The sequence below is a fragment of the Paenibacillus lemnae genome, from assembly GCF_012933385.1.
Classification (GTDB): Bacteria; Bacillota; Bacilli; order Paenibacillales; family Paenibacillaceae; genus Paenibacillus_AQ; species Paenibacillus_AQ lemnae.
This window is the reverse complement of record NZ_JABBPN010000023.1, coordinates 1-57,419: the sequence shown is the minus strand read 5'-3', so window position 1 is coordinate 57,419 and position 57,419 is coordinate 1. Positions and strand designations below refer to the sequence as shown.

50 protein-coding genes, 1 tRNA gene and 1 riboswitch are annotated in these 57,419 nt (G+C 47.0%); of the genes, 9 read left to right on the top strand and 42 right to left on the bottom strand.

Annotated features, from left to right (window positions below):
* The 3 genes from HII30_RS18895 to HII30_RS18885 form a co-directional block, all read right to left on the bottom strand.
* Positions 1 to 1,576, bottom strand: a 1,576-nt coding sequence (locus HII30_RS18895) for a hypothetical protein (protein ID WP_169506603.1), incomplete at its 3' end; no start/stop codon positions are given.
* Positions 1,577 to 1,599: 23 nt separating this feature from the next.
* Entirely contained in the window at positions 1,600 to 2,973 is a 1,374-nt protein-coding gene (locus HII30_RS18890; protein WP_169506602.1) for a hypothetical protein, read from the bottom strand.
* A gap of 234 nt (positions 2,974 to 3,207) precedes the next feature.
* On the bottom strand, positions 3,208 to 6,327 hold the full coding sequence (locus tag HII30_RS18885) for a glycoside hydrolase family 38 N-terminal domain-containing protein (protein ID WP_169506601.1): 3,120 nt from the start codon (positions 6,325 to 6,327) through the stop codon (positions 3,208 to 3,210).
* A gap of 179 nt (positions 6,328 to 6,506) precedes the next feature.
* Between HII30_RS18885 and HII30_RS18880 the strand changes: the two genes are divergently transcribed.
* Entirely contained in the window at positions 6,507 to 7,559 is a 1,053-nt protein-coding gene (locus tag HII30_RS18880; protein ID WP_169506600.1) for a LacI family DNA-binding transcriptional regulator, read from the top strand.
* A 54-nt stretch (positions 7,560 to 7,613) separates the two neighbouring features.
* Here the strand turns inward: HII30_RS18880 and fucU are convergent, their stop codons facing one another.
* Genes fucU through HII30_RS18860 form a run of 4 tightly spaced genes read right to left on the bottom strand, consistent with a single transcriptional unit; the run spans position 7,614 to position 12,105 of the window.
* A complete protein-coding gene (gene fucU, locus HII30_RS18875; RefSeq protein ID WP_169506599.1) occupies positions 7,614 to 8,048 on the bottom strand; it encodes an L-fucose mutarotase in 435 nt (144 codons plus the stop codon).
* 37 nt (positions 8,049 to 8,085) lie between these two features.
* A complete protein-coding gene (locus HII30_RS18870) occupies positions 8,086 to 9,597 on the bottom strand; it encodes an FGGY-family carbohydrate kinase (RefSeq protein ID WP_169506598.1) in 1,512 nt (503 codons plus the stop codon).
* A 30-nt stretch (positions 9,598 to 9,627) separates the two neighbouring features.
* A complete protein-coding gene (locus HII30_RS18865; RefSeq protein WP_169506597.1) occupies positions 9,628 to 10,287 on the bottom strand; it encodes a class II aldolase/adducin family protein in 660 nt (219 codons plus the stop codon).
* 27 nt (positions 10,288 to 10,314) lie between these two features.
* Entirely contained in the window at positions 10,315 to 12,105 is a 1,791-nt protein-coding gene (locus HII30_RS18860) for an L-fucose isomerase (protein WP_169506596.1), read from the bottom strand.
* 193 nt (positions 12,106 to 12,298) lie between these two features.
* Between HII30_RS18860 and HII30_RS18855 the strand changes: the two genes are divergently transcribed.
* Positions 12,299 to 13,165, top strand: a complete 867-nt coding sequence (locus tag HII30_RS18855; protein ID WP_169506595.1) for an AraC family transcriptional regulator — start codon at positions 12,299 to 12,301, stop codon at positions 13,163 to 13,165.
* Between the two features lie 41 nt (positions 13,166 to 13,206).
* Positions 13,207 to 13,494 carry a hypothetical protein gene (locus HII30_RS18850; RefSeq protein ID WP_169506594.1) on the top strand — a complete coding sequence of 96 codons (288 nt, stop codon included), beginning with the start codon at positions 13,207 to 13,209 and terminating at the stop codon, positions 13,492 to 13,494.
* Here HII30_RS18850 and HII30_RS18845 read toward each other — a convergent pair.
* From HII30_RS18845 to HII30_RS18770, 16 genes are all read right to left on the bottom strand, one after another.
* Positions 13,491 to 13,880 carry a 2Fe-2S iron-sulfur cluster-binding protein gene (locus HII30_RS18845; protein WP_246246710.1) on the bottom strand — a complete coding sequence of 130 codons (390 nt, stop codon included), beginning with the start codon at positions 13,878 to 13,880 and terminating at the stop codon, positions 13,491 to 13,493. The two genes, HII30_RS18850 and HII30_RS18845, sit on opposite strands and share 4 nt — an antisense overlap.
* Before the next feature lie 74 nt (positions 13,881 to 13,954).
* Positions 13,955 to 14,428, bottom strand: a complete 474-nt coding sequence (locus HII30_RS18840; protein WP_169506593.1) for a C40 family peptidase — start codon at positions 14,426 to 14,428, stop codon at positions 13,955 to 13,957.
* Positions 14,429 to 14,432: 4 nt separating this feature from the next.
* Positions 14,433 to 14,565: riboswitch (cyclic di-AMP (ydaO/yuaA leader) on the bottom strand.
* 327 nt (positions 14,566 to 14,892) lie between these two features.
* Positions 14,893 to 15,231 (bottom strand): four-helix bundle copper-binding protein, encoded by a 339-nt coding sequence (locus HII30_RS18835; protein ID WP_211184684.1) that lies wholly within the window; start codon positions 15,229 to 15,231, stop codon positions 14,893 to 14,895.
* 109 nt (positions 15,232 to 15,340) lie between these two features.
* Positions 15,341 to 16,435, bottom strand: a complete 1,095-nt coding sequence (locus HII30_RS18830; protein WP_169506592.1) for a PQQ-dependent sugar dehydrogenase — start codon at positions 16,433 to 16,435, stop codon at positions 15,341 to 15,343.
* 82 nt (positions 16,436 to 16,517) lie between these two features.
* Positions 16,518 to 17,999 carry a UDP-N-acetylmuramoyl-L-alanyl-D-glutamate--2,6-diaminopimelate ligase gene (locus HII30_RS18825; protein WP_169506591.1) on the bottom strand — a complete coding sequence of 494 codons (1,482 nt, stop codon included), beginning with the start codon at positions 17,997 to 17,999 and terminating at the stop codon, positions 16,518 to 16,520.
* A gap of 274 nt (positions 18,000 to 18,273) precedes the next feature.
* Positions 18,274 to 19,008, bottom strand: coding sequence for a LutC/YkgG family protein (locus tag HII30_RS18820; protein ID WP_169506590.1), 735 nt, complete (start codon positions 19,006 to 19,008; stop codon positions 18,274 to 18,276).
* A complete protein-coding gene (locus HII30_RS18815) occupies positions 19,008 to 20,510 on the bottom strand; it encodes a LutB/LldF family L-lactate oxidation iron-sulfur protein (protein WP_169506589.1) in 1,503 nt (500 codons plus the stop codon). Before HII30_RS18815 ends, HII30_RS18820 begins: the two co-directional genes overlap by 1 nt.
* The gene (locus HII30_RS18810; protein ID WP_169506588.1) at positions 20,507 to 21,250 is read right to left on the bottom strand and encodes a (Fe-S)-binding protein; all 744 of its coding nucleotides are present in this window, start codon (positions 21,248 to 21,250) and stop codon (positions 20,507 to 20,509) included. The genes HII30_RS18815 and HII30_RS18810 overlap by 4 nt, the downstream gene beginning before the upstream one ends.
* A 24-nt stretch (positions 21,251 to 21,274) precedes the next feature.
* Positions 21,275 to 22,051, bottom strand: coding sequence for a DeoR/GlpR family DNA-binding transcription regulator (locus HII30_RS18805; RefSeq protein WP_169506587.1), 777 nt, complete (start codon positions 22,049 to 22,051; stop codon positions 21,275 to 21,277).
* 27 nt (positions 22,052 to 22,078) lie between these two features.
* The gene (locus HII30_RS18800) at positions 22,079 to 23,554 is read right to left on the bottom strand and encodes a rhamnulokinase (protein WP_169506586.1); all 1,476 of its coding nucleotides are present in this window, start codon (positions 23,552 to 23,554) and stop codon (positions 22,079 to 22,081) included.
* A gap of 14 nt (positions 23,555 to 23,568) precedes the next feature.
* The gene (gene rhaA / locus HII30_RS18795) at positions 23,569 to 24,831 is read right to left on the bottom strand and encodes an L-rhamnose isomerase (RefSeq protein ID WP_169506585.1); all 1,263 of its coding nucleotides are present in this window, start codon (positions 24,829 to 24,831) and stop codon (positions 23,569 to 23,571) included.
* A gap of 93 nt (positions 24,832 to 24,924) precedes the next feature.
* Complete coding sequence (locus tag HII30_RS18790) at positions 24,925 to 26,994, bottom strand: bifunctional aldolase/short-chain dehydrogenase (RefSeq protein WP_169506584.1); 2,070 nt, start codon at positions 26,992 to 26,994, stop codon at positions 24,925 to 24,927.
* A 197-nt stretch (positions 26,995 to 27,191) separates the two neighbouring features.
* A complete protein-coding gene (locus HII30_RS18785) occupies positions 27,192 to 27,494 on the bottom strand; it encodes a DUF4176 domain-containing protein (protein ID WP_169506583.1) in 303 nt (100 codons plus the stop codon).
* 6 nt (positions 27,495 to 27,500) lie between these two features.
* Entirely contained in the window at positions 27,501 to 27,701 is a 201-nt protein-coding gene (locus tag HII30_RS18780; protein WP_169506559.1) for a hypothetical protein, read from the bottom strand.
* 18 nt (positions 27,702 to 27,719) lie between these two features.
* Positions 27,720 to 28,604, bottom strand: coding sequence for a WXG100 family type VII secretion target (locus HII30_RS18775; RefSeq protein WP_169506582.1), 885 nt, complete (start codon positions 28,602 to 28,604; stop codon positions 27,720 to 27,722).
* Positions 28,605 to 28,891: 287 nt separating this feature from the next.
* Positions 28,892 to 29,110 carry a hypothetical protein gene (locus HII30_RS18770; protein WP_246246701.1) on the bottom strand — a complete coding sequence of 73 codons (219 nt, stop codon included), beginning with the start codon at positions 29,108 to 29,110 and terminating at the stop codon, positions 28,892 to 28,894.
* Positions 29,111 to 29,452: 342 nt separating this feature from the next.
* Between HII30_RS18770 and HII30_RS18765 the strand changes: the two genes are divergently transcribed.
* Entirely contained in the window at positions 29,453 to 29,845 is a 393-nt protein-coding gene (locus HII30_RS18765) for a DoxX family protein (protein ID WP_169506580.1), read from the top strand.
* Positions 29,846 to 29,941: 96 nt separating this feature from the next.
* The gene (locus tag HII30_RS18760) at positions 29,942 to 30,433 is read left to right on the top strand and encodes a hypothetical protein (RefSeq protein ID WP_169506579.1); all 492 of its coding nucleotides are present in this window, start codon (positions 29,942 to 29,944) and stop codon (positions 30,431 to 30,433) included.
* Positions 30,434 to 30,482: 49 nt separating this feature from the next.
* Here the strand turns inward: HII30_RS18760 and HII30_RS18755 are convergent, their stop codons facing one another.
* From HII30_RS18755 to HII30_RS18725, 7 genes are all read right to left on the bottom strand, one after another.
* The gene (locus HII30_RS18755; protein ID WP_169506578.1) at positions 30,483 to 31,004 is read right to left on the bottom strand and encodes a hypothetical protein; all 522 of its coding nucleotides are present in this window, start codon (positions 31,002 to 31,004) and stop codon (positions 30,483 to 30,485) included.
* Between the two features lie 195 nt (positions 31,005 to 31,199).
* Positions 31,200 to 32,129, bottom strand: coding sequence for a manganese-dependent inorganic pyrophosphatase (locus HII30_RS18750; protein WP_169506577.1), 930 nt, complete (start codon positions 32,127 to 32,129; stop codon positions 31,200 to 31,202).
* A gap of 162 nt (positions 32,130 to 32,291) precedes the next feature.
* Positions 32,292 to 33,242, bottom strand: coding sequence for an RNA polymerase sigma factor RpoD (gene rpoD / locus HII30_RS18745; RefSeq protein WP_169506576.1), 951 nt, complete (start codon positions 33,240 to 33,242; stop codon positions 32,292 to 32,294).
* A 174-nt stretch (positions 33,243 to 33,416) separates the two neighbouring features.
* A complete protein-coding gene (locus HII30_RS18740; protein ID WP_169506575.1) occupies positions 33,417 to 35,699 on the bottom strand; it encodes a PAS domain S-box protein in 2,283 nt (760 codons plus the stop codon).
* A 251-nt stretch (positions 35,700 to 35,950) separates the two neighbouring features.
* Positions 35,951 to 37,207: a beta-N-acetylhexosaminidase gene (gene nagZ / locus HII30_RS18735; RefSeq protein WP_425496008.1), complete on the bottom strand. Its 1,257-nt coding sequence runs from the start codon at positions 37,205 to 37,207 to the stop codon at positions 35,951 to 35,953.
* Between the two features lie 45 nt (positions 37,208 to 37,252).
* The gene (locus HII30_RS18730) at positions 37,253 to 37,411 is read right to left on the bottom strand and encodes a hypothetical protein (protein WP_169506573.1); all 159 of its coding nucleotides are present in this window, start codon (positions 37,409 to 37,411) and stop codon (positions 37,253 to 37,255) included.
* A gap of 223 nt (positions 37,412 to 37,634) precedes the next feature.
* On the bottom strand, positions 37,635 to 38,468 hold the full coding sequence (locus HII30_RS18725) for a DegV family protein (RefSeq protein ID WP_169506572.1): 834 nt from the start codon (positions 38,466 to 38,468) through the stop codon (positions 37,635 to 37,637).
* A gap of 203 nt (positions 38,469 to 38,671) precedes the next feature.
* Between HII30_RS18725 and HII30_RS18720 the strand changes: the two genes are divergently transcribed.
* Together HII30_RS18720 and HII30_RS18715 are read left to right on the top strand one after the other, a co-directional pair.
* Positions 38,672 to 38,902: a hypothetical protein gene (locus tag HII30_RS18720; protein ID WP_169506558.1), complete on the top strand. Its 231-nt coding sequence runs from the start codon at positions 38,672 to 38,674 to the stop codon at positions 38,900 to 38,902.
* 167 nt (positions 38,903 to 39,069) lie between these two features.
* Entirely contained in the window at positions 39,070 to 40,341 is a 1,272-nt protein-coding gene (locus tag HII30_RS18715) for an MFS transporter (protein WP_169506571.1), read from the top strand.
* Between the two features lie 103 nt (positions 40,342 to 40,444).
* On the opposite strand, the gene HII30_RS18710 is transcribed toward HII30_RS18715, so the two are convergent.
* The 6 genes from HII30_RS18710 to HII30_RS18685 all read right to left on the bottom strand — a co-directional run bounded on the left by HII30_RS18710 (position 40,445) and on the right by HII30_RS18685 (position 48,362).
* Positions 40,445 to 41,077, bottom strand: coding sequence for a TVP38/TMEM64 family protein (locus tag HII30_RS18710; RefSeq protein ID WP_343045129.1), 633 nt, complete (start codon positions 41,075 to 41,077; stop codon positions 40,445 to 40,447).
* Between the two features lie 72 nt (positions 41,078 to 41,149).
* Positions 41,150 to 41,857 (bottom strand): DsbA family oxidoreductase, encoded by a 708-nt coding sequence (locus HII30_RS18705; RefSeq protein ID WP_169506570.1) that lies wholly within the window; start codon positions 41,855 to 41,857, stop codon positions 41,150 to 41,152.
* A gap of 135 nt (positions 41,858 to 41,992) precedes the next feature.
* Positions 41,993 to 46,927, bottom strand: a complete 4,935-nt coding sequence (locus tag HII30_RS18700) for a HAMP domain-containing protein (RefSeq protein ID WP_246246695.1) — start codon at positions 46,925 to 46,927, stop codon at positions 41,993 to 41,995.
* 162 nt (positions 46,928 to 47,089) lie between these two features.
* Complete coding sequence (locus tag HII30_RS18695; protein ID WP_169506568.1) at positions 47,090 to 47,356, bottom strand: YqkE family protein; 267 nt, start codon at positions 47,354 to 47,356, stop codon at positions 47,090 to 47,092.
* A 61-nt stretch (positions 47,357 to 47,417) separates the two neighbouring features.
* On the bottom strand, positions 47,418 to 48,149 hold the full coding sequence (locus HII30_RS18690; RefSeq protein ID WP_169506567.1) for a ZIP family metal transporter: 732 nt from the start codon (positions 48,147 to 48,149) through the stop codon (positions 47,418 to 47,420).
* Positions 48,150 to 48,289: 140 nt separating this feature from the next.
* Positions 48,290 to 48,362: transfer RNA gene (locus tag HII30_RS18685), tRNA-His, on the bottom strand.
* Positions 48,363 to 48,505: 143 nt separating this feature from the next.
* On the opposite strand from HII30_RS18685, the gene HII30_RS18680 reads away from it, so the two are divergent.
* Entirely contained in the window at positions 48,506 to 49,375 is an 870-nt protein-coding gene (locus HII30_RS18680; protein ID WP_169506566.1) for an alpha/beta hydrolase family protein, read from the top strand.
* Here the strand turns inward: HII30_RS18680 and HII30_RS18675 are convergent.
* From HII30_RS18675 to HII30_RS18650, 6 genes are all read right to left on the bottom strand, one after another.
* Entirely contained in the window at positions 49,353 to 50,963 is a 1,611-nt protein-coding gene (locus HII30_RS18675; protein WP_169506565.1) for an S-layer homology domain-containing protein, read from the bottom strand. The two genes, HII30_RS18680 and HII30_RS18675, sit on opposite strands and share 23 nt — an antisense overlap.
* Positions 50,964 to 51,027: 64 nt before the next feature.
* Positions 51,028 to 53,004 (bottom strand): type I pullulanase, encoded by a 1,977-nt coding sequence (pulA, locus tag HII30_RS18670; RefSeq protein ID WP_169506564.1) that lies wholly within the window; start codon positions 53,002 to 53,004, stop codon positions 51,028 to 51,030.
* Positions 53,005 to 53,017: 13 nt separating this feature from the next.
* Positions 53,018 to 54,322, bottom strand: a complete 1,305-nt coding sequence (locus tag HII30_RS18665; RefSeq protein WP_169506563.1) for a DUF4129 domain-containing protein — start codon at positions 54,320 to 54,322, stop codon at positions 53,018 to 53,020.
* Positions 54,319 to 55,422: a DUF58 domain-containing protein gene (locus HII30_RS18660; RefSeq protein WP_169506562.1), complete on the bottom strand. Its 1,104-nt coding sequence runs from the start codon at positions 55,420 to 55,422 to the stop codon at positions 54,319 to 54,321. The genes HII30_RS18665 and HII30_RS18660 overlap by 4 nt, the downstream gene beginning before the upstream one ends.
* Positions 55,423 to 55,432: 10 nt before the next feature.
* The gene (locus HII30_RS18655) at positions 55,433 to 56,398 is read right to left on the bottom strand and encodes an AAA family ATPase (protein ID WP_169506604.1); all 966 of its coding nucleotides are present in this window, start codon (positions 56,396 to 56,398) and stop codon (positions 55,433 to 55,435) included.
* A 142-nt stretch (positions 56,399 to 56,540) separates the two neighbouring features.
* Complete coding sequence (locus HII30_RS18650) at positions 56,541 to 56,885, bottom strand: antibiotic biosynthesis monooxygenase family protein (protein ID WP_169506561.1); 345 nt, start codon at positions 56,883 to 56,885, stop codon at positions 56,541 to 56,543.
* Between the two features lie 104 nt (positions 56,886 to 56,989).
* On the opposite strand from HII30_RS18650, the gene HII30_RS18645 reads away from it, so the two are divergent.
* Entirely contained in the window at positions 56,990 to 57,298 is a 309-nt protein-coding gene (locus HII30_RS18645) for a hypothetical protein (protein WP_169506560.1), read from the top strand.
* Positions 57,299 to 57,419 lie beyond the last annotated feature (121 nt).

Genomic DNA, 57,419 nt, shown 5'->3' with positions numbered 1-57,419 from the left:
TCCAAGAGTTCATACGTTCCGTCTCTTTTGCATTGTTCAGAGCCAGATCGAAATCCTTCATGGTACGAGTATAGTTCTCGTTCGAAGAAGTGTAGCTGCTCTCACCATCGCGGTCGTTGTTGCTGCTACGCTCCATCCAAGAGTTCATACGTTCCGTCTCTTTTGCATTGTTCAGAGCCAGATCGAAATCCTTCATGGTACGAGTATAGTTCTCGTTCGAAGACTCATAGCTGCTTTCACCATCGCGGTCGTTGTTGCTGCTACGCTCCATCCAAGAGTTCATACGTTCCGTCTCTTTTGCATTGTTCAGATCCAGATTGAAATCCTTCATGGTACGAGTATAGTTCTCGTTCGAAGACTCATAGCTGCTTTCACCATCGCGGTCGTTGTTGCTACGCTCCATCCAAGAGTTCATACGTTCCGTCTCTTTTGCATTGTTCAGAGCCAGATCGAAATCCTTCATGGTACGAGTATAGTTCTCGTTCGAAGACTCATAGCTGCTTTCACCATCGCGGTCGTTGTTGCTGCTTGACTCCATCGATTTTGATGCAGTTTCCTTCTCCTTAGAAGAGTTCAGCGCCAGACCGAAGTCTTGCTTTGAAGCGCTTTGCTTCTCGTCAGAAGACTCGTAGTTGCTTTCACCGTCACGGTCATTGCGGCTGCTCGACTCCATCGACTTGGAGGCAGTATCCTTCTCCTTAGAAGAGTTCAGCGCCAGACCGAAGTCTTGCTTTGAAGCGCTTTGCTTCTCCTTCGAAGACTCGTAGCTGCTCTCGCCGTCACGGCCGTTGTTGCTGCTTGACTCCATCGACTTGGAGGCAGTTTCCTCTTCCTTAGAAGAGTTCAGCGCCAGACCGAAGTCTTGCTTTGATGCGCTCTGCTTCTCGTTCGATGAAGTGTAGCTGCTCTCGCCGTCACGGCCGTTGTTGCTGCTCGACTCCATCGACTTGGATGAGGACTCAGTTTCTCTGGAAGCATTAAGATTCAAACCTAAATCACTGCTGGAACGTTTCATGGTTTCTCTAGAATGTTCTGAAACATCAAGATCATTGTGATTTGAAATATGCTGTTTAGAAGCAGATTCCAGCTCTTTTGATGCATTCACATCTAAACCAAGTTTGCTTTGAGAAGCATGCTGCTGCTCGTAACTTGAAGCATTTCCATCGTGAGATCCGATATTATCATGTTTACTCCAGGATTGGCTTTGAGTTGACGCATCTGCCGCAAGGTTGACATCCAGCCCTGCCTTGTTAGAACGTTCTGAACTACGGGATGCTTCATCATAATCATGTTCTGTGCTTGAACTGGATTGAGACTGCAAATTCACACCTGCATCAACATCTAATCCAATATCTAAAGCACTGCCCTGACCTGTTGATCTGCTATCTCTGTCATAATTAGAGTCTGAAATTGCACCTGCATTGAGATCGATTTTAGTATTTAATGCGATTCCCAATACGGATGAATTGCTCTGTTCATAAGAGGAAGCATAACTTTCTTGACTTACACCCAGAACACCCAGAACAAACGAAGCAGACAATACGGATACCTTGGCCCATTGCGAAACTTTTTTCATTTTACATACACTCCTTCTCATTTTTAATTGAATTTTTTGTTTTCAACGGTTGAGAGAAGTGTATGCATGGGCGGTTGACCCGGCGGTGGTTGAGACCACTGATCACTGCCTAAAATATACATGGACCTGAGAATCATGATATTTTTATCAAAACCTAAACTTTTAACATCGGAAAAATCGGATATAACTGAATGCAATCCCGCATTACCATTTACACCACTGCTCGGAGAACCCGGGGCAGATGTCCCATTCATCACATTTACAGGAACAGCGACAATACCATTCGAACTCCAAGTTGAAGTCATTGGCAGTCTCTGTTTTGTTGTTGAAGGGGATGCGGTTGGTTCACCCTTTTCAACTGAGGCAGCAGGGTTGCTTATGTTTGCTAAGTTGGAGCGTACACTCAGTTGATCTGACAGCACTGCTTTATCAGACAAGATCTCATCATTGACGAGCTTATCTTCAGTCACCAAATTGTCCTTTGCAATCTGTTCAGGTTTGTCAGTCTCTTGCTCCTCTACGTCTGAACGTTCATTCACTGGAGTCAGATCTGCTTTTGAAGATTTTTCGTCTTCCAAAGGCTTCACGGGCTCTACTGTCACTAAATCTATGACAGGCTGTGACGTATTGGAAGCGTCTTCAAATGATTTATTCGTTCCCACCTGATCCAGATTAGCATTCGGATTAGATTCAGCTGTCGTTGGTTTCTTAACTTCCACAGGCTCCTGAGTTTTGGGGTTTTCAGCCACAGGCACACTTACTTTAACATCAGGCAAAGCATCTCGCCTAGGACTTACTTTCGTCTGTACAGGCTTTGTCTCAACAGAGACGACCGGTGTTTGCACAGATACGGAAGGTGCCTGGACATGAACTTTAGGTATAACTCCGTCGTTAGAGCTGTCGGTCTTAGCTTCGACTGATGATGTTTCCACGCGCGCTAGCGGTGTTTCCGCTTTGACTGATGGTGCTTTAACCTCGACTTCAGGCACCACCGATTTATCAGCCTTAACACCAGCGGATATATCAGAAATTTCTGATTGAACCAATGGGGCTTCAACTTTAGTAGACGAGACATCTACATTTAATGAACCTTGGTTTAGATCAGGATTCACAGATATATTTGGTGTTTCTACTTTTAAAACCGGAGTGTCTACCTTAATGGAAGGTACCGTTAACAGCGAACCGGATTTTTCTTCATTTTGTTGAGTTACATTGTGATCCGATGATTCTTTGTTTAAAGGTTTGGTCGATAAAACAGGTTCCACTATTTCTTTAAGCAGTGCAGAGGCCTTCGATGGCAGCAATGACTGAATTATGAACCCGGCTAATATCAGAGTTAATATTGCAGTGCATTTCTTCCATCTGATGAGGCTCATGCAGTGTTCACGCATTTGCAAGTCTCACCTCCCTTCCCATGCAGCATTTTCATTTCGTGTTACGAAGGATACGTGAGTTTGCCATGCTTGGATCACTTTTTCTACAAACTTATTGCTTCTTTAACCTTCACTTGGAAGTTTTAACCGTTTATCTTATATAAAATCACGACCAAATTATATAAAGAAAACATAAAAGGGTTCCTCAACCGTTTAATTCGGTCGAAGAACCCTCAATATTGAAGTTAATGTTAATTCTTATTTAATCTTCAAGGACTTCACTTCATATGGCTTAAAGGACAGCTGCCAAGATCCATCGGACAATATTTCAATGCCGTCCTGCCCCAGCTCGTCTTCCAGCAGATTTACATTCACCACTTGAGCAGCTGTTTGAGGCCAGGTGATCGTGATCTTCTCACGTCCGCCTGCTGACTCGTATAAACGGATAATGGTGCCTTCACCGTTCTCAGCTGGTTTAATGGTATCAAGGACAACATGATCGCTGTTTAATGACAGCCAGGAATGGGATGCCGGCAGTGAAAGGCTTCCACTGCTGTCAATCTTAATGATCTGAGACGGCGTATTCAGCTCTGCTGCTTCACGAACGGTATGGGCTTGCCCCCAGTTTCCTTCATGCGGATATAAGGAGTAAGTAAAGACATGCGTGCCTCGATCAGCAGCCACATCCGGCCACGATGGTGCCCGCAGCAGGGATAGACGCATGATGCCATCTTTAATGTCGTACCCGTATTTGCAGTCATTTAACAGACTGACGCCAAAGCCATTTTCGGACAAATCAGCCCAGCGGTATCCGCACACTTCAAACTGTGCCTGCTCCCAGCTCGTATTGCGGTGTGTCGGCCGCTCCAGCGCCCCGAATGGAATCTCGTAAGCTGCTTTAGCTGCAACGATATCCACAGGAAATGCCACCTTCAGCAGCTTGTGATCCTCTTTCCAGTCTACAAAGGTTTCAAAATCCACACGTCTCCGGTCCTCATACAAGGTGATTTCTTGATGGACGGTGGACTGGCTGAGTTTCCAGCTGAAAGTAAGCACCTTCTTAGTATGACCTTCAAGGACAAGCTCTCTGCTAACGAGCTCAACGTGTTCCGCACGCTGCTCTTCATAACGCGGATCGATATCCCATGCATCCCAATAGGTAGGTCTGTCATGGAACAGCTGCAGTTCATTGGCCTTTTGACCAGCGGGAATCAGTTCCCGGCCTGTTCCTTTGTCCACCCAGCTGGTGATCTCACCCAGATCATTGAACGTGAGGGTATAGAACGGCGTGTCCAGCACTTCAGGGAACTTGCTGTCGGCTGCAGAAGCCATTTCTTGAACATCATTTTGATTGGGGGAGACCCAGATCGTTTTGTATCCAAAGCCGGGAATGTCTTTGACCTGCACATACAGCTCATAGGTTTTCTCATCTGCATTCAGCCTGATATCACTGTTTAAAAGCCCCTGCTCATCATAAACTTCGACACCCAGCAGCTCACTTCCGCCTGTGATGGTAATCGTCTCCTGACGCTTCCAGCCCAGACTGTTAAAGACAGCATACGCCTGGCCCTGCCTTGCTGATGTATCCACATTTGATGTGATCGCCTCAAGAGAAGATCCAAGTGCCTGTTCCCCGATTTCAAAAATCTGTTCGTATTCAGCATTTGAAGTAACATATGCCTCAGGGATCGATGTGCCTGGAATAATGTCATGGAATTGATTCAGCAGGATCAGCTTCCAGCCCTTTTCCAAATCTGATCCAACATGCGTGATGGATGGATCCGCGCTCGAAAAGCTGCCCCAGATTTCCGCTTCCCGATAAAGGCGTTCTGAATGGCGGTTATACCGCTTGTTTTTGGAATGCGTAGTAAACGTTCCTCTGTGCAGCTCGAGATAGAGATCTCCCTGCCATTTTGGCAGTTCGGGCTGGTTCTGCTCAATGCTGGCGAAGAAATCCGCAGCGGTGGCAAAACGTACCTTCGGCTGGCCTGGCATCAGATCTCCGCGGCGCACATACTCTACCATTTCATGTGTCACGCCACCGCCGCCGTCGCCATGTCCGTAAAGCAGCATCAGCTCGTCCTGCTGGTCTTTATGTCCGAAGGATTCCCAATGTTCGTGAATATCCTTAGGTATGGTATGTTCGTTCACACCATGATTCTGGTAGGACAACAACGAGGTCCCGTCAATCCCTACCCAGTTAAACAGATCATACGGAAATTTGTTCGTATCATTCCATCCCAGCTTGGTCGTCATGAAATACTTCACATTCGCCTGCTTCAAAAGCTGAGGCAGTGAAGCGCAGTATCCGAATGTATCCGGCAGCCATTCAATCTCGGAACGCTTGCCGAATTCCTTCTCGTAAAAGAGCTGGCCATGCAAAATTTGACGCACAAGGGATTCACCATTAGGTATATTTAAATCAGGTTCAACCCACATGCCGCCTACCAGCTCCCACCGTCCCTCAGCAATTCTCGGTTTGATCTTCTCATAAAGATCCGGATAGTGTTCTTTAACAAAAGCATACAATATCGGCTGGCTCTGACTGTATTTAAAATCCGGATATTTCTCCATCAAGGTACATACGGTCGAAAATGTGCGGCTTACCTTGCGCACAGTTTCACGAACCGGCCACAGCCATGCAATATCGATATGGGATTGACCGACCATATGCATAACACCGTTCATGCCCTGATCAGGTTTTTCTTTCCTTACGATTTCTGCAAGCTTGGCTTCAATGGCTTGAATGAATTCACCATCTAGAAGCACATCTTCTGGAGCGCCATACAGCTGGTCCATCACCTTCATCAGTTCTGAACGCACACGAATGCGGCGCAGATCATCATCGGGGAGCAGCTTGCACGCATCAGCCGCAACTTTGACAGTATGCATCAGGCTTTGGATAGGCTCGTTCACCCATACCAGCTTACTGACAATACCGGAGATTACCGGTTGTATAACCGCCTGCTGATTAAGTGGATCCACTGGCTCGGGAATCGGGTCGTACAGCTCAATTTCAAGCAAAGGCTGTCGTCCCACTCGCTCTGCAGCAAGCGGCACAAACCAGTGATTGCGGTCAAGACCATGAAAAGGTTCTCCGTTTACCTTGAGCAGTCCTTCTCCTCCCGCCTCGAACACCAAAGCCGTCTCCTGAGTATGCCAGTGACTTGGAATTTCAAGTTGGCGACTTAAGAAATAGGTGATTCCATGCTTGCTGTTCAGCGGATTAACAGACACCAGTTCCGATGAATCACTTTCGTATTCATAAACGCCGGGGGTGATATATTTCGCTTTACGCATATGCCATTGCTCTATGGGCAGCGACTCTCTCCACTGATTTTGAGAAAGAAATTGAATAAATCGATCGATGCGGATCACAGACACATTCCTCCATTACATTATGAAAAGTCTCATGTTAGTTAACCTCTTCATATGTATTGTTATTTTTGTTATTGTGAATTATGATAACGTTATTAATTACTAGTGTACTTGGTGATGCTTGCATCGTCAATTGATCCTTAACGACACATTAAAAAAGAAATAAAGGAGCGTACAAAATGTCACGAAAAGTGTCCATTCAATCGCTGGCAGACCAGCTGGGATTGTCCAAGTACGCTGTCTCCCGCGCATTGAGCGGAAAACCAGGTGTTAGCGAGGCCACACGTACCCGTGTGCTGGAATTGGCCCGTTCGATGGGATATGGCAAAATGATGGCTGCAGAGCCCAAGGTATCGTTAAACCGCGCATCCACGAATGCTTTCTCACAGTTTGTACTAATCTGTATGAATCAACAAAACCGGGTCGAAACCAATTATTGGCAGCGGGTACTGTCCGGGGTGATTACCGCCGCTGGTGAAAGAGAATGGCATCATGCTATCGTCTCCCCCTCTTTAGAACACAGAAATGACAGCATGTCTCCTGAGGAGACCATTGCTCCTTATCTGGATTGGAGTCAGTGTGTCGGTATCATTGTCATGGGATCTTTTCCTTATACTGTTCTTCAAATGCTCGCTCAAACAGGACACCATCTGATCTTGGTTGATCATCAAGAACCTCTGCTCCACTGCGATACGATTGGTCATGATAATCTTGAAGCCGGAAGGACGGCAGTGAGATATTTGCAATCCCGGCAGTGTCATCACATCGGTTTCATCACGGATGACGGACGCTCCGCCAGCTTTACCCAGAGAAGAATCGGTATCCGACTTGCTGCCGAAGATGAATCCTCATTTCAACCGGTTCAATTGCTAGAATGGGAAATTCCGTACGAAAGAGGCTCCTGGAGTGCTGATCTGCTGGAACGTCTAAACCGCATCCCGGTACATGAACGACCCACCGCATGGATTGGCGCGAATGACGATATTGCATTAGAATGGATGCGAACGCTTCAGGATAACGGTTATGATATTCCCGACGACTGCCGCATCATGGGTATGGATAATGTCATGGCCTCTTCGAACTCCAGCCCACCTCTTTCCACCATTCATCTAAGCAAGGAAGAAATGGGGCACAGGGCTATTGAATCACTTGCTCGCAGAATTGATCGGCCAGGCACACCTAAGGAAACCGTCATGCTGTCGACCAAACTGCTGCCACGGGATTCCGCCTAAGTGCAATGAAAAAAGGTCCCGAATACGGGACCTTCCTCTGAATTTATTGTAGAATCAATCAGGTACCACGACACCTTTTTTCAAAATGATATTAGCGTACAGCGCGGTTTCACCCGTAGAAACAATCGCATAAGCTTGCTTAGCCCGTTCATAGAACGCAAAGCGCTCCACTTCTTCAAGCTGAATATCCACGCTGTGGTGTTTCTTAACGATACTACGGTATTCTTCCCATATCGGAGTTTTTACCGGGTCACCAGGTGTCACTGCCATTAATGCAACCGGTGAATCTACATATACATCCAGCGGCAGCAGTCCCAAGATGGCTTCCAACAGCTCCGGGATCCCGTGGCCGTCACAGCGGACTAGACGCTGAGCATGACTGGCGGCGGGGAAATTGCCATCACTGATCACAATTTCATCTGCATGTCCCATTTCCATTAGAATTTTAAGCAGATCCGGTGTAAGCAGACTGGAGATTCCTTTTAACATCAATAGCGCCTCCCTGGCAGAAATATGGTGAAGCTTCTTATGTTTTGGAGCGTGTGACCATCATCAATTCCCTGTACTTGTCATAAGCGGCATTCCACGCATCGGCGTCTTCCGGTTGATAGACATGTATTGGAAATGACCGTTTCACTAGTTCTACACCTTCAGCTCTGCTGGAAATGATGCCGTTTGCCGTAAGCTGAACCAGCATATTGCCGATTGCACTCGCTTCCACAGGTCCTGCCCATACAGGGCGGCCCAGCGCGTTGGAGGTCAATTGACAAAGCAGGCGGTTCTGAATGCCTCCTCCTACCATATGAAGCCCTGAATAGGTATGACCGGTTAGGCGTTCCATTCTTTCTACCACTTCACGGTAACGAAGTGCTAGACTTTCCAGAATACAGCGTACAATACCACCTTTGTCTTCCGGCATGCACTGACCGGTCTGCCTGCAGTACTCTGCAATGGCTGCTGTCATATTGCCAGGATTCATGAACCGGAGATCGTCTGGATCGATCCAGACAGTATAAGCAGGAGCCTGTTCAGCGAGTTTCACCAGTTCGGCAAAAGAACAGGATTCCCCTTCCGCATCCCATTGACGCTTGCATTCCTGCAAAATCCAGAGCCCCATGATGTTTTTCAGCAGCTGGAATGTATCGTACGCCCCGCCTTCATTTGAGAACTCAAGTTCCATCACTTCCCGGGAAAGCAAAGGAGCTGTTAATTCCGTGCCCAGCAAGGACCAGGTACCGCATACAAGATAGGCAAATGGCTCAGCATCCGCTGGAACTGCAACGACTGCAGATTCCGTATCATGAGAAGCCACTGCAATGCCTGTAATGGCCGGTGTGTCCAGCTCTATGCAAACCTCACTCGTCAACGGACCAATGACCGTTCCAGGGTTTACCGGGTCCAGGAACATCGATTTACGTATCCCCAGCTCTTCCATCAGCTTCACATTCCATTCACGGTCCTGAACCTGATAAAGCTGCGTGGTTGTCGCCATTGTAAATTCACAGACCTTGCGGCCTGTCAAAAAATAATGAAGCAGATCCGGTGTGAGCAATAAGGTGTCTGCGATCTCCAGCAGTGGAGAATTACTTTTCACCATAGCGTTCAGCTGATAAATCGTATTAAAGGGCATAAATTCAAGACCGCTCTCTGCAAACAACCGCTCTTTCCCCACCTGTTCACAGGTCTGTTCTACCATCCCTTCCGTTTGACGGTCCCGGTAATGAAAGGGAGTGCCCGCCAAAGCCCCGTTGCGGTCAATCAGACCGAAATCAACGCCCCATGTATCGATACCATAACTTTGAGGGTGAAAACCGTTCTGAAATGCTTTCCTGATTCCTGACTTCACATCCTGCAGCAGTGAAGTAAAATTCCAGTGCAGATGATTACCCATCTGCACTGGAATATTCGGAAAGCGGTGAATTTCAGTGATTTCCAGCCGGCCTGCCCTGCCGTTCTCGTCCGGTATAACTTTACCGATGAGCGCTCTGCCGCTGCTGGCGCCCAGATCAAAGGCAAGCACAGAAGAATTTTGCTTCACACGTTACACCGCCTTTACAATTACAATTGATTATTTCATTTTTTGCAGCAGCTGAATCCGGTAGTCTTCACTCTCGAGAGCCGCTATATCGTCTACTTCCTGATCAGTCAGAGGCTTCGGCGTACCCGCTGCCTTGGCAGCAAGGTAAATCTTCGCACTTTCTTCAACCACCTGAGTACGGTAGTAAGCTTCCCGAAGATTTCGTCCAGTCGTAACCAGACCATGATTGCCGAGCAGAATCGAACTGGCTTCATTCACCTTCGCCGCCACAGCATCTGCCAGCAGATCTGTTGTAGGAATAATATAAGGAACATATGCCGTTCTGCCAACAAGTGCCGCCTGATCCGGAAACATCACTGGGAGCTCCTGCTCAATCAGGGTAAACGCGATACAGTGTGCGGGATGTGTATGAACCATCGCTCCCATATCCGGATTAACCCGATACCCGTAAAGATGCATCAGAACTTCCGAAGATGGACGCATGCCGGTATCTGTGATCGCTCCGGTAGCAATGTCCACTTCAATCCACTGTTCAGGTTCAATCTCTTCGAGCGCGAAACCACTTGGAGACAAGTACATGTAATCCCCGCTTCTGGCACTGATATTCCCGCCCGGGCCCACGACAAGACCGTCATTCACGATTTTCGCAGCATATTTGCACAACTCTTGACGCGTTTCCATGTTCAGCATGATTCTCGACTCCTCTTCATCTCTTGTTTATTTATATAGTGGTCCGAAATTTTGGCAGGCTCTGAAATCAGCGCTTTCAGCCTGCTCTGTTCCGAACATTCCCCAGGCTCTCGGACGGAACACTTGCTCTGCAGGCACATTGTGCATGTTCACAGGAATACGCAGGATGGAGGCCAGTGTAATCAAATCGGCTCCGATATGTCCGTAGCTGATCACTCCGTGATTGGCTCCCCAGTTGTTCATCACTTCATAGACACTTGAGAACGCTCCCTGACCGGTGAGTTTCGGCACAAACCAGGTAGTAGGCCAAGTCGGATCTGTCCGTTGATCCAGGGTCTGGTGAACGTGATCCGGTAAATCTACAGAATAGCCCTCTGCAATTTGAAGAACCGGTCCGAGTCCTTTTACAAGATTCAGACGATGCATGGTCATTGGCATGCCGCCGCGGGTTAAATAATCTGTTGAGAAGCCGCCGCCGCGGAAATATTCAACGTTTGCCGGTCTAAATTCAGTGGACTGCAGCGTGTTGGTAACTTCCTCATCTGTAATATCCCAAAATGGCTTTAATGCAGGCTTGCCGTCAATCTCCTGCTCTCCTGTTCCATCCAGTGCAGCGGATCCGGAGTTAATCAAATGCAGCAGACCGCCTTCCGCGTGCCCCTCCAGCTTATATCCGGTTACACGCTCTACCGATGCCGGGCTCCAGTAAGTTCTGACATCTGCAAAGATTTGAGCCGTATTTGTCAGCAGCTGGCCAAACAGCATATTGACCCCGTTCAAGCTGTCATTCTCGGTAGCTACAATATAAGGTGCGCGTTTTCCGTTCCAGTCGAATGATGAGTTAAGCATAGTCTCCAGAAAATCTCCATTCGGCGCATGGTCTGTCCATTGACGCTGTCCCTGGAACCCGGAGGCAACGGCGTGGTGTCCCTGAGACTCTTCCACAAAACCAAGCTCAGCCAAACGCGGATTACCGATCATCAGATCACGGGTGATCAGGGTCATTTTCACAACCGTTTCCCACTCCAGATCCTTGCGCTCCCGGCTGGACTGGAGTTTTTCCGGATTATTGTCTGCTCCTTCTTTACAATGATCTTTCACCCAGGACAGAGCAGCTTCAAATTCTTCCGGATCATAGATTCCTTCTTCCAAACGGCGAGTGAATTCACTCATGTCTACATATTCGTTCCGCATGCCCAAATATTCCTGGAAGAATGCATCGTTAACGATGGAGCCAGCAATACCCATGGACACAGAACCCATGGACAGATAGGATTTCCCGCGGATATACGCCGCAGCCAGACCGCTCCGCGTAAAGCGCAGCAGCTTCTCCTGAACATCATCTGGAATGACACTGTCACCTTCGTCCTGAACATCTTCGCCATAAATACCGAACGCCGGAAGCCCTTTTTGAGCATGTGCTGACAGCACAGCGGCCAAATATACAGCACCCGGTCTGCCCGTTCCGTTAAAGCCCCAAACCGCTTTAGGAAGGGACGGGTCAGTATCCATCGTTTCTGTACCATAACACCAGCAAGGCGTAACGGTAATGGTCAGCCCCACTTCGTTATTCTTAAACTTTTTCGCTGCTGCTGCTGCCTCGGCTACGCCTCCAATGCATGTATCTGCAATCACACATTCAACAGGCTCCCCGTTAGGATAGCGCAAATGTTCTGACAGCAGGGAAGAAACCGCCTTGGCCAGGTTCATTGTCTGATCTTCGAGCGATTCACGTACACCTTTCCTTCTGCCGTCAATCGTAGGTCTGATTCCGATCTTGGGAAATCCGTCTTTCCATCTGTAATCGCTTGCAACCATAAATTGATGCCTCCTAGGATTTATAAGTTACATTCATTGTAGAAGAGAAACAGGAGCGGGATAACCCACATTCTTGCGGATTACGTACGCTTAAACCAGCAATAGAGTGAACTTTGTTATATAATATAGTTCTAGCTGATCAATAATCACAGTGAACGATAATTGCAGCTTATTTGTACCTGGAGGTTGCCATATGCCAAAAATCGAAATTTCACATCACAAAAGTGACCAGTTCCGTTTCAAACAAATTCCCCAGCTTCTGTTCGCAGGACAGGTTATGGAGGACAGCTCGTTTTACGCACCGCCGCAAATTCATGGTTTTTGTGAAATCATCTATATAGCAGAAGGCTCGGGCGAGTTCAATATTGGCGGAAAAACATATGAACTGCATCAAGGCGATGCAGCGATTTATAATCCGGGAGTTACACATGAAGAGCGATCCCGGTCAACAGATAACTTCAAAGTCGTATACTGTGGTCTGGAACATTTATATATCGAAGGCATTCCTCAAGGAATGCTGCTTCCTCCACATATTGAACCCGTCATATCCTGCGACAGCTACGCGGGAAAAGTGGAAAGCTATCTGTCTGAAATTCTTCAGGAGTGCGAGTCCCAGGTTCTCGGCTATGAAACGATCTGTTCGAACTTGCTAATGTCGCTAATCACGGTCATTTATCGAATTATCGATGCCAAATCCCAGTATCAATCTTATAAAGGCATCCATGAAATCGCACTGCGCACGAAACATTTTATAGACAAAAACTATACTCAAAGCTTTACTCTCAAAGATATTGCAGATACACTGTACGTCAGCCCGCATTATATGTCCCATTTGTTCAAAAAGGAACTGGGCCATTCCCCGATCAATTATATGATCTCCCGGCGTATTGAAGAAGCAAAGCGGATACTGTGTGAGACTGATCGGCCTGTCCATGAAATTGCATCTCAAGTAGGGTATACGAATGAAAAGTACTTCTCCATGCTGTTCAAGAAAATGACGGGGATCACCCCTACCCGGCACCGGGAAATCATTCAATCTGGCGGAAACCTGGAAGACTAGTCTCAGCGGGAATTTACTGCAGAAAGGATGTGTTGTTTAACATGGAATGGTTCTGGCTGGTAGCATTTCTCATCGGATTTTTGATATTAAACCGCCTTACTCACGTGGATCAAAAGTTGAATTACCAGCGCCGCAAGCTTGATCAGATTGCCTCTCATTTGGGCATCACTGACCATGAACTGGAACAGCGGCTGATTCAGCTGATTCAAGGCCATCAGGAAATCCAAGCGGTCAAGGAAGCTCGAGAAGCGTTAGGATTGTCCCTACTGGAGGGAAAACAATATATTGATAAACTTAAAAAAAGCATCCCTTCAAACCGTATTCGTTAGAAATAGGGCGCATGCTTGATTGTAATGTCACCACTTTCGGTAACTGTCGTCTGGCATCCCAGACGGTATCCTTCTTCAATTTCTTCAGGATCCAAACGGGCTTGTTCTGCTTCATTCGGTTCTGACAGCAGACCGATACCTTCTGTGATCTCACAGCGGCATCTGGCACAAGTTCCTCTTTTGCAAAATGAGTTCCATTCCACTTCATTATTCTCGGCATGCTGCAGAATCGTCACTCCGGCTTCAGGAACGACGGAACGCTGATGTTCTCCTTTGACAAGGAGCAGTGTTCGCTCTCCTTCTCTCTTTTCAGTCTTAAGCCGGTAATGATCCGGTTTTAATGCAGAGCTTCGTTTTAGGGTGCGGTTCTTCCAAAATTTGAACAAGGTTAATGCACCTCCTGTTGTCCACTATACACAAAAAACCTGCGAAATTCATCGCAGGTTTTTTACTTTGTTTACTAGCTGACCTCGCCGACCATCTTAACATAATCCTCTTGGCTGATGACACGACGAGCTGTGACAAAACGGCTCGCATAATAAGACTCACTCAACTTGCTGATTCTGACACCTCTGCTCGTAGAAGCATGAGCGAATTGTCCGTTTCCGACATAAATACCTGCATGGGAGACTCCCTTGCCGCTGGTATTAAAAAAGACGAGATCACCTGTCCGTAAATTGTCAGGATCTACATGTTCACCCGCTTTGGACTGTGCAGCTGAAGTACGGGGCAATTCTAAATTATATTTACTGAATATGTACAAAATGAAACCGGAGCAGTCAAATCCTTTAACCGTGGTGCCGCCCCATTTATAAGGAGTTCCTACTACTTTTGTAACCTCAGCCTGAAGCCGGGGTTGATCAGCAAATGCGGTTGCCGATACTGAAGAAAAGATGAGTGCTGAACCTAGTACGGATAATAGCAGCTTCTTCAACAAGTTGTGCTCCCTTCGGTGCCTACGGAGTTAGCTAAGGGTTCGGTTAAGGGTCCCCTATATTCCCTCTGTAACAAGAATAATTCACCCGGTTGTGGTTCCCCCGTTTTCAAGTCGAAATTCGGCATAATGATTAAGTTTTTGTAACTCTCTCATAAATGTAGTATATTCCAGGACGAGCTGTCAATCTTTTTTTGTGACAAAACTGTAATGCATAAAATGAAATTAAAAATTACCTTTCGTGGTGGCTGCGATGGCAAGTGTTCCTCCGATCGCTCTTGTCTCCAAAACGCTTGAATTATAGTCTGTAGTAACATTTTGGAGACAAATGCGAACGCTGACGCTTCTCCAGAATCACTTGTCACCTCCGCTGTAGAAGGTATTATCTAAATTTCATTATATAAAACACAAAAAACTGCCCGGCTGCGATGAATCGCATGCCGGACAGTTTAAAGAGGTTATAATTATGCGACCATCGCGCGGCAGGCTTCCGCACAGCGGAAACAGGCTTCGGCGCACTGCTGGCAGTGATCATGATCATGCTTTTTGCATTCATTGCCGCACTTCTCGCACATCTCGGCACAAGCTTCACAAATCTGAGAAATGTAGGAGCTGTTTATCGATATGGCATGAGCAGCAAATTCGCAAAGATCTGCACATTCGCGGTCCAGTCGGATACATTCTTTCATCATCTTCAGATTCTCTTCTTCAAGACATGAGGTGTAACAGTGATTACAAGCCTGCATACATCGCAGACATTCATCCATGCACTGCTTCATTTTATCCGGTGAGATCGTTGACATAAAAGTAACACTCCCTTCTGGTCATTGCGCCTCCTCATGTGAGGCTATCTAATACTATTAAACCTTTACAACATAATTAATCAGACTGGAATTTCGATGAGGCAAATTTTTATTTCAGCAAAAGCAGCCGGTCATCCTGTTCAGACGGCGAGCCCCGTCCATCGGTATTATTCGTAATGATATAGATGCTGTCATTGTGTAAATGCACGTCACGGATCCTGCCCACGCCGTCCAATACAGTCTCCAGCCGATTGTCCTGCACATGATAACGGAATAACGCCTCGCCCCTTAAACCTGCGACAAGCAGCTGGTCATCCTGTTCAAATGCGATACCCGATGGAGCGATTGCCTTCTCCCCTGTATGATACAATGGCCTCACTGTACCTTCAGCTTCTTCGTCTCCAATAACGGTCGGCCACCCGTAATTTTCACCCTTTCGGATTTCGTTAATTTCATCATGTCCTCCGGGTGTGCCTGACGGACCATGTTCCGCATTATACATCGTGCCGTCCTCACTCCAAGCCAGCCCCTGGGAATTTCGGTGACCAAGTGAATAAACATAGGAATCCGCAGAGGGGTTATCCTCAGGGATCGAACCGTCCGGATTCATTCTTAAAATTTTACCGCCGAGGCTGCCGGGGTCCTGAGCCATTTCCCCTTTACCCGCATCTCCTGTCGTAATATACAGCTTTCCGTCTGGTCCCCACGCCATTCTGCCTCCATTATGAACATTGGATCCGGGGATATCCTCAATCAATGCCTTCACCTCTTCCCATGACTCCAACTGCTGCTTGATAAGAATAACACGATTGAAAGTCTGTCCTTCCTTGTCGTAAGAATGATAAGCATAGGCTTGTCTGTTGTCTGTGAAATCCGGGTCCAGGACAATCCCGAGAAATCCTCCTTCCCCAACCGCCTTCACAGCCTGTTTCGTGTTGACGGGCAGCCGTTTTGTCACTTCTTCAATCACGGACACAATATGTCCCTCTCTTTCACTAATATACGCCTCTTCCCCGCTGAACTGGATAGACCAAGGAATTTGAAGCTGTTCAGCGATAACACTGTAAGACAGATTTTCATCTTCCTGTGGTGATGGCGCCGCAGGTGCAGGTGATTCCAAGGACTGGTTGTTTCCGTTTGGCGATGAACATGCACTGAGCAAGAAGATGGCAGACATGACCAAAGCCCATTTTTTGAACATCATATTCTAACCTCCCGAGCATGTGTTTGTGAAATATTACCCTCAATAACACTCAAAGAAGCCGCCGTTAATCGGCAGCTTCTTCTCAAGTATTACAATGCATGCATTCCTTAACCAAATCAGCATCACTTGCCTTTTGTACAGCAGAACCTGTAACTAGTTCTTTTTCATGTCCTCTGCCTGTGATCACGACACGATCTCCTGCTGCTGCACTCGAAACTGCCTGCTGAATCGCTTCTTTCCGGTCTTTAATAAACTGGATGTGGTCCATTTTAGCCCGTTCTAATCCCTGTTTCATATCATTAAAAATGTTCTCGATATCCTCGGCATAGGAATTATCCGAGGTAAAAATTACATGATCTGCCAAATCGGCGGCGATTCCCGCCATGATGGGACGTTTAAGCTTATCCCGCTCTCCACGGCAGCCCATCACACAAATCACTTTCCCTTTTGTCACGTCGCGTGCAGTTATGAGTGCAGCTCTTAACCCTCCAGGATTATGTGCATAATCCACCGTTACTTGAAATGAACTTGCGGAGGAGATATCTTCAAATCGCCCCGGAATTCCCTCAAACGTCTCTAGTCCGCTGACTATATCTTCCCATGACATTCCCTCGCAAAAACATACTGCAGCCGCAGCGAGTGCATTATATACATTATGAATACCCGGCATCCTTAATGTTACAGAATGATGTTCACCATCATAGGTCTTGATTAGAAATTGTTGATGAGATCCGCTGCATCTCACATCCAAGCCCCGAATATGATTACCTGAGTTCAGTCCATAAGACAATACCTGAGCTGAAGTTCTGTTAGCATAATAGGATGAGGACTCGTCATCTCCATTCAGAATGGCGGTTTTAAGCATATCATCTGCGCTGTTCCCCAGTCTCGAGAACAAGATCTCTTTGGATTGACGATAATCGTCCATATGGTGGTGAAAGTCCAGATGATCATGAGATAAATTCGTAAATACTGCCGTATGAAAGCCGCACCCTGTTACCCTGCCCATGTCCAGGCCGTGAGAAGAAACCTCCAGAACCGCACAGCGGCCTCCCCGGTCAGCAATCAATCTTAGAAATCCCTGCAGCTTGATGGGATCCGGCGTCGTATTGACAGTTGGTACCTGCAGCTCTCCGTGTTTCATATACAGGGTTCCAATCAGCCCGGTACTGCATCCCGACTTGTTTAATATATGTTCTACCATGTGCGAGGTGGTCGTTTTTCCGTTCGTGCCCGTGATTCCGATCATACGGAGTTTACATGAAGGATGATCATAAAAAGTGCTGGCGACTATCGGCAGCACGCGCTTCGTTTCAGGCACGGTAATAACCGTCACCCCATCAGGGACGCCGGGCAGAGGCTTTTCAACCATGACTGCCGACGCACCATTTTGAATCGCTTGCTGTGCAAATTGATGACCATCCGCTTTAAATCCCGACAGACATATAAACAAGCTGCCAGGCTTTACACTTCTTGAATCTGTGTGAATGCAGCTAATTTCCGTCTCTTCATTTCCTGTAATCTGTTTAAATAAAATCCCCTTTAATAATTGGTTTAGTTTCATGGCTTGTCCTCACTCAAGATGATGTGTCTTCGTAAAAGTTTTCCCATTCCCGCTCCCCCTATTCCCTTTTCCAAGCAAGTCTTTCGTACACGGTGTCCGTACGTTGAAGCGGTATTAAGCTTTGCACTTCATGGTACCTTTTACACCACTTTGGACATCGGAAAACGCTGGACCGCAAACCCGTGAAACATCATCCTCATGAATAATAGACAAAAGCCTTGCCCCTAGGTTGAATTCAAGGGAACAAGGCTTTTTCAAAAAAACTTCAATTTATTCACCAGCTGTCGACCAGAACGGCATATACAATCCCCGGTCCATGAACACCAATCGTCAAATCGTTCTCAATGTCTGCTGAGCGGCTGGGTCCAGATATAAAATGAATGCCGGCCGGCAGACCCTCACGGCCTGCTGCGTCAAAGTCAGACATGATTTCACCAAGACGTGTTTTAAGACGGTCTACTGGTATGATTGCGATGAGCACTGTTGGCAAAAGGCTCACCGACCTTCCTTTGTTCGCGGAAGACATTACCGTCATTGAGCCTGTGTAAGCTGCCGCATAATCTGCCTCCACGATTCCGAAATCGGCTTCCGCGGCCTTCGCCCGCCAGTCGGTTTCCGGTTGATCATTCCAGACAGAAATTTCAGCCTGAGAAAGCCTCTGTTGAAGATCAAGAGCCAGAAGAGAAGGCTGATTCTGCATGAGCAATCGCGCTGCTTTCATTTCCTCCGCTTTATTGGTTATAAAATCAGCAGCCTGAACAGCGTCAGCAACATGGATTACATGACCTCCGGCAGCTTGAAAATTCTGCGTAAACATGCTGATCCGCTCCTCAGAACTCCATTGGAAGGATTCCCAAAAGTCAGGTGCACCACGGAAAGGCTGATCCGGCCTGTTCGTTACCCGAGGTCTTCTCAGCTTGGAAGCGATTCCGTTCATAAAGGTTTCCTGCTTCTGACGCGAAGCCGCTTCCAGCTCTGCCAGCCATGCTTCATGTGAATCAGAACTCATTATGAACCGCCTCCCTTGTTTCGATCTTTCATGATGTTCTGCAGCCGTTGTTCCATGCCGCTCGGCATGTTCTGCAGGCCCCCTCGGATTTCCTGTTCCAGTGTTGGCCACTTATCCCTGAAGGAATGTTTGGGAAGCGTAGGGGTAACCCTGTAAGTATTCCATCCTTTCAGAGGACCCGCCTTCAGTCGAATTTCACCCGAACGGGCGACCAGCTTTTGTCCAATCTTGCCCAGACGAATGACGGCCCGGTACCGTTTGGAATTGTTCATAATCGCGGCAAACCCTTTCATGCCCAAACCTTCCAGCTTATTGCCTCTTCCAGCTTCTACCTTGCGCCGGCGAAGAGAGACCAGCATATCATGCAGCGGGATTTTAACCGGACAAGCTTCATAGCAAGCGCCGCACAAGCTGGACGCATTCGCAATATCATCCCATTCGGCAACATTTTTTTTCAAAGCAGGAGTCAGCACCGCACCGATCGGTCCGCTGTACGTACCTCCATAGGCATGGCCGCCAATTTGCCGGTATACCGGGCAGGCATTCAGGCAGGCTCCGCAGCGGATACAATTCAGCAGTTCCTGAAACTCGGGATCACCCAGCTGGAGGGATCGTCCGTTGTCCAAAATAATAATATGCATCTCATCCGGACCGTCCCCATCCTCATCCCGCCGGGGTCCTGTTATGCCAGACATATAGACGGTGAGCTTCTGCCCCGTTGCTGACCTTGGCAGCAGGGTAGCCATGACTTCCAGATCAGTCCATGAGGGAATGATCCGCTCCATGCCCATCAATGTGATTTGTGTTTTCGGGACGGTTGTTACCATCCTTGCATTACCTTCATTCTCGAACAGCACCATGGATCCTGTCTCAGCGATCGCAAAGTTGCAGCCCGTCATCCCGATTTCTGCATCGAGAAATTTTTCCCGAAGCTTGTTTCTAACGAATCCTGCTAGGATCGATGTGTCCGGCGGAAGAGTTTCGCCTGCTTCTTTGGAGAGCAGATCTGCAATCTGGTAACGGTTTTTATGAATAGCAGGAATGATAATATGGGACGGTGTTTCGTCCGCCAGCTGAATGATGTATTCACCCAGATCCGTTTCCACCGCTTCCACACCGATCGACTCCAGCGCTTTGTTAAGATGAAGTTCCTCGGAGACCATCGATTTTGACTTCACGACAGATTGGGCTGACTTTTGTTTGGCAATATTGAGAGACAGCTGTACAGCTTCTTCTGCAGTGTCTGCAAAATGTACATGTACACCATTAGCTCTCGCATTATCTGCAAACTGGGTTAAATAATAGTCCAGATTGGCGATCGTGTGGAGCCGGATCTGTCTGCCTCGTTCCCGCCACTCATCCCAGCTGCCATGATCCGCAGATGCCTGAATCTTGCCGCTTCTCAGACGTTCTGTCGTAAACCGGACCGCACTGCGCAAAAAATCATTGTTCAGCGCCAGGCGTGCCCGGTTCTTTACACTCATCTTGCCCTCTGTACTCATGCCTGTTTCACCTCTTTCTCTTCCAGACCTTCGTACAATAGTTCTGCCAGATGCATGACACGTACCTTTTCCCCGCGATAGCGGAGGTTGCCAGCAATGTTCATCAGACAAGCCATATCCAGACCGGCAAGAACGGAGGCTTCGGTTTCGACGATATGATCCACCTTCTCTGTAACCATGGCTCCTGATATATCTGCCATTTTTACAGCGAAAGTACCTCCGAATCCACAGCAGTCATCTGCAAAAGGCAGCGGGACAAGTTCCAGCCCCTTAACACTGCGCAGCAGCTCCATCGGCTCTTCTTTGACACCAAGCAGGCGGCTTCCGTGACAGGAAGGATGGTAGGTCACTTTATGCTTAAATGTCGCACCGACATCGGTAACACCTAACACTTGAACTAAAAATTGACTGAATTCATACGTTTTTTTCTGTAAAAGCTCTGCTTTTTGTAAATAAACCGGATCGTCCTTAAACAAGCTGCTGTAATGATGAACCATATAAGTGCATGAGCCTGAAGGCGATACAACAAAATCACTGTCATCAAATGCGTCAAGGATCGTTTTGGCACTTGCTCGCGCCTCATCCCAGTATCCGCTGTTATAAGCGGGCTGACCGCAGCAAGTTTGAAGTTCAGGGAACTCCAGCTGCAGGCCGTAACGGGCAAGAAGCCGCACCATCGATTCCGTGACGCGGGGAAACAGTGTGTCGCTTAAACAGGTAACAAATAAGGATATTTTCATGTGCTGCACCCCCCTGATCTTTCCTTATACCGTGATAACCTCAATTCCAAGTTGTCTGTATATTTGATGTTCATGGGCTTCCAACCGGTTATCGGTGATGAGCTTGTTGACACAGCTCAGATCAGCCACCTGCTTGAAGGCCTGAACACCAAACTTGCTGGCATCTGCGAGAAGAACGACCTGTTCCGCGATATGAACCATTTTATGCTTGACTCTGGCCTGCAGCTCGTTGGATTCGCTGAGTCCTCTTTCAAGATGCACACCCTTAAATGAAAGAAAGGCTTGATCAACATAGTACGACTCCAGCGAGCGCTCTGCCAGAGGTCCGACAAAGGACAGGGAGCGGTGAGCCATGATCCCCCCCGTCGAAATGACTTCGATTTTCTCCTTGCCGCCAAGTTCGGCCGCAGCTTTAATAGAGTTGGTCAGTACAGTTAACGGAAAATCCGGAATGAGCCGCGCCATATACCAGGCCGTAGTGCTAGCATCCAAAAGTATTTTTTGATGGGGCTCAATCAGCTTAACCGCTTCCTCGGCGATCCTCTGCTTTTCAGCAGCATTCGCTACTTCTCTCTCCGTAAAAGGCGTCTCCGGCTGGGAACGTCCGGGGCTCAGCTGATCCTTTATACTGACAGCACCGCCGTGCGAACGGCGCAGACGTCCGGAGTGCTCCAGCCGATCGAGATCGCGACGGATCGTTTCTTCCGTAACTCCGCAAATCTCGCTTAATTCGGTTACCCGAATGCTTCCCCGTTCATTGACCAACTGTACAATCCTCTCGTAACGTTCCGCAACCAGCATTTATTTTTCATCCCTTACTGTTCAATTTTATCCTTCGGAAGACAGCAGCCGGCAGAAAGCCCCATAGGCTTCATCCCATATACTGTACATATCCGGTTCAAATACCTTTACCCCGAAAGACTGTCGTATCACCTGACGGGCTTCTGTTATACCCGAGAGCTCTCCCCTCGCAATAAACTGAACCGCCAGGTTGCCGATCGCACTGCCTTCCGCTGGTCCAGCCCAGACGGGTTTGCCAATAGCATTCGCTGTCCACTGACATAGGACCTCATTCTGGATTCCGCCGCCTACCATATGCAGACCACGGAAGGACCGACCTGACAGCATTTCCGTATGGCCGAGAACCATCCGGTACTTTAACGCCAGACTTTCCAGTATGCAGCGGGTGATCTCACCAGGTGTCTGAGGGACAGGCTGAGATGTTTTAGCTGCATAATCCTGAATCCGGGCCGGCATATCACCTGGCGGCAGAAACAGATCATCATCAGGATCAATCAGCGTTCTGAACGCTGCAGCCTCTTCAGCCATATTAACCAATTCAGGGAAAGAATACAAAAGGCCCTTCTTCTCCCAGCTTCGGCGGCTTTCCTGGAGAATCCACAGTCCCATAATGTTCTTGAGCAGCCGAAATGTACCGTATGCACCGCCCTCGTTCGTAAAATTGAGTTCTCGTGCCTGATCATGCATGACCGGCTGCTCCACTTCCGTTCCCATAAGGGACCATGTACCGCAGCTCAAATAAGCGAAATCTCGTTCTAAAGCCGGGACAGCCACAACCGCAGAGCCTGTGTCATGCTCTGTAACTGTATAGAAGGGAATATCATCCAGTCCCAATTCCTCTCTTATGGAAGCGCGCAGTCTGCCTGCCTCTTCTCCCGGATGAAGCACAGGAGGACAGATCCCGGAGGGAAGATTCAGGCGCTGGAGGAGGTCCTGATCCCACTGTGCCTGAATCGGATTATACAGCTGTGTGGTCGTCGCGTTACTGAACTCACCCAGCTGTTCACCAGTCAGGAAATAACGCATTAAGTCGGGTATCATCAAGAACCGGCTTGCGCTGTTCAGCAGTTCGGGCTGATATTTACGCAGCGCAGCCAGCTGGTAAATGGTGTTGAATGGTAAAAACTGAATCCCTGTTTTGCTGAAAATTTCAGCAGCCGGAATACTCTCCAGCACCTCTTCCATAATCCCATCGGTATGAATATCCCGATAATGGTAAGGATTTCGCTGCAGTTCCCCATCCTGTCCAATCAGCCCGAAATCAACAGCCCAGGAATCAATACCGATGGATCCCGGTGTACCGAATTTCTGTTTTCCGGATAACAGCCCCTGCTTGATTTCGTGAAACAACCTTAGAACATCCCAGTGCAGGCGGTTTGATACCCGCACAGGGTCATTTGAGAATCGATGTATCTCCTCAACCGACATGACTCCATGATCCAGACGCCCCAGCAGAGCTCTTCCGCTGCTGGCACCAAGATCGAAAGCGATGGCTGTACTCATATCAGATGCTCCATTTATGCCTGCCGCTCCAGCAGTACCTCTTTTTCATACGCTTTCACTTCCGTAAGCCACTCTTCACGGACGGGAACCCCGTTCTTCTCACAATAATAATCCCACACCGCTCCGAACGGATAGCTTTTGAATTCTTCCAATAGAGCCAGGCGTGTTGTGTAATCGCCTTCCAACTCGGCAGACTTTAATAAATCGGTCGGTTCCAGCATAGCTTTAAGAATGCCTTTGATGGTATTGCGTGTGCCAATGACCCAGGCAGCTACCCGGTTGATGCTGGCATCAAAGAAATCCAGGCCCACATGGGTCGTTGCCAGCAGATCATTTCGAACCAGTTCCCGTCCGATCTCAATCAATTCATCATCCATGGTCACGACATGATCACTGTCCCAGCGCATTGGCCGGCTGACATGCAGCAGTATACCATCTGTGAACAAAGCCAGGGAAGACAGCTTGCCTGCAATACCTTCCATTGGATGGAAATGTCCTGCGTCCAGGCAGATCAGCTTGTTATTGGTGATTCCGTATCCCATATAAAATTCATGGGAGCCGACCACATACGCTTCCGAACCGATCCCGAACAGCTTGCTTTCCACGGCATCCAGATTAAACGCCGGATTAATCTCTTCCGCAAAAATATCATCCAGTGCTTCCTTAAGACGTCGCCGCGGTGCAAGACGATCCACAGGCACATCCTTATAACCGTCGGGCACCCAAATATTGGTCACACAGGTCTGACCCAGCTGTTCTCCGAAATAGGCTCCGATTTTACGGGAAGCCTTACAATGATCAATCCAGAAACGCCGGACTTCCGGGTCCGGGTGACTGAGCGTGAAGCCATCCTTACTTTTTTCATGAGAAAAGCAGGTTGGATTAAAATCAAGCCCGAGTCCCTGCTCCTTGGCCCAGTCTACCCAGTTTTGAAAATGCTTCGGCTCCAGCTGATCCAGGTCCACATCTTCCTCTGTATCTGCATAAATGGCATGCAGGTTTACTTTATGTTTCCCCGGAATGAGTGAGAACGCTTTCTCAATATCGGATCGAAGTTCATCTGCGGTTCGGGCTGCACCCGGGTACTGACCGGTTACCGATATCCCTCCGCTTAATTCCTGATCTTTGAACAAAAAGCCCTGCACGTCATCTCCCTGCCAGCAGTGCATGGAGATTTTAACCTGTTCCAATTTCTGAAGTACATCGTCGGTGTTGATCCCATGACGGGCGTACAGCTTTTTGGCCTCTTCATAACTTTGAGCAACTTCACTTTGCATACTTTTTCCTCCTAAAAAGAGACGCCTTAAACCAGTAAAAGCTGTTCGCAGCGTCTCTTGTATATTTTTCAGGACAATGCTCAGATAAGGTTATTAACGAGTAAATGCCGCAGGAACTCCACCGTCAATCGTCAGCATGCACCCGGTTGTTTTCTCCGCCTTCGAAGAAGCGAAAAAGGCAATGCCTTCAGCAATATCCCTAGGATAGATGTTAACCAGCAGGGTTGTACGTTTACGGTAGTAATCTTCCAGCTGATCCGGTTCAATACCATATGCTGCAGCACGTTCATTACGCCAATTCGAATTCCAGATTGCAGAGCCTTGAAGAATAGCGTCAGGAAGAACCGTATTTACGCGAATGCCATACTGTCCGCCCTCTGCAGCAATACAACGAGCGAGATGGGCTTCAAGTGCTTTGGCCGAACTGTATGCACTTGCATTCTTGCCAGCGTATACTGAGTTTTTCGATCCTACGAACACCATGCTGCCTCCCACACTCTGCTCCTTCATGATTTTGAACGCTTCACGGGCTACGAGGAAATATCCGGTACCCAGTACATTCATATTCAAATTCCATTCTTTCAGCGAAGTTTCTTCGAATGGACTGGAAGTAGCAAGGCCTGCATTATTGACGATGATATCAACGCCACCGTACATAAGGGAAGTGTCTTTGTAAGCCTGACGTACAGCTTCCTCATCCGTAACATCCATTTTAACTGCAAATGCACGATTCTCGCCGTATTTGGTGTTGATCTCGGCAGCTACCTTCTGAGCACCTTCCAAATTCAGATCTGCCAGGACAACATGTGCACCCTCTTCTACAAAACGTCTAGCGGTTTCACTGCCAATGCCACCGGCACCGCCAGTAATAAAAGCCACTTTGCGCGAGAATTCCGCTTCGGCTGGTGCAAGAGACAGCTTATAAAGCTCCAGCGGCCAGTATTCTACATTGTAGGATTCATTCTCGGTCAACGACACGAATTGTCCAAGTGCTGTCGCTCCACGCATTACCGCAATGGCACGGTGATAAAGAGCGCCGCTAACCTGAGACATGGCCCAGCTCTTCCCGGAATTGATCATTCCGATACCCGGGATGAGGATCACGCGAGGTGCTGCTTCAAACATCACGTCTCCATCATGATGATTGCGCTCGAAATAGGACGCATACTGCTTTTTATAAGCGGCAATGCCTTCCTGCAGCTTGACCTTCAGGCCTTCAATGTCATCCGCATTCGGTGTCCAGTCGATGAACAGCGGAACCATCTTGGTATGTACCAGGTGATCCGGGCAAGCCGCTCCGACCTGAGACAGCTCCGGTGAGTCTTTTCCGCCAACAAATGCCAGTACATCATCCTGATCATCAAAGGACAGGATCATTTTCTTGGAGTCACTAACGGCTCCCCGAATGGCCGGCATAACAGCAGATGCGATACTGCGGCGTTGTTCAGAGGACAGTGCCTGATGTTTAACGCCTCCAAACAGTGACTCTTCGTTCACTCTGTCTTCAATGAAACGTTCGGCTTCACTAATGATCTTGATGGTCTGAGCATAACATGCTTCCGACGTATCTCCCCAAGTGACAAGTCCATGCTTCTCCATAAGCACGAGTTCCGCTTTAGGGTTGTTCAGGACGCCCTCGGCAATCATTTTGGACAGGGTGAATCCAGGTCTTACATAAGGAACCCATACAAAGCGGTCACCGAAAATTTCTTTAGCCAGCTCTTTGCCGTTGTCAGCACAACATAAGCTGATGATTGCATCCGGGTGAGTATGATCCACATGTTTGAATGGAAGGAATGCATGAAGCAGGGTTTCAATAGAAGCTCTCGGATCCTTGGCATCAATCATGCACTGTGCCAAATAGGCAACCATTTCCTCGTCAGGCATGGATTCACGTTCAAACAGCGGGCGAATATCTTCCATCCGAAGGCCTGTGAAATTAGAAGCCTTCATGCTGGCCAGGTCAGATCCGCTGCCTTTCACATACATGACTTCGACGTCTCTGCCGCGGAAGTCTTTCACAACTGTCTTGCTGGATGTATTGCCGCCTCCCCAGTTGCACACCCTGCGGTCAGCCCCAATAATGTTGGAACGGTATACCAGTTCATCTAATGTACGCTCTGCTTGATTCCCTTTAGATTGATCCCATAAGCTTTGAACCATGTGTAATGATCTCCTCTCAATTTGTCTGTCTATTAAAATCATAACACGCCCGTTTATGTTTGAAAACATTTATTTATACTTGTTTCGGTTTTGTTTCGGTTTTGTTTTGGTTTTGTTTTGATATAATTAATGATATGAAAAATAAAAAAACTGTTTTCGAGGCTCCACACCGTCTCAAAAACAGTTTCGTTCAAATATTATTTTACATTAGCTGCAGCTTCGTCTGCTTTTGCAATGCCCTCCAGAAGCAGTTCCCGAAACTTGTGTTCTTCTTCATTCACATACCCTTTAAATACAACCTTCGAGATATCCTTATGATTGAAAAAAACATTGGACTCCGCATTAATATTGCCGTGGGGATAAAAACAAGCTACATAGTCCCAGCGTTTCCCGTTCTTGGAGTCATTCTGCATACGGCCATAAATCATGAGTGTTTGATTCCAATCTTTAAATGTCACTACGGAACCGATAGGCAGCAGTTCCTCTTGGATCTGTTCCATATCATATCATCCCTTCATCATTTTTTTACCGACCCAGTAAATGGCCGCTGTAACCAAAGGTATGAATATCAAATAGGCTGTACATATTACCGCTTTCTCTGATGGAGGCATATCGGAATCGATCAAGTTAGGAATGACCGTACCGAGTACTCCAATGACCGCAATCGCGGTCATAATCTGTTTGAACTTCTTGCTGTTCCCTTGCACGGTCTAACCTCCCTTATGCTACTTAACCGAGACTCCGCCGCCTAAGCCAAAGAGGCTGACACCTGGTCCAAGGGGCAGATGGAATTTGACTCCGTCCTTGCCAATTTCAGCAGAGCCGCCCGCAACCCCAAGAGATGCTGATCCGCCAAGATGCAGCTCCTTGTCAGTCCACGGGAGCGGAATGTTCACGCCGCCTTCGTATTTGTTCAGCGTTGCTTCAGCAGCCACCTCCAGGTTACCATCCTTGACTTGAGCTCCAAGTTCAGCATCAATCAGGCTTACAGATCCCTGCACATGCTCATTCTCATATCCGGCTTCAATCACAGCACCCCCTGCGGATGCTCCGCTTGTAAGGCCTGCTTCTGCATTACCGGTAAGTACTTTTCCATACCAGCCGCCTTCCCGCTCTTCGATGACACTGCCCTCAACCGACACACCATCAATCATTTTATCGATGATGCTCTTATCATCACTGGTTGAGGCCGCTGCTGACGTACTGCGCATAGCTGCTGCGGAAGCTCCTGTGCCGCCTGATGCAGCAGCTGCTGCGCCTGCTGCCATGCCGCCTATCCCCCCTGCGGTCGCGGCTGCAGATGCTGCCATCATACCAGGTCCCATAACGTTACCCGAGGACGATTGATCCGTCGTACGAAATTTCACCGAGATCTGCTTCAATTCAGTAGACACACTATGTAGGCACTCTACAAATTTATTCATTGTCATCCGTGCCTGCTGATAATCCCCATAAAACCGCTCACGGGTCATACCTTCCCATTGACCTTCCATCCCCATCATACTGGATTCCAGTCGGCGGACAATTTCCCTGCTCTGCTGTCCAGACTGAGAAAATTGGGAGGAGACCTGATCTAATTGCTCTGGAGTTATTAAAATTCGATTGGACATCACTACAACGCTCCTTTGGTAGAAATGAATCATCAGGGTATAAAAACATGCACAGCAATGTGAGATCACCATGTATTTACCCTGAAATAAATCGGACATACCACATATTTCTATTCTAGAATTAAATAAGGTTACATCACAATGAATCTTTTGTTCTAATTGTTTCGGTACAAAGGGCTAGCTCTCCTCTACTGTATAGTTACATTTTACCTGACATGATATCATGCCATAAATAAACCCCTGGTCTGTGATCATCAGCTTCAGGGGCTTGTTGATTTGACCTGTATTCAGATAAACAAGAGCGGAACAAGAAGCAGAAATGCAACGGCTTCCCATGCTAACAGACCTCTATAAGGATTTGGGTACCCGGGTCCATAGTTGTATCCCCATGAAGATGTTTTAACATTGTTTCCTTTTGGCATGTTTTTCTTGCCTTTTGCTCCCGCTTTAGAGAGAATGTTCACTTCTCCCTGGACCGGTTCAAAAAACAGCCCTTTCTGGTCCACGCTTTGTAAAGTACCAACTACCTCTGTTCCATCATGTAGCACTGCGCAGACATGTTGACCGACGTAAGGACGGCAGCCGTCCGCATTTAAAGGACTGATCATGTGCAAGTTAAAATACACCTCCCCTTCTGAATTCTTTTCATCTTATTCTTCCTCGCAGAAAGGGGACATCCGCAAATATCACGAACGCTGATCAAGACCTGCCTATTTATCTTCATAATGTTAACTATTGAAAATATAGATACTTGACTTATTTAAGCAATACAGTTATTATTCAGAAATGAGTTTTGACTATATTAAAGTTAGTTATTAACTTAAATGATCTGAAGGAGGCTTTTTAACATGAAATCTAATGTATCATTAGGTGTACTCATTTTACGGGTGGTGCTGGGTATTATATTTCTAGTCCATGGTCTGGACAAATTTCAAAGCGGGATTAGTAATATTAGCGGATTTTTCGAAAGTATCGGGATTCCAGGTTATATGGCTGGCGTGGTCGCCGTGATTGAGACGGCAGCCGGCATTCTGCTGATTGCTGGAGCAGGTACCCGGGTTGTTTCCATCATCGTGACTGTGATTTTGCTGGTAGCGGTCTTTACAGCTAAAAGTTCAGCTGGTTTCCTGGGAGGATACGAGCTTGATGTTGCATTAATGGCTATGGCCGTTTCCCTGATCTTCACAGGTGCTGGCAAATGGTCTGTGGATGCTCTGTTTAACAGAAGCCGCTCCAATTAAACAATTTTTCCGTTATCCGTCCTATTTCGGGATGATTTTTGGTCAGTCGGACACACTGTACATGACCCATCATCTATACAGAAAGGCGGAAACAATATGAAATTGCGTAGAATGCAGCTTCTTGTACAACTCACGATCATAGCCGTAATCTTAAGTATAACTGCAGGAAGCCCTATCATAGATGCGGCCTCCTTGGATAAGGAGGTTACATCGCAAGCGGAAATCTCTCCGGAACCAAAGGTGAAGTCCCAAGTGGAGCCTAAGCGTCAATCTCCTCATAAACATGGCATGTTTAAAGAATTAGCTGACTTTCTCCATATGAACCCTCGAGAGCTTCATAGGGCACTTTCCCAATCAACCCTCTCTGAGATTGCTTTAAAACAGGGGATTTCGAGACAAGATCTCAAAACTAAGTTGGTCGAGTTGATGAAAGCCAGGGCCTCCCTAGCACCTGTTCCGCTTGGCACTTCTCTGAATTTTGATAAAGCTGCAGAACGACTGATGGATCGAAAACATAGTAAGCATCACGATCACCGCAGCAGAAGTCAGCAACCTTTACAGAATCCCGGCAAGAAAGACAGCATCTGAAAGATAAGAAGAGCTCCGTCGCTAATCAGCGAGGAGCTCTTCTTGTCATTTATGGGATGTATTGCTGAATGATTTGAGTGACAACACCGTCTTCCACCGTAACATGGTAAGGAAACCATTTCATATCAATCAGATTATCGTTTTTGAAAATGGAATTAAATTTGTTCAACGTAACTTCCTGATTCCAAATAATCTGCGCATCTTCCCATAAACCTGTATGGTCATAAAGCTGCAGAAGTACCTGTGCATTGTTCTTGACCGTTAGCTCAATTGCTTCTTCTTCATCATTCACAATATAATATCCGTCCGGTGCTTCCATCATTTCCGGGTCACCTTCAAGCTTGCGGAATATTTCGTGAGCCTCTTCACCTTCATACCACTGAATAGGGTCAACAACGAGCTTCATTTCGCCATTCTTCATTTCAAGAGATTGAATAAAGACTGTCTTTAAATTATCGGATTTCTGGACTGGTGTATATTCAGAATTCCCGGGAGCTGCTGCGCCTACTGTTGTAGTAAGTATAAGTACAAGTCCCAATACGCCTGCCCATTTTAAAAACACCTTTTTCATCACTTAGCCCTCTCCCTTGCTGTGAAATGAAGACGATCGACATGTATATTCCATTACCCGCCATCCAGCAGATTTAAACGCAGCATACAAAATCCCTGTGTCTTCATGTCATAAGTATAAGGTGTAAGGTGATCGAAAGGGTTTCAAAATCTCCGCAAAATAATGACAATTATTCAACCTGTGTCTTTCATTAAATTATTGGCTAAATGCTTCAGTCAGCACCGGTACGATTTGTGATTTGCGGGATACAACTCCCTTAAGAAGGGCTGTGTTGTTCTCCAAGGAAACTTTGTACGCTTTCTCAACGGCGCGAGATTCGCTGCCCAGTGCTAAAGCTACGGAATCATTGTTAAGAATATCAGTGACGACAAAGACGAACAGATCAAGATTCTTATCGGAAATGATTCCGGAAATGGCCTGCTCAATTTCTGTTTGACGTGCAAGGACTTCAGCGGTATCCACAGCATTAACCTGAGCGATTTCAACTTTGGCTCCGCCCATTTGAAATTCCTTCGCATCCAGTGAAATAAGCTGAGCAATCGTCTTATCGCTTAGATCCGCGCCGGCTTTCAGCATGTCCAAACCGTACTGATCCGCATCGACCCCTGCAATTTCAGCCAGTTCTCTAGCTGCAGCAATATCTTCTTCTGTACAGGTTGGAGATTTGAACAGCAGAGAGTCTGAAATAATCGCAGAGAGCATCAATCCGGCAATTTCTTTACGGATGGCTACCCCTTTTTCTTTATACATCTTGTTCAAGATCGTTGCTGTACACCCTACTGGTTCTGCACGATAGTAGAGAGGGTGGCTTGTCTCAAAGTTGGCGATCCGGTGGTGGTCAATAACCTCAATGACCCGAACCTGATCGATATCGGCAGCACTTTGCTGACGTTCGTTGTGGTCAACCAGAATAACATCCGTCACTTCGTTCGATACGGTTTCTACCAATCGAGGGGCTTCTACTTTAAAAGTATCCAGAGCAAAACGTGTCTCTCCGTTTACTTCTCCCAGACGAACTGCCTCTGCCTGAATGCCGAGTTCTTTCTTCAATTCAGCATAAGCAATTGCGGAGCAGATTGTATCCGTATCCGGATTTTTGTGTCCAAACACCAAAATATTACTCATCCTAAAAACCTCCATCATTGTGTACGATACGTTCTTTTCGATTATACCTGTAAATTCATCTTATTCCAATAACCTTACCATGACTTTAATCATATCATAATAAAAACAGCCCTGGAAAGAAGCATGTTCATGCTCATTCCGAGGACTGTTTATGTTGAGATTCTATTCCAAGAAATCTTTCAAACGCTTGCTGCGGCTGGGGTGACGTAATTTTCTCAGCGCTTTGGCTTCAATCTGGCGAATACGTTCCCGGGTTACACCAAATACCTGGCCCACTTCCTCAAGTGTCCGGGTTCTGCCATCCTCCAGGCCAAAACGAAGACGAAGAACATTCTCTTCACGCTCTGTCAGCGTATCCAGCACTTCCTCCAGCTGTTCCTTCAACAGCTCAAATGCTGCAGCATCTGAAGGAGCCAAAGCATCCTGATCTTCGATAAAGTCGCCCAGATTGGAATCACTTTCCTCTCCAACCGGTGTCTCCAAAGAAACGGGTTCCTGGGCTACTTTCAGAATTTCACGGACTTTATCCGGAGTAATATCCATTTCTTTACCGATCTCTTCCGGAGTCGGTTCTCTTCCCATTTCCTGCAGAAGCTGTCTTGAGATGCGGACCAGCTTGTTAATGGTCTCTACCATATGAACAGGAATCCGGATGGTTCTGGCCTGATCCGCAATCGACCGTGTAATGGCTTGACGAATCCACCATGTCGCATATGTGCTGAACTTAAAGCCCTTGGAATAATCGAATTTCTCTACGGCTTTGATCAATCCCATATTACCTTCCTGAATCAAATCCAGGAACTGCATGCCTCGGCCGGCATAACGCCGGGCTATACTTACTACGAGCCGAAGATTGGCTTCAGCCAAACGCCGTTTGGCTTCTTCATCTCCTTCATTAATCCGTTTAGCTAATTCCACTTCTTCATCCGCCGAGAGAAGAGGAACTCTTCCTATTTCTTTCAGGTACATACGAACTGGATCGCTAATCTTGATGCCTGGCGGAAGCGAAAGGTCATCGCGGACCGTAAAATCCTCACTTGGAGAATTTACCGCTTTGTCCGGCTCCACGGCCTCACGCTCCAGTGCAAAATCCGCACTGCTACGGTTTTCCATTCTATGCCCCCCTGTTGACATTTCTTATAATTAATGCTAATATAATACTATATGATTATTGATACTCTTCTTATATAGTTACCCCTCATTCTATCATATCAAGAACGTTTTTTCAACTTCACTCATTTAAACAACCAACCGGCCCTTCATGAGGCCGGTTTTTTATGTTTTCTTTTACTTTTCAACTTTAAAATACTTTTCAATCACTTCAGACAATACTGAACTTTTTAAAGGCTTGGTTATATAATCATCCATCCCCTGGGACAAATAATATTCACGATCCCCTTTAAGTGCATTGGCCGTGACCGCGATGATAACCGGACTGTTCTCCGTCGACGGACCGGATTTCCGTATGCACTGTGCAGCTTCCAAACCGTTCATTTCAGGCATTTGGATATCCATAAAGATCAAATCGTAACACCCATTTTGTGCCATATCTACAGCTTCTCTGCCATCAGAGGCCATGGATACATGGTGTCCCAGCTTCTCCAGCATTTTTCGTATAACCAGCTGATTTGTGATATTGTCCTCGCCTACTAATATATTCAGTCTCCCTGTTTCTTCTGAGAAGGGATCTTCATCGGTTGGAGCATCGAACCCACCTGAAAGATCGGAGGACATCACTATGACACTGAATTGAAAAGCAGCACCAGGACCTTCTTTCTTCAGAGCGGTAATCTGTCCGCCCATCAGTTCAACAAGCTTTTTGCTGATCGCGAGACCCAAGCCAGTTCCTTCCTGTTTACGGATCATAAAGTTATCCAGCTGGTAAAATGGTTCAAACAATTTTTCGAGTTTATCTTCTGGTATACCCACCCCGGTGTCGTGTACAACGAATTGGAGCTCCATTGTTTTCCCATAAGGGTTCAAGGCTTCAACTTCAACAACCACGCTGCCCTGAGACGTAAACTTCAAACTGTTATCGACCAGATTGATCAGCACTTGTTTTAAACGCTCGGCATCACCCACAACGTGTAAAGGTACATTGTTGGATACGGTAACGGAGATGTTCAAATTCTTCTTGATCGCTTTCGGCCTTAAAAGCTGTACCACTTCCGAGGTCAAATCACGTACCTTAAAAGGTTTCTGTACCAAGCTGGTCTTTCCTGATTCGATCTTCGAAAAGTCAAGGATATCATTGATAATGTTGAGCAGCGATTCTCCGCTCTTGCGGATAATATGGACGTATTCTTCCTGTTCTGAATCCAGCTCTGTCGATTCCAGCAATAAATCAGTCATACCGATGACACCGTTCATCGGTGTACGAATTTCATGGCTCATCATTGCCAGAAAGGCACTCTTGGCCTGGTTAGTATTTTCCGCCATTTCTTTTGCCAGGATCAGCTTCTTCTGCTCTGTAATATCTTTGATGATAACGTAGAATCCAACATTTCGTTGATTAATAATGATGGGTGCGATCGTTGTAATCACTTCAACGTCATGTCCATCTCTATGCTTCAATCCGTTGATATTGTTTTCTATTGAAATGTCGTTCAACGAATCCTTCAAAATCTTTCTCAAATTAACGGCTCCAATTAACTTGGAGAAGTTCATGCCTTCCAGCTGCGCCATCTCATAACCCGTCAGTTTCTCTGCCATTACATTCCCGTGAATAATATTTCCTTTCAGATCCAGGGAAATGACTGCATCATGGTTATACTTTTTTAATGATGTATAGCGCTGTACCGTCTCGGTGAGCTTTGTTTCCATATCTTTACGGTCTGTAATATCCCGGCTGATACATAATCTGCGCAATGATCCGTTATACTTCACACGTTGAAATGTCGTTTCAAACCAAATATAGTCCCCATCTTTATGTCTGAACCGATACTGCAATATATTTTTGTCATTATCAATTTCATGGGCTTCCTTTACTTTTTCCTTATCTTCAGGATGATATAAATCCATATTATCTTTGCCGATGATATCTGATGGAGTATACCCCAGCTGTTCATAAACAGCCGGAGAGCAGTACATCCATTCTCCGTGGTCATTACAATAATAAATGATTTCTTGAGCATGCTCACAAACAAGCCTGTACATCTCTTCTGACTCCTGAGCAAAATCAAGATTATTTTTTTGTATAGTCTGCAAAGGAATCAAATTCACCACAAAATACAGCGGCTCTTGATCTTGATCTCTTGCTGCAGATGCAAAATAGGACATCCATATGAAGTCACCATCTTTTTTTATAAAACGCAGCTCACATTCGTGCTTAGGCTGCTGATGACTCAGCAGCTCAAAGGTCTTGGTCAATGCCTTGCCTGCATCCTCTGGATGAATGTAATCGCTGAACGCCATGCCTGCAATCTCAGCTTCACTATACCCGAGCTGATCCAGAAGGGCTGGATTCGCACTCCGCCACTCCCCTTCAAGAGAAACAAGCGCTGTACCCACTGGAGAGAATTGATATATAGGATCAAAAAAAGATGAATGATCTATCGATATTTCTGACATCGTAACCCGCCTTTCACGCATGAACTGAGTCCAAATTTCTATTTATTTTTTCGTATATAGCATGAACATTTAAATTACACACAGGTCCACTTCGATTGAGAACCATCTTCCGATCGCTGTTATCCCCTGATTTTTTGAATTATTACGCTTATAAGGGTAAATCCGGGGATAAAGGCGACCGCTTCGCTTCTCCAGATTGGTTCTCACTCTACGTTAAGCATGTAAATTGTATCTTCAATCTATATAATTCATTATTTGTTGTTCAGGATTTGAAGTGTCTCGTTATTAAGACTCTCTATATCCGGAATCTCTACTTTATTATCGGATACATTATGCTTATGCTTTAACGAAAGTACTGTCTGCACACGATCATTCAGTACCTCTTCAGATATCCTTCCTTCTTGTACAGCATTTGTCAATGATTGAATCACGGTTTCTTCCAATACATAATCATGACCCACCATGACGATATTGCTTCCCGCCAAAATCGACTGCACCGCCGCTTCTCCGATATCATATTCCCCACCAGTAATTGCACCCATTGTCATATCATCTGTGATCACTACACCACGGAAGCCCAACTTCTCTCGAAGCAGACCGGTTATAACCGGTTTGGAGAAGGATGCAGGAGTACTGCTGTCTACTTCTGTAATCAAAAGATGACTAACCATCACGACATTAGCACCTTCAGTAACCGCCTCCCGAAATGGCAGGAGTTCAAGCTGATTTAAACGCTCAAGTCCGTGGTTCACAATCGGCAGGCCGGTATGAGAGTCAACAGACGTATCACCGTGGCCAGGAAAATGCTTTATAACTGGAACCACACCACTTTCCTGTATTCCCTTCATCTGAGCAATACCCAGCTGCGTCACAACTTCTGCTTGATCACTGAAGGCCCGGTCGCCGATGACCGGATTACCAGGATTGCTGTTAACATCCAATACAGGGGCATATACCAGATTCAATCCGAATGCTGCCAAACGCTTTCCAATCTGTTTTCCTACAGCGGCAGCAAGATCAGAATTGTTCTCTTTACCAATCTTCCCGCTTGCTGGCAGCTTGGATAACTCATCCGGTAAACGCGTCACTCTTCCGCCCTCTTCATCAATGCTCATCCATAATGGAATTGGCTGCTGAGCGTTCGCTTCCTTTATCTCATTAAACAGCCGGACAGCTTGGGATGGATTTTGAATGTTGTCTTTAAAAAAGATAAACCCGCCGACATGATAGGTTTCCAGCAGTCTTCTGGCTGTATCGTCCATCTGACTGCCTTCAATGCCAATAATGACAAGCTGTCCGATTTTTTCTGCCACGGAAAGTGTCTTCATCTGCTGAACAACAGGATCCTCTGGGGGTGCCTGTTCAGGAACCGCCTCAGGTTCTGGTTCTGGCTTGAGATCCTGCTCGAGGCTGGTTTCTGCTGGAAGGTGCTGATCTGCACCCTCATCACTCTGGCTCTGTCCGCATCCAAATGAACCAAGCACAAACACTATAATCAAACAAAACATATGTATAAGCCTTTTCATGTTTCACCTTTCTCGCATCACTTATCGTTATGATATTAAAGCAAGCTTCCTGGCTTGTTCTTCTGTTAAAATAAACTGTTCATTTTCCCATACCTGATCTTCTTTATCTTGAAGACCGAACATCATGACTAATTCATCCCAAACCTTTTTTTCCATTGCTTCCTTCTGAGTTATGATGATTTTCATGACATGTCCCCCCATCATTTGTCATCTGCTGTTGGAGTCCAGCTTCATGGTTCTATATAACATATACAACCAATCACACCCTCTAGAAACTATTGTTGGTATATTAAAGTATTTACAGACATGGCCGGTGCATTACAGCATGTGGAAAACAGCCTTCAGCGCCTTGCTGAGGCTGTTTATTTTTGCTCCATACGTGAAGCAATCCTGATTTACTATGACTATCTTATATTTTGATCCAGGCTAATGCGACCGTACCCTCACCTGCGTGAATTCCTGCAACCGGAATAAACGTCATAATCTCGGTTTTCAGCCCGGGATGGAGAAGAGCCAGCTCCTGTTGGATCACTTTAGCTTCATCCAGATTGTTAGCATGCATGATACAAGCCTTTTCAATTCGGGAAATGTCAAGAGATAAATAATCCATCATTTTTTGCCGGGCTTTTTTGAATGTACGTATTTTCTCATCCACAACTACTTTGCCTTCATCAAAACGCAGAAGGAGATGGATTTTAAGTAGATTACTCAGCAGCAGCTGGGTACCCGATACCCGTCCGCTGGCATGAAGGCGATTCAAGCTGGCTGGAATCAAGTAAAATGAAGTGTTGTTAATCATAGACAAAATTTTATCTCGGATCTCCTGCGCCGTATGACCTTCCTGATGCCATGCAACCCCAGCCTTCACCATCTCACAAAGGGGAAACGCCCCGAATTTTGAATCAATACCGATAATGGGAACATCTGCAATCTCTGCAGCCTGGAGCGACGAATTCAAGGTACCGCTCAGCTCGGAGGAACAGTGAATGGCAATAATATCATCGTATCGTTCCTTTAACGATTCATACAGTTCAATGAATTCGCCAATCGGTGGCTGTGAACTGCTTACCTTGCTTTCATTATGCATTTTCACATAAAAATCTTCCGGAGATATGTCCACACTTTCTTTATATTCTTCCTGGCCCAGAATTAATCTTAACGGTACGATATAAATATGATGGCTCGCTGCAAATTCAGGATCTAATGTACTTGTGCTGTCCGTTACCCACGCTATGGATCTCATGATTTTGGTATACAACTCACTTTCATCTTATACAAGATTAGAATATGAACTTGTGCTGATATAAAAATAATATATGAAGCCTGCTTGCTGTGCAAATGGAAACGTATTTATATTGAGTTATTGTTTCGTTCTTCTGTCACCGGGTAAATTCTAGTACATGAGAGACACACACAAAAATTAAAATTACTAAGGAGGCAGTTATTATGGGTAAAGCATTGTGGACCGCAGTCGGTGTTGGTGCAGCTTATCTTCTTCGCAATAAGGACGCACGCCAGAAATTAATGAATCAGGTTCAGGATCTGAAAGGTAAATATTTGTCCAATAATACGTCTTCACAGAGTACAACCTCAACTCCTAACTTGACATCAAACACAACAGGAAATCAGCTGGCGAGCAGCAGTTCATCTACAACACGTTCTCCGCTGCTTCCGTAAGTCCTAAATCTAAATGAAAGAGCGGCTTTCCCGGGTTCTACCCGCGGAAGGCCGCTCTTTTCATGTTATGACCATACATACACATAATTCATTCATTTTTAAGCTTCCTTGCATGCAGCTAACCTGATAGAATAGATAAGTTGCTTTACATACTAGGAGGTTGCCTTTTGTCACGAATTTTTCAGTCAACACGAGATTTTGGAACACTGCCGCACAATATCAAGCTGTTTTTTCTAGCCAACGTACTGTACCAGATCGGTACCGGTATGTTTGGCGTTCTATACAATTTGTTTATCAAGGATATCGGATATCCGGATTCCATGAATGGAACGGTGGTCAGTGTTCAATCCTTGGCTACCGCTCTTATGTTTATACCGATTGGCTTTCTTGGTGACCGGGGCAGCCGCAAAAAACTGCTGATTCTAGGCGCTTTATTAAGCGGGATCGCTCTAATATTCAGGTCATGGGTAGAGCAATCCACTGGTTTGTTAAGCTTAGCCGTCTTTACAGGCTTGTTCTCGGCTATATTTCAAGTTTTGGCCATTCCTTTCCTTGCTGAGAACAGTAACAAGTCTTCACGGATGACCATCTTCAGCTACCATGCTTCCCTGGTTCTGGCGGCTCAAGTGCTGGGCGGGATGGGCGGCGGCTTTCTAGCAGACATCTTACAGTTATTCGGAATCACCCAAATTAGCAGTATGAAGATCGTGCTCATGATTGGTGGAATAAGTACACTCGCTGCTTTTATACCCTTGTTATTTACAAGCGAGAACAGCTCTCCTGCAGAAAAAACCGAACAACCAGCACGTACCTCTTCCCCCCAAGGGCCGCTGAAGAAGAAACCATCGCGTGCTGAATTCAAAATCATCGGACAGTTTGCTTTAGCACAACTGCTCGTCGGTTTGGGATCTGGGCTTGTTGTGCCTTATCTAAACCTGTATTTCACGAACCGTTTCTCAGTTTCTCTCTCAGCAGTCGGCATCCTGATCTCGCTGGGACAGATCATGACGATTGTTTCCATGCTGATCGGACCGTTTTTGGTGCAGCGTGTGGGAGCGGTTAAAGCAGTCCTCTGCTTTCAGCTGTTGTCCTTGCCCTTCTTGCTTGTGACCGGATTTACCAATCTGTTTGGCGTGGCTGCCGTTGGATTTTTGTTCCGTCAAGCTTTAATGAACGCTGCCAATCCGATCCAGTCTTCTATTCTGGTAGACCGTGTGCCTGATCACCGGCGGGGTATTGCTAACTCCTTTACCCAAACTGCCTTTATGATGGGGTGGGCAACGATGGGACCTGTTCAGGCTATGCTTGTGATGAGACATGGAAGCTATTGGGGTTATGCCATCACATTCTGTATCACAGGCATCTTGTACGTCGCTTCTTCCCTGATGTACTTTTTCATGTTCAGAGAAAAGCGCAGCGCTTCTGTGCCTTTATCTTGACGAGCATCCTCAATCTGTTGTGAGACACAAAGAAATGGCGATATCAGATGCTGAGCCCCTGATATCGCCATTTCTTTGTTTATTGTCCCTTATCTTCATAAGATCACATTTCTGCTTTGGTTTCTGACATCGCCTGCTTGCCGAGAATGTACGTCTCGACTTTTTTGCTGATCCACATTAAAGCGAAAATACCGAACACTAATCCTGCAAGCAGCGGTGGCTGGGTAATAAAGCTGGAAAAGTTCGCGCCCACAAAAGATACGAGCAGTACCATCAGTCCCTTACCCGGAATGATCGCAGCCAGATAAGAGGCCATTCGCATTCGTCCCAGCCCTGCAGCAATATTCACCGCCACAAAAGGACCCACAGGCAGGATGCTTAACAAAAATACATAACTGAAGCCGTTTTTCCGGATCCAATGCATCCCTTTGACCACTTTAGGCTTGGAAGCCCAGCGATTCAAGATTCCCGCATCCCCTACCTTGCGTATGATCCAGAAAGTGACCATACAGCCTGTAATGATGCCGAACCAGGAATATAAAAATCCGGGCCAGAACCCGTACACAGCAGCATTCAGCCCGACGATGAAAGCGGTCGGAAGCGGTGGTACAAATGATTTCATAAAAGTTATTAAAATACCTGGCAAGGGCCCCAGCGAACGAAAAGTTTCGAGAAACCATGTCAAGGCTTCTTCGTTCAGCAGGGACATCATTCCATCAGCAGACGTTCCAGTCAAAACTGTTTCACCCTCTTACACTTTGCAATACTTATAGTGTAACGCAAAAGCAGAAGTTTTTTCACAATTTTCTTATATTCCGCATGAATCGTCTCTGCAGGAGCCGCCTTCTTTATTGTTCTTCTCATCCACCATAATCAGAGATGCTTCGGACTCTAGTGCTTTGTCGAGTGCCGAGCTGAATACCTCAGCAGGCTGTGCTCCGGAAACTGCATATTTCCCGCCGAACACGAAGAATGGAACCCCTCGCACACCGATCTTGTGGGCTGCTTCCTCATCAGCACGTACATGATCTGCATATTGATTACCAGCCAAGACAGCAGCCGCTTCTTCACGAGACAGCCCTGCTTCCTGAGCAAGATCAGCCAGCAGTTCCACATCTCCCAAATCCTTAACATCGGTAAAATAAGCGTGGAACAGCGTTTCCGTTATCTCCTGCATTTTACCGTGCTGTGCTGCAAAATGGACCAGACGATGGGCATGAAACGTGTTCGCCGGAACCACTCGATCCAAATGATAGGTTAGTCCGGCTCTGGCTGCCTGCTCTGTTACGTTACCATTCGCCTCCTCAGCCTGCTGAATCGTCATGCCATATTTCTTCGCCAGCAGTTCGGTCATCGATACACCAGGCTCATAATTCGCATCAGGACTCAGTTCAAAACTGCGATATATAACCTCCACCTGATCTTTGTGAGGAAAACGCTCCAGCGCTTCCTCAAAATGACGTTTTCCAATATAGCAAAATGGACACATAAAGTCCGACCAAATTTCAACTTTCATAAATAAAACCTCCATACGATCAAAATAATCACTAACTAATTGTAACACGCTTAATATTTTATATCAATCGCATCTGCAGAATCACTATAAAGCCTCAGTCCATTTGATCCCTCAAATGGACTGAGGCTGATATGATTACGATCGCTGATTCTCACCGTTGTCCTGCTCACGATCTGCTGCGGCTTCGTTCCAGGCTGTTTCGGCTCCGTTTTCCGACATCCAGCTTCGCATCATCGAGAGCAGCTGCGCACTGTTCACGGGCTTAGTAATATAGTCGGAAGCTCCTGCTTCCAGACACTGCTCCCGATCCCCTTTCATGGCTTTGGCTGTCAGGGCAATAATCGGCAGATCCTTAAACTGAGGCTGTTTTCGAATAGCACGGGTCGTTTCATAACCATCCATCACCGGCATCATAATGTCCATAAGCACGATATCGACTTCCGGAGAACGTGCCAGAATATGCAGGGCTTCATGTCCGTTCTCGGCTGGAATCACCTTCATATTGTGACGTTCCAGAATGGTCGTAAGTGCAAATATATTACGGATATCATCGTCCACCACAAGCACATTCTTATGCTGAATGAGCTCATCCGACTGATGCAGCTTAACCAGCGTCTCCCAGGAATCTTCCGGTAGATTTTCTGACTTGCGGTGCAGAAACAATGCCGTGTCATCCATCACCTGGATCTGAGATTTTGCTGTCTTGATCACAGAGGCTTTCAGCAGTTCTTCCAAAACTTCTTCTTCTTCGGCACTCCATTTCCGGCTTCGGTGAATTACGATCGGAAGATACTTCAGCTCCGAATACTTCTGAATCTCCCGTATAAAAGAAATCACTTGGATATCACTCAGATCATTATCTGTCAGCAGACAGTCGACCTGGTTCGACTTCAGTTCATTCAGACCTTGCTGCGCCGAAGCAGCAGTAATGATCTTCACATCATCATTTTGAAGAAACTCCGCCATCTGTAAAAGACGCTGCTCATCCTTCATCACAATCAAGAGTGTTTTCGTTTGTTTCGCAGCAAAAGCTCTGACATGATCAATAGCATTTTCCAGATCCTCATTAGAAACCGGTTTGCATATATAGTCATATACGCCTTTCTGTTTCAGTGCAGCTTCATCTTCCTCAATCGTAATGACGCATACCGGTATGTGACGTACTCCGAGATCGTTTTTCAAATGCTCGATTACAAGCCAACCGTCTGTATCTTCAAGTCTCAAATCAAGCGTAATGGCAGCGGGTTTATACGTTCTTGCCAGCTCCAGCGCGTTCAGGCCTGTGGATGAAATAACGGCTTTGATTCCTTTTTTACGGAAAATGTCCAGCAGGATCTCGCTGAATACCAAGTCATCTTCCACAATCAGAAACACTTGATCTCCCGGTTGTATCGAATGACGATCGTCCTCGATCTTCGAGGGTTGACTCCGTCCAAAAGAACGGCTGCGCACAGGAGGCGCAACATCAATCACTTCAGGCTCATATTTAGGTTTCGGTTCCGGACCAGCCATGTCTTCGTCCAGAGGCAAATACAACGTAAAGGTGCTTCCTTCTCCTTCTCTGCTGAACAGTGTAATTTCTCCGCCCAGAAGTGCTGCTATCTCGCGAGAAATGGCCAATCCCAATCCGGTTCCCCCATACTCGCGGTTGGTGCTGCCGTCCGCCTGCTGGAATGCTTCAAAAATGATATGCTGCTTCTCCGGGGCAATACCAATACCGGTATCCTGTACGGCAAAAGATAGTACAGTAACTGCCTCATTCAGCGTCACGTTATCCTGCCGCCACCCTTGATGTGCCTGAGCGATCTGCAGAGTCACTTCACCCCGTTCTGTGAACTTGAATGCATTGGACAGCAGATTTTTCAAGATTTGCTGCAAACGCTTGGAATCTGTTCCGATCGCTGCCGGAAGATTCTCATCAAGAATGAGGTCAAAGCCAACCTTTTTATCTTCCGCAATATGCCGGAAGGTTCGATCCAGGCTGCCGACCAATTCAGTCAGTTGGAGTTCGTTATAATCAGGTGTTACTGTTCCGGACTCGATTTTGGATAAATCCAGAATATCGTTGATTAAATTTAGCAGCTCCATGCCGGAATCTTGAATCGTTTTTGCAAATTTCACTTGATTACTGGACAAATTCCGGTCAGGATTGTCAGCCAGCTGCTCAGCAAGAAGCAGAAGCGAATTCAGCGGTGTCCGGAGTTCATGGGACATATTGGCTAAAAACTCGGATTTGTATTTAGAGGTCAAAGCAAGCTGCTCCGCCTTTTCTTCCAGGAATCGTTTGGCAAGCTCGATCTCATCGTTCTTGCTCTCGACTTCCGCTTTTTGAACGACAAGGAGTCTGGCCTTCTCTTCCAGTTCTTCATTGGTATGCTGCAGCTCCTGCTGCTGGTTCTGCAGTTCTTCCGTCAGCGACTGGGACTGCATCAAGAGCTCTTCCGTTCTCCGGTTTACCTGCATCGTATTGATAACAATCCCGATCGACTCCGTGAGCTGGTCCAGGAATGCAATATCGATCTCGCTGAACGTACGGAATGATGCCAGTTCCAATACAGCAAGGACCTGGTCCTCGAAGGTAATGGGAAGGAGCACGATATTCAGCGGAGCAGCTTCACCGAGCCCAGACGAGATGACCACATAATCCGGCGGAACATGCGTCAATAGAATTCGCTGCTTCTCGACAAGACACTGACCTACTAAACCTTCTCCTGCACGGAATTCATGAGACAGGTTTTTACGCTGCTGGTATCCGTAGCTGGCATAGAGCTTGAGAAGGGCACTGCCATTGTCCGTCTGGTTCAAATAAAACACACCGTGCTGTGCAGATACGAGCGGTGCCAGCTCGGAGAGAATCATACGGCTGACGGCATTTAAATTCCGCTGTCCCTGAAGCATACGGGAGAATTTGGCCAGATTGGTTTTCAGCCAATCCTGTTCCATGTTAATGCGTGTCGTTTCCTTCAGATTCCGGATCATTTCATTGAGATTATCTTTTAGCGCAGCAACCTCTCCCGCGGCTGCAACATCAATCGTACGTGACAAGTCTCCCTTGGTGACCGCTGTCGCTACATCCGTAATGGCACGAACCTGGGTCGTCAATGTGCTCGCCATATAATTAACATTGTCTGTCAGGTCGCGCCAGGTGCCTGCAGCCCCCGGTACGCTTGCCTGGCCGCCCAACTTGCCTTCTGCGCCAACCTCACGTGATACGGTCGTCACCTGGTCTGCAAATGTGGCCAGGGTATCGATCATGTTGTTAATCGTGTCTGTTAAATCCGCGATCTCGCCTTTGGCTTCCACATTCAGCTTCTGCTGCAGATTGCCATTGGCTACGGCAGTGACCACTTTGGCGATGCCTCGGACCTGATCGGTCAGATTGGAACCCATTGTGTTCACATTTTCCGTCAGGTCTTTCCAGATACCGGCCACGCCGCCTACCGTAGCTTGTCCGCCCAGCTTTCCGTCCGTTCCGACCTCCCGGGCTACCCGGGTTACTTCCGAAGCAAAGGAGCTGAGCTGATCGACCATCGTATTAATGGTGTTTTTGAGTTCCAGCAGTTCGCCCTTCACATCCACTGTAATTTTTTTGGACAAATCGCCGTTGGCCACCGCTGTTGTCACCCCGGCAATATTCCGCATTTGTACGGTCAAATTGCTGGTCATGTAGTTCACGGTATCGGTCAGGTCTTTCCATGTACCAGACACGTCTTTCACGTCGGCCTGGGCTCCAAGCTTGCCTTCCGTTCCGACCTCCCTGGCCACACGGGTCACTTCGGAAGCAAAGTTGCTGAGCTGATCCACCATGGTATTGATTGTATTTTTCAGCTCAAGAATTTCGCCCTGAACATTGGCCGTAATTTTTTTGGATAGATCGCCATTAGCAACGGCTGTTGTCACAACTGCAATATTACGAACCTGATTCGTCAGGTTCGAAGCCATATAGTTAACGCTTTCCGTCAAATCACGCCAGGTACCGGCCACGCCGGTTACCTGCGCTTGCCCTCCCAGCATCCCCAAAGTGCCAACTTCCCGTGCCACTCGGGTTACCTCTGAAGCAAAGTTGCTGAGCTGATCGACCATCGTGTTGATCGTATTTTTCAGTTCCAGAATTTCACCCTGAACATTGGCCGTAATTTTTTTGGACAGATCGCCATTGGCCACCGCTGTCGTCACAACTGCAATATTACGAACCTGTTCTGTTAAATTGCTCGCCATATCGTTAACGCTTTCCGTCAGGTCACGCCAGGTGCCGGAAACGCCTGTAACATTTGCCTGGCCGCCCAGCTTGCCTTCTGTCCCCACTTCCCGCGCCATTCGCGTGACTTCAGAGGAAAAGGTACTGAGCTGGTCCACCATCGTATTGACGGTTTCTTTGAGCTCCAGAATTTCTCCCTTAGCATTAACGGTAATCTTTTTGGACAAATCCCCTTTGGCTACCGCTGTAGTAACCGCCGCAATATTCCGGACCTGTTCTGTCAAATTGTTAGCCATGTTATTCACGCTGTCGGTAAGATTCTTCCATGTCCCGGACACCCCTTTGACATCCGCCTGACCGCCCAGAATTCCTTCTGTTCCAACTTCTCTGGCAACCCGGTTCACTTCAGAGGCGAACGTACTGAGCTGAGTAACCATTTCATTAATATTGTTGGCTGTTCTTAAAAATTCTCCGGTAAGTGGACGTCCCTCGATCTCGAGCCCAACTTTGCGGGAAAGATCTCCTTCAGCGACTGCATTGATGACTCTCACCATTTCGCTGGTTGGCTGGATCAGGTTGGTTACTAGACCGTTTAAGGCGTCCACCATTTCTTCCCATGATCCGCCGTTATTTTTATGTACGAATCTCCGGTTCAACTTCCCATCTTCGCCTACGACTTTGGCAACTGTTTTGACATCGCTGACAAGGTTTTCCTGCATGTCCATAATCTCATTAACGAGATCGGCAACCTTTCCTGCTGTGCCTGTCCATTCATAGGGCAGCCTTTGAGAGAAATCCCCTTTTTTGAAAGCCACCAACACATTTAACAGTAACCCGGCATCCAGCTGGTCATCTGGTTCATTCTGATTCATTCCCTGATCTGACATGGTGACATTCCTTTCATAGGGTTTATAGTCGGAATTGAGTTCATGTTAAAATTTCAATATCTATTCTACTATTTCATATTCTCTCTGTCATGTATTGAGGATGAGGTCTCATAATAACAAAAAAAGACGGCTGCTGAAGGCCGTCTTTTACTTGTATTTATGCCAATCCATTCCGCTGTTATTCAGCAGATGCTCAAAATCATTATCCAGCCGTTTTTGCTCAGCTTTCTTCGCTTCTTCCCTTGCCAGACGCTCCTGCTCCCGCTTATCCGCTTCATCTGCTTTCAGTGAGGCTGATGCCTCTTTCAGTTTTTCTAGAACATCCGGATTCAGCAGGTCTTTCAATGTTGCAGGTTTCTCTTCATTTCGGGCTGCAGGTGCCTGATTCCGGCCTCTTTTAGACTTGGCTGCCATATTTATCACCTCGTTCAACCCACATTATAGCAGGTCATTCTCGTTACTGCATCCCTTTCTCTTATCCGAAAAAATAACTGATATACACCATGATCAGCAGGCCTGCGATAAAGGAATACGTTGAAGGGCGTTCATACCCATGACCGTGGCTCTCAGGGATCAGCTCCTTATAGACGATAAACATCATGGCACCAGCGGCAAAAGCAAGACCGTATCCAATCATCCACTCGATATAGCTTGCAGCAAAATAGCCCGCTACAGCTGATACCAATTCCATGATCCCTGTTAAAAAAACAATGAGGAGTGCTTTCAACCGGCTGACATTGCTGTTGATCAGAAACACAGCCAGGATAAGCCCTTCCGGCATGTTTTGGGCACCAATGGAAATGGCAACCATTAACCCCAATCCTTCATTCTGACTCGCATAACTGAATCCTGTGCTCAAGCCTTCCGGAATATTGTGAATGAACAAAGCAATGATGACCAAAAGCGATGAGGGATCAAAGGAACCGAAGCGATGCCTATTCTCTTCATCCAGTTCAGGGATGTTTTTGCCGATCAGGTCAAGGACCACAATGCCGGCGAGAAGACCCAGCGTCAAGGACAGCATACCGCCCTCTTCCAGAGCTTGAGGCATTAATCCAAATGTAGAAGCGGACACCATAATTCCGGCCGTGAATGCTACCAGAACATCCTTCCATTTTTCCGACAGGCTTTTAACGAACAACAGCGGGACCGCTCCGAGAACGGTCGCCATTGCTGAAATAAAGCTGCCGATCAATGCTGAAACCATGATCGTTGTCCCCTTTACCGAAAATCTTGCAGGTATGCCGTATATTATATAACCAGAGATCGCTAAATATGAAAATACAGGAAATAACTAAACAAATGGACATAGAAAAATGGAGAGCATACGCTCTCCATTTCCATAAGGGCGATCGATGGGACTTGAACCCACGAATGCCGGAGCCACAGACCGGTGCGTTAACCCCTTCGCCACGACCGCCATAAGAACAAATTATGAACTTGGATTATTAATATAACATATTGTGTGCCTGCTTGGCAAGTGAAACTTGAGAGATATGGGGCAGAAGAGTATAGTGAAATGAAAACTTGATTTGGATTTGATCCAGAGTGGAGGAATCAAAGATGATCTTTAAAGTAACCTATTTATCAGATGACTTGAAGGTCATAGGCTACCTGGCACTTCCCAGCAGGTTAACAGGTATACACGCGGAATATTGGCTTACTCAGCTAAAGCTGGAATCTTCGGTAATAAATGCTGAACTTATCGCTTGTTACTGTGACTCTCCAAAGTCACCTGCAGATAATCTCGACCCACTGCCTGTTGAGCTGCCGCTGCTGGTGTACTGCCGTGGAGGAATCGGGCGGGTAGGTGCTGTACGAATGGACTGGCTTCAGCAATTCGCCGGTCACGGCTGCATTGTATTCGCTCCTGCATACCGCGGGAATGAGGGTAGTGAAGGACGAGATGAATTTGGCGGTTCGGATATGCAGGATGTCCTGAATGCCCTTCATTGGCTGAAACGGCTGGAGTGGATAAATCCTGAACGCATTCATTTCCTGGGCTTCTCACGCGGTACGATCAACGCGGCTTACGCTGCCGTCCATGCTGAAAAGGCGGCAAGCCTCATTTTATGGGGCGGGGTATCCGATCTGGCCTTAACGTATGAAGAACGAGTGGATCTCAGGCGGATGATGAAGCGGGTCATAGGCGGGACGCCTGCGAAATATCCCGAACGTTATGAGAAGAGATCCCCGGTTCATTATGTCCCCTTGCTGAACTGTCCGGTTCTGATCGTGCATGGCAGTAAAGATCATCAGGTTTCAATCCAGCATGCTTATCTTATGTACAAGCGTCTGCAGGAACATGGTAAAAAAGCCGATATGCACATTTATGAAGACCTTGGCCATCATCTTCCCCTGCAAATTCATCTGGAATGCATTACTCGTATGTTTGAGTGGATTTCCAAGGTCACTCCACAGCCGCATAAATAAAATGATAATGCTGATACCTTTGGATGTTATTCACAGCACGCCAGACTTCCGGCGTTTCACTTCCGGAGTACCAGTACGCCGTTCCTGCAACATTCCTTGCAGCAGCTGCTGCATGTTTACGGGAAAGCGACCTGGCTTCCTCCATCCAGATCCGGTGGGCAAAACCATGTAACCAATAAGTTGACGTATACTGTCCAATATCCGGCTTCCACTTCAGATTAGTAGAGTAGTGAGTGGCTCGCCTTCCTTGTTCGATTAACGTGATGTCCTCGGAAGTAGGAGGCGATCCCAGCTTCCAATCCCGGGTATACAGCGGCATGGCGGCAATACTTTTAGTTGAAGGTACGACTGTCAGCATGGTATCCATGGCTGAAGTAAACCAGGGCAATGAGGATACAGAACCAGCTTTTGGGGATCCGCCCCAGTGCTGATCATACCCCATGAACACTACATAATCCGCATAAGTTCCCAGCGCCTTGTAGTCAAAAGCGGCGGTCCAATCTGTTTGCAGATCCGGAGACACATCAATGGATAACACAGCACCGACACGATGCAGCTCAGCTGCCATGTCTCTTACAAACAGGGTGAGCTGCTGCCGGTCTGCTCCAGACACGTTTTCAAAATCAATATTGATCCCATCCAGTTTGTAGATACGCACATAGTCTGACACAGACTGTATGACAGTTCTGCGGGCTGATGCGCTCTGCAGCATGGAATGTGTAGCATCGATGTCTGAACGATTGCCCAGCATGCCCCATACCGCAGTTCCGCTTTGGCGGCTCCAGTTTAACAGCTTCTGGTCAGTATAATCGGAAACCGATCCGTCTTTCTCGACATAATACCATCTGGGAACCAAGGTGTTCAGACCTGCCGATTGGGCGTAAGAAATATATTGAGATGTCGTTCCGTTATAAAGCCAGCCCATTCGGATTCCTTTGGTTTTCGCTTTGGTATCGACAACTCGCTTCACATTTCCTGCGTTCAGAATGCGATCGATTAAAGCGGCCGCTTCCTGCCGTGTTATGAAATCCAGTGGGCGAAAGCCATACTGATCCCCCTTCATCCAGCCTGCACTGCTTACCAGCCGGACATCGCTTTTGGCCCAGGATGAGATGACAGATTCATCAGCATATACGGTCCTGCCTGCTTGCACAGCATGATTTCCTAATTTCATGGCCCGCGCAGCCATAACAGCAGCTTCCTGTCTAGTAATGAAAACGTTTGGCTCAAATACACGTTCACCCGTACCGCTTACTAAGGACAGGTTGACTGCGGCATGAATCCATCCATAATACCAAGCAGATTTTGAAACATCCCGAAAGGCACTAATATCATTGTTCACAGCGTCCATGTTCAGTACACGCATCAGCATGGCTGTAAATTCTGCTCGGCTTAAAGGTTTACGCGGCACAAACAAACCGTCACCGACCCCGGTCAAGACGCCTCTCTGGGTCAATGTCTCAATGGCATCGCGTGCATAACTGGAAGATATGTCCTTATACAGTACGGATTTTGCTTCCGCACCTGTACTTACACTCGAAAAACATAGTATTGCTGCCAGTAAAATTTGTACAATCTTCTTCAACATCACGCCTCAATTCTCTATCTGATTTCATCCTTACTAGGATATCAGATAGAGTCGAAGCCGGACATTACACAGTTAATGGTATTTTACTGCTGTGAGATAGAATTACAGTTCCAATCCCTTGAACTAGTATATGGCTTTCGTACAGCTCACTGAGCATTTCCTCTCCAAACAGAACATTCCATTTACCTGAATGCGGCAGGTCAAGATGAATCTGGTCACGCGCGGCATAGTGCAGGACATACAGGTCTTCTCTCATGCCGTTCTCTTCCACACCCTGAATCGTATAAGCAACCGCATTCGGCGGTGCATCTACGAAAGTAAGGCGTCTTTTAATCTGATCAGCATCTCTCAAGCGAAAGCCACTGTAATTTTTGCGGAGCTGGATCAGCCTGCGAACATATTCAACCCCGTCCTGATGACGGTTAGCTTGCTCCCAGTCCATCTGATTGACTTCATCCGGCGATTTATAGGAATTTTCGATCCCGCCCTTCGTACGGTAAAATTCCTGGCCGGCATGAAGAAACGGAATACCTTGACTGGTCAGAATCAAGGATGAAGCGAGCCGGTGCATCGATCTGCGGACCTCCTCGCTTTCTTCGGGTGCTGACAGCTCTATTTTATCCCACAGGGTATGGTTATCATGGCATTCAGCATAATTAACCGTCTGCACTGGCTCCAGCGCATAAGATGTAAGTGCTGCATCATAGCTTATTCCGCCAACAATGCCCCGCTTCACATGGTCTTCAAAAGAAGATCCCTTACTGACAAATCCCTTACGGTCATGGATGAAAATATCTCCCTTGACCGCATCCCGGAAACCATCATTAAACTGCCCGATCCCCGGCAGTCTATCTGTATGCTGCTGATTGGCTCGCTTCTCTGCAGGGAGCTCTGTATCCATAATCCACCCTTCACCAATCGTCATGATGGTGGGATCGATGTCATCCAGTGTACGGCGTATTTCATTCATCGTCTCAATATCCATCAGTCCCATCAGATCAAAACGGAAACCGTCCATATGATACTCGTGTACCCAATGCACAATCGAATCCTTAATGAATTTTCGTACCATCGGACGCTCGGTCGCCACATCATTACCGCAGCCCGATCCGTTGGAGAGCTTTCTGTCCTCTGTATATCTAAGGTAATATCCAGGAACCAGTTTCGATAAATTGATGAGATACCCATCGTAAACATGATTGTATACAACATCCATGATGACACGCAGTCCGGCATCATGCAGCTTTTGAATCATCATTTTCAATTCTTGAATACGAACCTCCGGTGAGTAAGGATCTGTAGCATAGGAGCCTTCTGGTACGTTATAATTTTTGGGGTCATATCCCCAATTGTACTGAGGCTCGTTCAGATGCGTCTCGTCCACGCTTTCTGTTGCATAATCAAATACGGGCAGAAGTTCGACATGGGTGACGCCAAGCTTTTTGATATGATCCAGTCCGGTCGGGATGCCTCCAGGTCCATGTGTTCCCTCTTCCGTCAGCCCCAGAAATTTTCCTTTATGCTGAATACCGCTGTCTTTATGAATACTAAAATCCCGAATATGCAGCTCATAGATCACACTGTCTAAGTGATGATCAAGAAGAGGCTTACTGCTGCTCCATCCATCCGGGTTCGTCTTAGAAAGATCAAGGATCGCTGCCCGGTCTCCATTCACCCCCACCGCTTTGGCATAAGGGTCTGCTGCTTCGTTCCACTGACTTCCGATTCTGACCAGGTACGTATAAAATTTCCCCATCAAATCTTCTTCCACCTTGGCTGTCCAGGTCCCCTGAATGTCTCGTAACATTGGCACTTTGGTACTGTCTTCGCTGTTCCACTCCGAGTAGAGCAATACAAAGGCTTCACTTGCCGTAGGAGCCCACAATCGAAAATTAGTCTGTTCAGATGTATAGGCAGCCCCCAAATCATCCCCGTCATAATAAAATTGTTCATCAAACTCAGAAGAAAAGACAGAAACGCCTCCGGTCACGTTGATATCTCCATAATCTACGTAAGCATGGTTTTCTTTCTGTACTGCCATATACCGTCCACTCCTATCTTGTTTTCAGTGCTTTTTGTATCTCTTTCATCGTTCGTGGATCCAGCTCCTTGTTACCATACCGGGCTTGTTCATAATATTCCACAAGTTCTTCAGGTATCGGTTCAGCTTTTGTTTGATCTTTACTCTCCAGATCATCTGCAGTCTCTCTTGGCGTCAGATGCTTTTGCAGCACATAGCCTTCCCGGATTTTACGTTCCAGCAAGGACCTGTACCACATCCGGATCAAGGTCTTTAGATCATGCTCCATGCCGTCATCCTCTGATTTCTTTCGTAATACGCTGCGTCTTTTGCGATGTTTCCCCATGCGAGCAGGCTTGATTCTCTCAACTTCATCCTCGTATGCCCCTGCTTCTGTCAATGGTGATTGCCGGGACCGCAGCCGGTTGAGCCAGGCTGACAGCGCAGAGAACCATGATGGCATTTTGGTGAAAATATAATACAGAAGAAACAGAACCGCTCCTCCCATGGCAATATAAACAATATACTTGACCATGTTTTCAAGCCATACCAGCCACGCTGGCGGAGGCGGGGGTTCTTCCTCTATAGGCAGCATGGGTGTCATCTCCTGGAGATTTGGCGGCACCATGTCATCCTCCTGAACCGGAGAGCGGTCAATCAGGCCTGACATCCAGGTTACCATACTGTTCCATACCTGCTCCGCCCCATTACGCAGCACGGGGAGAAGAACAAGCAGAGCGATACATGTGATCAAAAACCAGATCATGCCCTGGTTCTGGTGCCGTACCCTCTTTTCCAGTGCTGGAGGTTCACTTCCCGGCAGTGTGCTATCCTCAACATGTCTGCGGTTCAGCTGCAGCAATGTAACGATGAGAGCAGCTGCTCCAAGCCACGTTAATCCGTTACTGTATGGCTCAAATTCCGGCATATACTGCAAAATAAAACTGGAGACAGCGTAGATAATCAAACCTATCAGGTAATCCCGACCGGGAAATAGGGAGAACCAGTGCTCCTGGCCCATACGGACACCTCTGTAAAAAGCTATAAACCAAAACAGACCAGCCGCGGCTGTCTGCAAGGACAAGCCCCAGATTAGCAGCGACATGGACACTGAGAAGATTATCGCCATCGAGGCGGCCTTGAACAGGGTATTCAGCTTCATATATTTATCCGCCATCCAGCCAGTTATGTAACCCGCCAACACGATGGATGCTACTATTAATATGTCACCAATATCTGATCCCATAAACGAGAACGGAATATATAACAAAGGAAAAAATATCAGGCATTCCGTTGTTGCCTGTCCCAAAATTCGAACCATTCCGAATTGGTTTTTCATGCAGACGCCTCCTTCCGGACCCCGGATTCATCCAGCAGATGGATTTGCACCCGATGGCCATCTTGACGGAAACGGTCTATCACTCGTTCCAGCTTGTCATTCATATATGAGGTTACGACCAACATGTCATAATCGACTTCCAGATTACGCAGCTCTGACTCCATATAATCATGAAACGAGACAGAACGACTCAGCTCCAATGCAGCGAGTACTTCCATAATGGCTGTTTGCTGACTCATACCAGCAGCCGGGGGCACAAATGGAGAAAGTGAGATGTGCTCATCCATGGTGGCATTGCTGCCGAAGCCAACGACCTGGCCTTGGGATAAAAGATGAATGGAAATCCCTGCTGCAAGACGGATTCCGTATTCGATAGTCTCCGGTTTTGTCGCCCGGTTCCACATATGTTCATGATCTTCCACATTCAAATAGATCATAAGCCTGCTGTCTGCCGTAGCCTCTTTCCGGTGAACTTGAATCTCTCCGCTTCTCGCGCTGGCTTTCCAGTGAATATCCTTTAATGAATCGCCTTCCCGATATTCCCGAACCCCGGATAAATGAAAGGGGTCCGGAACGATCCATCGTTGTACGATCATATCCCCCATCCATGTCTGCACTGGAAGTTCCATATCCGTAACATCGACAGGATCAGGATAGATGGTAAGGTGCCCTTCCAGAGGCAGGCTCTCCACGACCGTCGATATGCCAACCAGATCACCAGATGTCACCGATACGGTACCCAGGCGGTAAATGCCTCGGCGTGCGGCGGTTACATGATGTTTTCGTACAATCTTGGTCCAAGGCATCAGACTGAAAAAGCTTTTATGATTCTGATTGAACTGCCCTTCACTGATATCCAGATTCAATTGACCTTTAAACTGAATGCCACTCCGGAATTGAGATTCTACCCGAAGCCATGGTACAGGGAGAGGCTTGCGATTCTCTATGGTTTCCACCAGTTCGAAACGGTCGCCCTCATAACAAGCTGAAACATCGAATGTGCGGCTGTAATGCAGCCTCTTCAAGGCAAACCGGCGAAACAATATCGCCTGCAGCTGGACAATAACCACGGCCATGAGCAGAATCCAATAAGCTCCCATAACTTAGCTCCTACAACAGAGCCGGGTCTTCGGAAGGCACAGGAACCTGACGGAGGATGCGTTCCATGATCTCTTCCGCGCCAGCATGACTCATTCTAGCCCGATGTGTTCCTTTAAGAAGAAGACGGTGTGACCAGGCAGGAGCAGCCAATTTTTTAATATCATCCGGAGTCACGAACTCTCTGCCTTCCAGTATGGCCTGAACCTGAACAGCTCTAAGCAATGCCTGACATCCTCTGGGACTCACGCCGGAAGCTACCGCTTCATCTTTTCGGGTCTGCTCTGCCAGAGCAACGATATATTCCAGCATTACATCACTCACATGAATGGCTGCTGCCGTTTTTTTAGCCGCCAGCAGCTTGTCTGCAGTAACAGCGGCATTCAGCTCAGTTAACGGCTCTCTATTCGTAAAACGTTTTAAAATCTGCACACTTTCCTGGCTGTCCGGGTACCCCATACTGAGTTTGAACAAGAATCGGTCGAGCTGCGCTTCCGGAAGCGGGAAGGTTCCCTGCTGTTCCAGCGGATTTTGAGTCGCCATGACCATAAAAGGCTCATCCAGAATATGGGTTACCCCATCGATACTGATTTGACGCTCCTCCATGCATTCCAGCAGGCTGGACTGCGTGCGCGGCGTGGCCCGGTTGATCTCATCTGCCAGCAGGATATTTGTAAATAATGGACCAGAACGAAAGACAAACTCGGCCGATTGGGGATTAAAGTAGTTGATCCCGCTCAGGTCAGAAGGAAGCAGGTCTGGGGTAAACTGCACTCGGGTAAAACTGCACTCAATAGACTTTGCCAGTGACTTGGCCAGCATGGTTTTCCCGGTGCCAGGAGCATCTTCCAGAAGTACATGACCCGAGGTAATCAAGGCAATAAACAATTTATCGATCAGGTCCTCCTTGCCCACAATGACTTTGCTAACGTTTGAACGAATTTGTGCAGCCAGTTCTTTAACTTCTATATAATTGATGATGACTCACTCCTTAAATTTTCTTCAGCTCCTTCCCCTTTCGGCACACCCGGCCTGTATTCCTGTTTTTAGAGCAAAAAAGCGCCTTTCTGCAGCGAAAGACACCTGTTTACCTCTATATGAGCCATTATTTTGGTTCAGATCATTCTGACAGACTTACTTCCTGAGTGCTGTTGACCGCTTCATTCCTGCCGCTGACCACAATATCAACATAATGCTTTTCCACCGGAGGGGAGTCCATAAAAGTCTGGAGTACTTCCATCCAGTGTACATATTCCGGTGGTTTTCGGAATCCCATGCTGTGATCCTTGACAGTACTCCAGCGAATGATCAAAATATACTCGTGTGGTGATTCAATACATTTATACAGCTCATGATTGAGGTATCCCCGCATGCGGGAAATCATCTCGTAAGCTGCACGTAATGCCGTTTCGAAATCATTTTCTGTACCCGGTTTGACCTGCATTACCGCTGTTTCCAAAATCATGATGCTCCCCCTTTACTGGCCTGTTTCTCTTGCCCAACATGTACTATAGCTATATCTATGCTGTTATAATGAGGAAATATACAGATTTAAAGGATGAGGCAGCGATGGCATTTGGCATTTCAAGAAATGAATTAAGAGCTTGGCAGACCAGAGTAGCAGCAGGTGAGATCGCATATCTCACGCATTACTGGTATGACCCCAGATTTCCTTCAGTTTCTTCGGTCACCAAGGTTGGCTGCAGCGATCTGGTAAGGTTGAGGCAGTGGTGTACGGCCAATGAACTGGACCCCCGTTATATTCATCGGCGTATGCCATATCCTCATTTTGACCTCATGGGCTCCAAACAGATCGAGCTGCTTGAAAAAGCAGGCCTGCATGAGCATATTGTTCGCTTTGGATTACATGAGGGTTGATTACTGTTCCATAAAAAAAAGACATACCCGGCATTAAACTGTACCCTACAAGATGGACACTTTGAAAAAAGTCATCTTGTAGGTTTTTTTGTGTACAATAAAGAAAAAACGAGCGGCGGTC

Bases quoted from the DNA above. Each gene is read 5' to 3' on its own strand.
- HII30_RS18800 (WP_169506586.1), bottom strand. From the start codon at position 23,554: ATGAGTACAGCCATCGCTTTCGATCTTGGTGCCAGCAGCGGAAGAGCT.
- HII30_RS18690 (WP_169506567.1), bottom strand. From the start codon at position 48,149: ATGGTTTCAGCATTGATCGGCAGCTTTATTTCAGCAATGGCGACCGTT.
- HII30_RS18835 (WP_211184684.1), bottom strand. From the start codon at position 15,231: ATGTCAACGATCTCACCGGATAAAATGAAGCAGTGCATGGATGAATGT.
- HII30_RS18880 (WP_169506600.1), top strand. From the start codon at position 6,507: ATGTCACGAAAAGTGTCCATTCAATCGCTGGCAGACCAGCTGGGATTG.
- fucU (WP_169506599.1), bottom strand. From the start codon at position 8,048: ATGTTAAAAGGAATCTCCAGTCTGCTTACACCGGATCTGCTTAAAATT.
- HII30_RS18700 (WP_246246695.1), bottom strand. From the start codon at position 46,927: ATGAATCAGAATGAACCAGATGACCAGCTGGATGCCGGGTTACTGTTA.
- HII30_RS18650 (WP_169506561.1), bottom strand. From the start codon at position 56,885: ATGATTTTGGAAACAGCGGTAATGCAGGTCAAACCGGGTACAGAAAAT.
- HII30_RS18705 (WP_169506570.1), bottom strand. From the start codon at position 41,857: ATGAAAGTTGAAATTTGGTCGGACTTTATGTGTCCATTTTGCTATATT.
- HII30_RS18825 (WP_169506591.1), bottom strand. From the start codon at position 17,999: ATGAAACTAAACCAATTATTAAAGGGGATTTTATTTAAACAGATTACA.
- HII30_RS18660 (WP_169506562.1), bottom strand. From the start codon at position 55,422: ATGGGAGCTTATTGGATTCTGCTCATGGCCGTGGTTATTGTCCAGCTG.
- HII30_RS18740 (WP_169506575.1), bottom strand. From the start codon at position 35,699: ATGTCAGAAATATCGATAGATCATTCATCTTTTTTTGATCCTATATAT.
- HII30_RS18765 (WP_169506580.1), top strand. From the start codon at position 29,453: ATGAAATCTAATGTATCATTAGGTGTACTCATTTTACGGGTGGTGCTG.
- HII30_RS18850 (WP_169506594.1), top strand. From the start codon at position 13,207: ATGGAATGGTTCTGGCTGGTAGCATTTCTCATCGGATTTTTGATATTA.
- HII30_RS18760 (WP_169506579.1), top strand. From the start codon at position 29,942: ATGAAATTGCGTAGAATGCAGCTTCTTGTACAACTCACGATCATAGCC.
- HII30_RS18830 (WP_169506592.1), bottom strand. From the start codon at position 16,435: ATGATGTTCAAAAAATGGGCTTTGGTCATGTCTGCCATCTTCTTGCTC.
- HII30_RS18855 (WP_169506595.1), top strand. From the start codon at position 12,299: ATGCCAAAAATCGAAATTTCACATCACAAAAGTGACCAGTTCCGTTTC.
- HII30_RS18810 (WP_169506588.1), bottom strand. From the start codon at position 21,250: ATGAAAATATCCTTATTTGTTACCTGTTTAAGCGACACACTGTTTCCC.
- HII30_RS18725 (WP_169506572.1), bottom strand. From the start codon at position 38,468: ATGAGATCCATAGCGTGGGTAACGGACAGCACAAGTACATTAGATCCT.
- HII30_RS18720 (WP_169506558.1), top strand. From the start codon at position 38,672: ATGGGTAAAGCATTGTGGACCGCAGTCGGTGTTGGTGCAGCTTATCTT.
- HII30_RS18775 (WP_169506582.1), bottom strand. From the start codon at position 28,604: ATGTCCAATCGAATTTTAATAACTCCAGAGCAATTAGATCAGGTCTCC.
- HII30_RS18750 (WP_169506577.1), bottom strand. From the start codon at position 32,129: ATGAGTAATATTTTGGTGTTTGGACACAAAAATCCGGATACGGATACA.
- HII30_RS18815 (WP_169506589.1), bottom strand. From the start codon at position 20,510: ATGAGTACAGAGGGCAAGATGAGTGTAAAGAACCGGGCACGCCTGGCG.
- pulA (WP_169506564.1), bottom strand. From the start codon at position 53,004: ATGGCAGTACAGAAAGAAAACCATGCTTACGTAGATTATGGAGATATC.
- HII30_RS18645 (WP_169506560.1), top strand. From the start codon at position 56,990: ATGGCATTTGGCATTTCAAGAAATGAATTAAGAGCTTGGCAGACCAGA.
- HII30_RS18860 (WP_169506596.1), bottom strand. From the start codon at position 12,105: ATGGTTGCAAGCGATTACAGATGGAAAGACGGATTTCCCAAGATCGGA.
- HII30_RS18805 (WP_169506587.1), bottom strand. From the start codon at position 22,051: ATGCTGGTTGCGGAACGTTACGAGAGGATTGTACAGTTGGTCAATGAA.
- HII30_RS18730 (WP_169506573.1), bottom strand. From the start codon at position 37,411: ATGAAAATCATCATAACTCAGAAGGAAGCAATGGAAAAAAAGGTTTGG.
- HII30_RS18680 (WP_169506566.1), top strand. From the start codon at position 48,506: ATGATCTTTAAAGTAACCTATTTATCAGATGACTTGAAGGTCATAGGC.
- HII30_RS18865 (WP_169506597.1), bottom strand. From the start codon at position 10,287: ATGCTGAACATGGAAACGCGTCAAGAGTTGTGCAAATATGCTGCGAAA.
- HII30_RS18675 (WP_169506565.1), bottom strand. From the start codon at position 50,963: ATGTTGAAGAAGATTGTACAAATTTTACTGGCAGCAATACTATGTTTT.
- HII30_RS18790 (WP_169506584.1), bottom strand. From the start codon at position 26,994: ATGGTTCAAAGCTTATGGGATCAATCTAAAGGGAATCAAGCAGAGCGT.
- HII30_RS18665 (WP_169506563.1), bottom strand. From the start codon at position 54,322: ATGAAAAACCAATTCGGAATGGTTCGAATTTTGGGACAGGCAACAACG.
- HII30_RS18695 (WP_169506568.1), bottom strand. From the start codon at position 47,356: ATGGCAGCCAAGTCTAAAAGAGGCCGGAATCAGGCACCTGCAGCCCGA.
- HII30_RS18785 (WP_169506583.1), bottom strand. From the start codon at position 27,494: ATGGAACAGATCCAAGAGGAACTGCTGCCTATCGGTTCCGTAGTGACA.
- nagZ (WP_425496008.1), bottom strand. From the start codon at position 37,207: ATGTTTTGTTTGATTATAGTGTTTGTGCTTGGTTCATTTGGATGCGGA.
- rpoD (WP_169506576.1), bottom strand. From the start codon at position 33,242: ATGGAAAACCGTAGCAGTGCGGATTTTGCACTGGAGCGTGAGGCCGTG.
- rhaA (WP_169506585.1), bottom strand. From the start codon at position 24,831: ATGCAAAGTGAAGTTGCTCAAAGTTATGAAGAGGCCAAAAAGCTGTAC.
- HII30_RS18755 (WP_169506578.1), bottom strand. From the start codon at position 31,004: ATGAAAAAGGTGTTTTTAAAATGGGCAGGCGTATTGGGACTTGTACTT.
- HII30_RS18820 (WP_169506590.1), bottom strand. From the start codon at position 19,008: ATGAGTTCTGATTCACATGAAGCATGGCTGGCAGAGCTGGAAGCGGCT.